The sequence below is a fragment of the Sulfuricaulis sp. genome (assembly GCF_049587675.1).
Lineage (GTDB): Bacteria > Pseudomonadota > Gammaproteobacteria > Acidiferrobacterales > Sulfurifustaceae > Sulfuricaulis.
Map to the genome: position 1 here is coordinate 1 of NZ_JBAVEJ010000113.1, position 41,076 is coordinate 41,076.

Consider the following 41,076-nt stretch of genomic DNA (forward strand, 5'->3'; position numbering starts at 1 on the left):
CGACGAAGCAAGCTTTCAATCGCGCAGTTTGTATCCGGTCTTGAGCATCAGCAGCGTGACTCCCGAAACGGCCACCAGCGAAATCCCCACCACCAGCAGGCTCAGCCACGGAGAGATATCGGACACGCCGAAAAAGCCGTAGCGGAAGCCGTCGATCATGTAGAAAAACGGGTTGAAGTGCGACAGCTTCTGCCAGAAACCCGGCAGCGAATGGATGGAATAAAAAACGCCGGAGAGGAATGACAAGGGCAGGATGATGAAATTCTGGAATCCGGCGAGCTGGTCGAACTTCACCGCCCAGATGCCGGCGATCACGCCGGTCGCACCCAGCACCGCGCTGCTCAGGAACGCAAACAGCAGGATGAATCCCAGGTGCTGCACGGGCAAGGGAGTAAACAGCGCTCCCGCCAGGTACACGCCCAGCCCCACGAGCACGCCGCGCACCGCGGCGGCGAGCATAAACGCCAGGAAGAATTCCAGGTGTGACAGCGGCGTGAGCAGGATGAAGATCAGGTTGCCGGTCACCTTGGACTGAATCAGGCTCGAGGAGCTGTTGGCGAAGGAGTTCTGTATCACCGACATCATGACGAGGCCGGGGATCAGGAACGCGGTGTAGCTCACCCCCGGAAATACCTGCAACCGGCCTTCGAACACGTGACCGAAAACCAGCAGGTAAAGCAAGGCCGTGATGATCGGCGCGATCAGGGTTTGCAGCAGCACCTTGCCGAAGCGCAGGATCTCCTTGTAGAACAGAGTATACAGGCCGGCCGGATTCACGCGCTGCCCCCGTGCGTCAACTCGACGAACACGTCCTCGAGATCCGCCCCTTCCATGTTGAGATCGGTGATCACCGCGCCGCGTGCGCGCAAGGCGTCCAGAACCGCCATGACCGAATCGGTATGCTTGTCGAGTTGCAGTTCGATCTGGTTGCCTTCCTGCCGGCGCAGCTTCGGCGCCAGGGATTCGGGCAGGGGGCCCAGCGGCTCCGCCGTGGTGATGCAGACACGCCGGGTGTGGCCTATACCGCGCGCCATCAGCGCTTGCTTGGTATCGAGCGCCACGATCTCACCGCGATTCAGGATCGCGATGCGCTCGCACAGCGCCTCGGCCTCCTCGAGATAATGCGTGGTGAGCACGATGGTGTGGCCCTCGCGGTGCAACCGGCGGATGAAGGTCCACAGCTGTTTGCGCAGTTCGACGTCCACCCCCGCCGTCGGCTCGTCCAGCACCACCACGTCGGGCTTGTGCACCAGCGCCTGGGCAATCATGACGCGCCGCTTCATGCCGCCCGAAAGCGCGCGCATGTTGGCGTCGGCCTTTCCGGTCAGCATCAGCGCCTGCATCAGTTCATCGATCCAGGCGTCATTATCGCGCAGCCCGAAATAGCCGGACTGGATACGCAGCACCTCGTGCACGTTGAAAAAAGGATCGAACGTCAGTTCCTGCGGCACCACGCCGATGAGCCGCCGGGTCTGGCGGTAAGCCGTCACCACGTCATGACCGAGGACGGTCACACTGCCGGCGTTAAATCGGGTCAACCCGGCGACGATGCTGATCAACGTGGATTTGCCAGCACCGTTCGGGCCGAGCAGGCCGAAGAACTCGCCGCGCTCGATCGTCAGGTCGATGTTCTTGAGGGCGTGGACCCGAGGGTAATGCTTATGCAGCCCTGTGATGGAGATCGCCGACACGGCTGTCGCTCAGATAAATGATGGAACCACGGATTAACAAGGATGGACGCTGATCAGGAAATGACTTGAGATTATCCGTGTTTATGCTCGCGCCATCCCTGGCGCTCGCCCTCGCTTACGCTCGGGCCAGCGTCGCTGCGCTCCGCTGTCCAATTTTTGCTCACGGCAAAATTGTCTGCGTTCATCTGCGGTTTCACGAGTCTTATGCCAGGCCGAAAACCTGAGTGAGGCCGTTGACGTGGATGAGATCACGCATCTGATCCGGCATATTGGTAAAGACGATCTCGCGCTGGGCGGAACGCGAGAGTTGCAGCCATTCGATTAAAAGCGCCAGCCCGGCGCTGTCGGCGAGCGTCACGCCATGCATATCAATCGTGACCTTGTCGGTGCCGCCATGTAGCCATTTATCGGTCTGCGCGAGAAACTGCGGCACCGACTGGAAGGTCAGCTGTCCGGTCACCTCGAACACGCCATTGTCGCGGGTGGTAATACCGTTCCCGGGACGTTCTGTATGATTGAGTTCACTCATGGAAATCGAATCCTAGGCTGCCAGTTCCGATAATGCGTTTAACATTCCACAGGGTCAGAACCATAATCAGAACGTCCCTCGCTCACTTCGTTCCGCCCGCCTTGGTGCCGTTGGAAGCGGTTTTTCCCTCGGCGGCCGCCTTGTTGTCCTGCGCCAGGCTGGCGATCAGCACATCGAGTCCCTCGCGCTGCACCCGCTCCGAGTAGGCGGACTGGTAAGTCGTGACCAAGCTCGCGCCTTCTATGGTCACGTCATACACCTTCCAGCCGGCGTCGGTGTGGTAGAAGCCGTAGTTGATGGCGATGGGCGGGCCCCCGTCAGTGCGGCGGACCTCGGATTTGACCGTCGCAGTGCGGTCACCGGGGCTCAGCCTGAACGGGAGATAGACGATCTTTTCATCGTTATACTTGAGCAGGGCGGTGGCATAGGTGCGCACCAGCAACTCGCGGAACTCTCCGGTGAAATGCGCGCGCTGGTCCTCGCTCGCCTCCCGCCAGTAACGCCCGAGTACCGTGCGCGACATGGCGCGGAAATCGAAGTTCGGCAGCACATGTTCATCCACCATGGCGTATAGCTTCTTGTGATCCTTGTTGTACACGTCCTTGTTCGACTTGAGCAGCACGACGATCTTGTCCGTCACCTCGCGCGCCAGCTGATCCGGCATGAGTTCGGCCGCCAGCACGGACAGGGCGAAAAACATAGACAGCAAGGAAGAGGCGAATTTTTTCATTGACGTCTCCTTAATATTCGCAGCGGCATGCTACTTGGCCGGTGCGCTCTCGCCAGCTTTGTTGAAGATCACCTGCCCGACCAGTTTCTCCAGTACCAGCGCCGATTGCGTGCGCAGGAAGCTGTCGCCGCTCTTGAGCGAGGCGTCGTCGCCGCCCGGCTCGATGCCGACGTACTGATCGCCCAGCAGACCCGAGGTCAGAATACTCGCGCTGCTGTCCTTAGGAATGTTCTGGTAGCGGCCATCGATGTCCATCGTGACCAGCGCCTGATATTTTTTGTTGTCGAACGCGATCGCCGACACACGCCCGATGCGCACGCCGGCCATGGTCACCGCCGCCTTGACCTTGAGACCGCCGATATTATCGAATCGCCCCGTGACCTTGTAGCTGTTCATGACGTCCGCCGAGGTGAGGTTACCGACCTTGAACGCAAGCATGGCCAGCGCCAGGATGCCCGCGGCCACGAACAGGCCGACCCACAATTCCAGACTCTTCCGGTTGATCATGTCAGACCTCTCCCAAGGTCAAAGCAGTGAGGATGAAATCCAGGCCCAGCACGGCCAGCGAAGAATATACCACCGTCCGGTTGGTGGCGCTCGCCACGCCCTCCGAGGTCGGCACCGCGTCATAGCCCTCGAATACCGATATCCAGCTAACCACAACGCCGAACACGACGCTCTTGATGACACCGTTCATGATATCGTCGCGGAAATCCACGCCATTCTGCATCTGCGACCAGAAGGCGCCGGTATCCACCCCCAGTAGCCCGACGCCCACCAAGTGTCCGCCCATCACGCCGATCGCGGAAAACAGCGCCGTCAGCAGCGGCAAGGCAATCACGCCCCCGAGAAATCGCGGTGCAATCACGCGCGTGATCGGATTGACCGCCATCATTTCCATGCCGGCGAGCTGTTCCGTGGCCTTCATGAGACCGATCTCCGCGGTCAGCGCCGACCCGGCGCGGCCGGCGAACAGCAGCGCCGTCACCACCGGCCCGAGTTCGCGCACCAGCGACAAGGCCACCAGCAGGCCGAGCGAATTCGCCGAACCGAATTTGACGAGCGTGTTGTAGCCCTGAAGCCCGAGCACCATGCCGACGAACAGCCCCGACACCAGAATGATCAGCAGCGTCAGCACCCCCACGGCGTAGACCTGCTGCACGACGAGATAGAAACGCCGGACAAGCTCCCACGAACCAAGCAGCACTTCATACAGAAACATCGCGGCCCGTCCCAGGCGCTCGACGCTGTTGATCGTAATACGTCCTAATATGTTCAGCGTGTTCACGAGGCGATCTCAAAAATATTTGGACTTACCGGGTAACCATAGGAACGTTCCCGGAAGAGCCATAGGGCGGGGTTGTCGCCAGAACATTTTTGAGATCGCCTCACGTGGTGCCCCGCATCAGGTCCGTCACGTAGTCGTCGGCCGGATATTGATACGGCACCGGACCGTCCGGCAGGCCGTCCATGAACTGGCGTACATGTTCGGAACCGGATTTCTGCACTTCGGCCGGCGTGCCCTCGCCCATGATACGGCCGTCACCGACGAGATAAGCGTAATCGGAAATCATGCAGGTCTCGGCCACGTCGTGCGACACCACGATCGAAGTGATGCCGAGCGACTGGTTGAGCTCACGGATCAGTTTGGCGATCACGCCCTTGGAGATCGGATCGAGTCCGGTGAACGGCTCGTCGTACATGATCATCATGGGTTCGAAGGCGATCGCGCGCGCCAGCGCCACGCGCCGCGCCATCCCGCCCGATAGCTCTGAAGGCATCAGATCGCGCGCCCCGCGCAGGCCCACGGCCTCCAGTTTCATGAGCACGACCTTGCGCAGGATGGACTCCGGCAGTTTGGTGTGCTCACGGATGGGAAAGGCGACGTTTTCGAACACCGAAAGATCGGTCAACAGCGCACCGGTCTGGAACAACATGCCCATGCGCTTGCGCAGTTCAAAAAGTTCTTTGGTTCGGAGGTCCGGCACCGATTCGCCGTCCACGGTCAGCTTGCCGCTGCTCGGCTTGATGCGACCGCCGATGAGGTTCATCAGCGTGGTCTTGCCGCAACCGCTGCCGCCCATGATCGCGGTGACCTTGCCACGGCGGATGGGAAGCGTGATGCCCTTCAGGATCGGCCGGTCACCGTACGTAAAATGGATATCACGGATATCCACCAGGATGTCGCTTTCCGGCGCGTTATGACTGGGTTGGTTCAAACTTTTTCCTTGTTCGACGCATCGCGAGTCGGGGCCATTCTAACGTATACGGCCGGCATTGCCACAGGATGACAGGTGCCGCCAGCGTGTTATTTGACGGCGCGATTCTTGATAAGGTCCTCGACCACAGACGGATCGGCGAGCGTCGTGGTGTCGCCAAGGTTGGAAAGATCGTTCGCGGCAATCTTGCGTAGGATACGGCGCATGATTTTGCCGGAGCGCGTCTTGGGCAGGCTCGGGGCCCATTGAATCACGTCGGGCGAGGCGATCGCGCCGATCTCATTGCGCACCTGTGCCACCAGATCCTTGCGGAGTTCGTCCGAGGCTTGCACGCCGATCTTGAGCGTGACGTAACAGTAGATGCCCGTTCCCTTGATGTCGTGCGGGAATCCCACGACCGCGGCCTCGGCCACCGACTTGTGCAGCACCAGCGCGCTTTCGACCTCGGCGGTGCCGAGCCGATGACCGGAGACATTGAGCACGTCGTCGACACGGCCGGTGATCCAGTAGTAACCGTCCTTGTCGCGCCGCGCGCCGTCGCCGGTGAAGTACTTGCCCGGATAGGTCTTGAAATAGGTGTCCACGAAGCGCTGGTGATCGCCGTACACCGTGCGCATCTGTCCCGGCCACGGACGCAGGATTACGAGATTGCCGCTGCACTCGCCCTCGAGCACCTTGCCCTCGGGGTCCACGATCGCCGGCATCACCCCGAAGAACGGCCGCGTGGCCGAACCCGGCTTCAAGCGCGTCGCGCCCGGCAGCGGCGTGATGAGAATCCCGCCGGTTTCGGTCTGCCACCAGGTATCGACGATCGGCACGCGCGCGTCGCCCACGGTATGGTAATACCACTCCCAGGCCTCGGGGTTGATCGGCTCACCCACCGTGCCGAGCAGCTTCAGGGATTTTCTTGAAGTCTTCTTCACCGGCGCTTCGCCCTCGCGCATGAGCGCGCGGATCGCCGTCGGCGCGGTGTAGAAAATATTCACCTGGTGCTTGTCGATGACCTCCCAGAAGCGCGAGGCGGTGGGGTAGTTCGGCACGCCCTCGAACATGAGCGTGATCGCGCCGTTGGCCAGCGGACCATAGACTATATAAGAGTGGCCCGTCACCCAGCCGACGTCGGCGGTGCACCAGTAGATGTCGCCGTCGTGATAATCGAAGACGTACTTGTGGGTCATCGCGGCGAACAGCAGATAGCCGGCGGTGGTGTGCAGCACGCCCTTGGGCTTGCCGGTCGATCCGGAGGTATAAAGAATGAACAGCGGGTCCTCGGCGTCCATCTCTTCCGGCAGACAATCCGCCGAAGCCTTCGCCATCTGTTCGTGATACCACGCGTCGCGCTTCGCGTCCCAGGCGATCTGACCGCCGGTGCGTTTGACGACCAGCACGGTATGCACGTTCGGGCAATGCGTCAGCGCCTGATCGGTGTTGGCTTTCAACGGAATCTTCTTGCTGCCGCGCAGGCCTTCGTCGGCGGTGATCACCACGCGGCAGTCGGAATCGAGGATGCGGTCCTTGAGCGACTCCGGCGAAAAACCGCCGAACACGACCGAATGGACCGCGCCGATGCGCGCGCACGCGAGCATCGCCACCGAGGCTTCCGGAATCATGGGCATGTAGATGCAAACGCGGTCGCCCTTTTTCACGCCGCGGTCTTTCAGAACATTCGCGAACTTGCATACCTCGGCATGCAACTCACGATAGGTTATTTTCCTGTCAACCTTGGGATCGTCGCTTTCCCAGATGATCGCCGTCTGGTTGCCGCGTTTCTCGAGATGGCGGTCGAGGCAGTTATAACTCGCGTTGAGCTTCGCGCCCTCGAACCAGCGGATATGCAGGTTTCTGGCGTCATAGCTCCAGTCCGATATTTTCGTCCATGGTTTTGACCACGTGACAAACGTCCTGGCCTGTTCGGCCCAGAAACCGTCCGGGTCCTTGACCGAGCGCTGGTACATATCCTTGTATTGGCTGTCGTCCGCCCAGGCGCGCCTGGCGACCTCGGCGGGAACGTTATAAATCTTCTCTTCGGACATGCGTCAATCCTCCTGGTGTACCCCGATAAAAACGATTTTGCAGTATCTGGCGTCCACGCCTCAAGCCGGAATTATCGCGGCTTGCCGCCGTCGGCCGAAACCCCCAGAATGGCCGGGATTATTGCGGCGGCATGAAACCATTTGAACCATTTCGAAGGAAAATCCAGCACGTGGCCTCGGGTCTAATCACGTTATACCGCCGCAATAATCGAAAATCTTATGATTTTTCGTTATTGATCCGGCACGATCTTCTCATCATAAACGCCGTGCGACAACGACGCGGCGTATCTCCGTTCAAACAATCGTGCCAGGTCAATAACGGGAGTCTCCCATGAATCTGGAAGCATGGCGCCACCGTCTGCGTGCGCGGCTGTATGAATTTCTCCGGCGGCCGGACCAGGCCATCGCCGCATACCGGACGGCGCTCGCGCTCGATCCGGCGTCCGCCCAGGCCACCCGGGCACTCGCCTTCCTGCTGACGTCAGACGGGCATTATGCCGAGGCCGAGCGGCATTTCCAGGCGGCCGTGCGTCTGGAACCGCAACGTGCCGCGACTTGGTTCAATCTCGGCTTCATGTACGACAAACAGCACCAGCCGGCCAAGGCCATCGAGGCCTTCCACGAGGCGCTGCGGATCAATCCCGGCCTCGACCGCGCGTGGTACGGCATGGGCCTGTGCCAGACCGCGCTCGGACAGCATGAAGCCGCCGTGAAATCCTTCGAGCAGGCGGGTCAGCTGCAGCCGATGAATCCGCACGCCTGGTACCACCTGGGACTGGCGCAGCACGCGCTGCACCGTCCGGACAAGGTCAAGGAGGCGATCGAATATCTGCACCGCTTCGATCCCAAAATGACCCGGCAACTGATTCACGACACCGGCCGCTCCGACCTCGCCCATCTCGTGGCCGATTTGAGAAACGTGGGACGTTCTGATTAATTATGGTTTTCGCCCCAATATAAAACGCATTATCGGAATCAGAGACTTAAAGTTCCATGTTCACGGGTAATTTGAATTATTCAGAACATCCCTAGCCCGCGAGCCTGCGCGCTTCCAGCACCAGCTGGATCTTGAGCATCGTCAACGCCAGCCACAGTCCGGCCACGAGAAAAAATGCCGCGATGCCGACGTGCCGGTCCGGCACGAAGCGCGGCGTGATGAAACGCACCGCGCGCATTATCGGAGACGTAACCGTCCTCAGTACCTTGTAAAAAAGATTCTGCTCGCGATTGGCGCCGGCCAGCACGAATAGTATCCCCTGGCCGAGCAACGCCAGACCCGCGATCTCCGTCAGGGCCTTGAGAATGATGACGATGTTAAGCATGACCGCCTGTTCCGCAACGATTCACGTCTGAACAAAAGGCCCGCTCGCGCGGGCCTTTTGCATCTGCCGGATGTGCCGGCTCAGGTTGCCCGCGAATCGATATCGCCCCTGAGCTGCGGATACCGTACGTGCTCGATGAGCTCCTGCGTTTTCTTGTCCGGCGCCGGGGTCAGCAGGCTCACGATGATGACCACCGCAAACCCGAGCGGCACGCCGAAGATGCCAGCCGAGATCGGGCTGATGCCGAACCAGGTGTGATCGGCGATCGCGCCAGTCACGCCGAACAGCCCGCGGAGCCACGGCTGGGTCGTCGCCATGTAGTAGAAGGTGATGCCCAGACCCGCGGCCATGCCGAGGATCGCGCCCCAGGAACTCGCCCGCTTCCAGAAAATGCCGAGCACCAGTGACGGGAAGAACGCCGCCGCCGCGAACGAGAACGCCGCCGACACCAGGAACAGGATGTCCGCCGGTTTCTGCGACGCGACCGTCGCGGCAATGGCCGCCACCACCAGCAGCAGTATCTTGGCGATGGTGAGACGGCGCTTGGTCGACGCATGCGGGTCGATCATCTTGTAGTACACGTCGTGCGACAGCGCGTTGGCGATGGTGAGCAACAGACCGTCCGCGGTCGAGAGTGCCGCCGCCAAGCCGCCGGCCGCCACCAGGCCCGAGACCACGTACGGCAGCCCCGCGATTTCGGGTGTCGCCAGCACGATGATGTCCTGGCCCAACACGATCTCGGCGAGCTGCACGATGCCGTCACCGTTCAAGTCCTTGATCGACACCAGTGTCGGATCCACCGCCGCCCACGACGCCACCCATCGTGGCAAGTCGGCGAAATTCGAGCCGACGAGGTGCGCGTACACGTCGAACTTCACCAATACCGCCAGCGACGGCGCGGTGAAATACAGCAGGAAGATGAAGAATAGCGACCATCCGACCGACTGGCGCGCCTCCTTAACCGAGGGCGTGGTGTAGTAGCGCATGAGAATGTGCGGCAGCGCCGCGGTACCGACCATGAGACAGAAGACCAGCGCGAGGAAGTTGAGACGCGCAGTGTTGCGCGCGGCGTCATCCTTGCCCACGAAGGCTTCGGCATGCGGGCGCGGAGGTACGGCGCGCGCCGCGAGACCTTTATCCTTGGTCCATTGCGCTTTGGCCGCATCCACGTCTTTCGGGAACGCGGTCAGCGACTTCTCGGCGGCGGCGACCTGATCCGGAGCCGCATTCGCGGCCTTGAGATCGGCCAACTTCTTTTCCGCGGCGACCTTGTCCGCGGCGTAAGCCGCCGCCGGGTCTTTCAGCTTCGCCTCGGCGTCCGTGGCCTTGGCCTTCAGGATATTCCGAACCTCGATTTCCTTGGGATTGCTTGTGATCTCCTTTTCGCGCTCGGTTACCTTCTCCAGCGCGTAGCCGTAGGAAAGCTGCGGGATCGGGAAATGGGTGATCTGCACCGACAGCCACACCACCGGCAGCAGGTAGGCGATGATCAGGATGACGTACTGCGCCACCTGCGTCCACGTCACTGCGCGCATGCCCCCGAGCATCGAACACACGAGAATGCCTCCGAGGCCGACGAACACACCGATGTTGAACGGAATCCCTGTAAACCGCGAGGTGATAATGCCGACACCGTAGATCTGCGCCACCACATAGGTGAAGGAGCACAGGACTGCGGCAAATACACCGATGCTGCGCGCCGTGTGGCCGCCATAGCGCTCGCCGAGGAAGTCCGGAATCGTGAACTGGCCGAACTTGCGCAGATACGGCGCCAGGAACAGCGCCACCAGCACGTAACCGCCGGTCCAGCCCATGATGAAGGCCAGACCGTCATAGCCCTGGATGTAAAGGCCGCCGGCCATGCCGATGAACGACGCCGCCGACATCCAGTCGGCACCCGTCGCCATGCCATTGAAGAACGCCGGCACCCGCCGGCCTGCGACGTAGTACTCGGCCACGTCCGCCGTGCGGCTCATGATGCCGATAATGGCGTACAGACCAATGGTAGCGAACAGGAAGGAATAGCCGATCCAGCGGTTGGGCAGGCCCATCTGTTCGGCGATCGCCAGCAGGATAACGAAGGCGATGAAGCCGCCGGCGTAGACGCTGTAATATTTTTTGAGCGACTGGGTGAATTGCGCTTGGGTTTGCGTAGCCATTAGCCTTCTCCTTCCGCGACGTCATACTCTATGTCGAGTTTGTTCATGCGAATGGCGTAATAGAAAATCATGATCACATAAATGATCAACGACCCTTGCGCCCCCATGTAAAAACCGAAAGGGAAACCGAAGATAACCAACTCGTTGAGCTCACGCGCATACCAGCCCACGACGTAGGTGACCACAAACCAGATCACCAGCAATATCGTCGTCATTCTCATATTTCTTCGCCAATACTCCTTGTGTCGTTCAGTCAGCTGCATGGTCATCCTCCTGGTTGTTTGCAATAAACTTTTTGACAGGACGTTCGTGCATGACACCTTACGCCCCCCCTGCCCCGCCCCCGGGGACAAGCCTTGCCTGTTGCTCGCACGCCGCGTGCAGCGCGCTGACGGTGGTCAGACTACGTTGCTGGGCACGCGCGAGCAAGACTAAAAAGATTTCGCCTGTCGCAAACGCATCGTCCAACGCGCGATGACGCGCGTGGGCGCGCAGGCCAAAATAGCCAAGCCAGTCATCGAGGCCCGCCTGTCTCAGGCGCGCCTCGGGAAACAGCGCCGGACACAAATGCGCCAGGTCGAGCCACGGATTGATCAGGCGCACCCCGAGCGATTCGCGCAGGGCCCGGTCGAGCATCGTTTGATCGAAGCTGGCGTGAAACGCCACGAGCGGATGCCTGCCGGCGAACTCGAGAAACCCCAGCAGCGATTCCTCCGGGGCCTCGCCCGCAGCCTGGGCCTGCGGGCCGATGCCGTGGATCAGGATATTGGCGCGTGCGTTGGCTTCGTCGCGCTGCAGGATGGTCGCGTAGCTCTCGCCCGCGCGCAGGCGCATCGCCTCCACGGCGCAGGCGCCGATGGAAAGCAGCCGGTCCTTGCGCATGTCGAGCCCCGAGGTCTCGACGTCCACCACAATGAATCGCGCCTGCGTCAACGCAATCCTTTCGCTGACGACCGGCTGCTCGCGCCACGCGCGGGCGCGCTCCGCCAGTCCGGGCGGGAGTTCTATCTGGGGGCGGAACAGGCGCGCGAGCCAACTCATAGCTGATAATCCAGTAACAAACGTGTCTGCAGCTTGCGCGCCTGACGGAAGGTTTCCTTGAGGATACGCCGGTCAAGTTCGTTCAGGCTTTCCGGATCGACGTGATTGTCGAGCGACTGGCCCAGACGTTGCTGGTTCTGGTGCGCGCGCATGCGCAGCAATTGAATGAAGGCATACGCGTCGCACCAGGCGCCGGCCTCTTCCTCTTGCAGCACACCGCGCTTGGCGGCAGCGCGGATACGGGCCAGGGTTCCGGTTTCGGCGATACCGTGAGCGAGCGCCAGCAGGCGCGCCCCGTCCACGAAGGGCGTGGCACCGTTCATCTTGAGATCGATCATGTCGGGATGTTCACCGCCGCTCGCCACGACAAAATCGCGCACCACGCCGAGCGGCGGACGGTTGCGCAGGGCGTTCTCCGCCATCTGGCGCAGGAACGTGACGTTCGTGGACACGCGCGCGAGAACCCAGCCCTGCAGTTCTTCCGCCGGGCCGCGCTCGCCGTAGATCGTGCGGAAATCGAAAAAGATGCTGGCATTCAGCAGGTGTTCCGGCGTGCCGTGCTCGATCCAGTCCTGGAACCTGGCTTTCCATTCCTCCAAGCTCAGGCAGCATTCCGGATTCCCGGCCATGATGTTGCCCTTGCACAGTGGGTAACCGCAGGTATCGAGGGCTTGATTTATCTTTTGCGCCAGCGGCAGCAACTCCGCGCGCACCGCGTCGGTGCTTTTTCCCTCCGGGGAAACGAAGAGAATGCCGTTGTCCTGATCGGTCTTAAGCGTTTGTTCCTGTCGTCCCTCGCTGCCGAAGGAAAGCCAGGTGAACGGCACCGACGGTGCGCCGGCCTCAGCGAGACACAAGCCGATGACGCGCCGCGTGATGTGGTCGTTGAACAGCGTGATGATCTGCATCAGCTGCGCCACCGACGCACCCTGCACCAGCATCTGGTCGACGACGCGATGGATGTCCTTCCCCAGCCGTACCAGTGTCGCGACGTCCGGCGCATGCGCGATGGAGCGTGTGAGCTGGACCAGTCCCACGCGTTGCAACGAAAACAGATCGCGTTCAGACACCATGCCCAGGAGCCGCTCGTCCTCGACCACGCATACATGCCCGAATCCCATGCGCGCCATGAGCGCCGCCGCCTCGTGCGCTGGCGCCTGCGGCGGCAAGGACAGTGGACGCCGTGTCATGACCGTCTCGATAGGCAAATCGAGGCTGACGCCCGAGGTGGCGACGCGCCCAAGCAGATCGTGGAGCGTAAACAGGCCGAGCGGTTTCCGGTCCGCGTCCGTGATGACGATGGAACCGACGCGTTCTGTGTTCATCGTCCGCAAGGCATCGCCGATCGGCGTCTGCGGGAGACAAGTGACCGGTGAGCGGCGGATCAGGCTCGACAATGGCGCCGCGAGCGAGGTTTCGCCGGTCGATACCTGGGTGGCGAGGCTCGCCTGCACTCCCTGCAAGGCCTGATCCAGCAAATTGGCGAGACGGCGCGTGCAGAAATCGTGAAACACCGGACTCAGTGCGAGGAGCCTGTCGAAGTCCTCGCGTTCGAGCTCGAAGCAGAAGCAGTCCGCCACCGCGCGATGCACCGTGTGCACGGGTCGGTGCGCGAGCAGCGCCCCGATGGGGAAGCATTCGCCGGCCACCAGCTCCCAGGCGCCATCCTCTGCGGGCCCGGTCGCGTCGCTCGTCTCGCCGCGCACGCGTCCCTGTTTGATGATGTAAAAACGGCTGGCCGCGCCGCGCGCGGGCTCGGTGATCACTTCATCCTTGTTATAAAACCCGAGCTGGAGATGGGTGGCGAGAAATTCGAGATGGGCCGGCGCCATCCGATCGAACGGCGCGTGCCGGTGCAAAAATTCGACAACCGGCGCGAGCGCTTGACGTGCCGCGGCCGGTTCTGATGTTCCGCTGTCGGTTCGCAAATTCAATTCCACGCACACAGCCCTAGGGGGTTATGGCCAGTACTGAATTGGTGCCGGTTAGGTTAACAAGAAACAGCCCAAAAAGTAACAGCGCCACGTGGACGGTCTGCCCGTCACCAGGTCAGCCCGGTCTCTGCCTCTACTGATACAAAGACCTTTAATTCGGCGCGGGAAACTGGACTGCGGTATTCTGACGATACGCGCTTTGACATATTCTTAACAAACCGGCGGCGTCAGATTTCACCATCCGAAATGAACGTCCGCTTTTTTTCAGAAAACATTTGAGCAGCATGGGCGAGATCATTAAATTCAGGAAGCCGTCCTTGAAGGAAAAAGCCGAAGGCAAAACCTTGTGCAAGAGCGGCTTTCATCGGTGGAAAGTCGTGACCGAAAGAAAATTCGACGTGAAACAGGGAAAGCTGGTCACGCGCCGGCGCTGTGAACGTTGCGGGAAGGAGCAAACTATTTTGCGGTAGTCGCCCCGACATGCCGGGAAACCATTGTTCAGGCCAGTCGGGTACCCAGTGCCCGGATCTGCCCGATCCACTGCTGGCGCTTTTCATCCGTCGAATTCTTGAGGGGGCCTACTTCCGTGATGCGCACCGGCTTGATGCCGCAGAACTGAAGGATGGTCTTCTTCATGGTGTTGTGGCCGGGGCGGCCGAAGTACCAGCGGTAAATCCACGATGGCGTGTTGAGCGTGACGATCAGGCGCGCGCTGCGGCCGGTAAGCAGCTTGTCCCACCGCGGGGAATTTTTGCGGAAGTTCACGGCGAAGCCGGGAAGAAAAACCCGCTCGATGAATCCCTTCAACAGCGCCGGGATGGTGCCCCACCAGATCGGATAAACAAACACCAAGTGATCGGCCCACTTGATCGCCTCCTGCGCCAGCGCCAGGTCCGGCTCCAGCTCGTTCAGGTGTGCAAGGCTGGTGGTGGCCAGTGGATCGAACTTGAGATCACCCAGATACAGTTCTTGCACTTCCGCACCAGCGGCGCGCGCGCCTTCGGAATACGCCTGCATCAGCGCGCCACCGTAGCTGTGACGCTGCGGCTGGCCGAGGATTACCAGAATCTTTTTCGGCATGGTCTGCTTTCCGTTTACGACCGGGCTTTCGCCGGCGCCGTCATCCGTCCGAGACGCAGGTAGAGCGGCCAGCGTACCGTCAGCCGCGAGCCATCCCGTCCCCAGGCTTTTGCCAGCGCCCGGCGGAAAATATCAATCGGGTTCTGCTGGTTTTTCTGCTGACACCGCTTAGTCGCCGACCAGGTGAGAAGATAGCCTATCAAATCGTTCATGTCCCATTCCGCCTTCATGTGAAACTCGGGCGTCGGCAACTCGACGAGCGGAAACGGAATGGTCCGGTATTTTTCGTCGATATAGTGGCGCTCCGGCGGCCAATAGGGCCCGACGATATACTTATAATAATGATGCGCCACCTTGTCGACGTCCGGATTGATACCGCTCAATCCATAACACCATACCGCGAGCATGCCATCGGGCTTCAGCACGCGCCGTACTTCCTCATAAAACTGATCGAAATGGAACCAGTGCAGCGCCTGCGCGACGGTGATCAGGTCCACGGAACGGGGCGGAATCTCGGTCTGCTCCGCCGGCGCCACAGAATATTGGATCTTTTCATGACGCACGGCATTCTGGATCTGGTTCTGGCTCGGGTCAGTGGCGATGACGCGATCGAAATGCGCGGCCAGCCCCAGCGCAGCCTGGCCGTTGCCGGTGCCGCAATCCCAGGCGAGATCGTGCCGTGACACGGACTTGGCCAGGTACGCGAACAAAGCCTCGGGATAATCCGGGCGGTAGCGGGCGCAATCGCCGGCATGGCCCGAGAAATGATCTTTGAAACTCATTTATATGAATTTTCGCTGCAGAGGCGCACAATTTTTTCGGGAACAAAATTGGACGCGCGCAGCGCGCCCGCCGGAGGCGCGCCAAGGATGGCGCGCATCAAAGAACGCAAAGATTTGTTGTGTTTCATTCTCATGAGCCTTTCTGTGCGTGCTTCGCGACTTTGCGGAAAACAATCATATAGTTCTCAACCTTCAAGCAGAATTTTCTCCGCCTGTTCCAGCGCTTCGGGGGCGCCATAGAGCACCAGCACGTCCCCGGCGGTGAGCCGGGTCTCGGGCGCGGGCTCGGGACCGCGGATGCCGCCACGGCGCACAGCACTCACGCTAACTCCGGCTTCCTCGAGATGCAACTCGGAAATCAGCTTGCCCACGGCGCTCGCCCCGGAAGGCAGCGTGACGGAATGCAAGCGCTCCTGATAGGCGCTCTCCTTTCCTTCATTGGCATCCACCCCATGGAAAAAGCCGCGCAGCATGCGGTAGCGGTCGGTACGTACGTTGCGCACATGGCGCACGATACGCGACACCGGCACGCCCATGAGCAGCAGCAGGTGCGAACCCATCATCAGGCTGCCTTCGAGGCTTTCCGGCACGACCTCGGTGGCGCCGGCGGCCTTCAGCTTCTCGAGCGCGGCGTCGTCCATGGTGCGCACGATCACCGGCATGTCCGGCCGCAGCACGCGCGTGGTTTCCAGGACCTTGAGCGCCAGCGAAACATCGTAAAAACTGATCGCGAGCGCCGTGGCGCGGTGCAGCCCGGCTGCATCGAGGACGTCACGGCGTACGGCATCGCCGTAGACCACCGGCTTGCCGGCGTCGCGCGCGTCGCGCACGCGCACCGGATCAAGATCGAGCGCGAGGTAGTTGATGCCTTCCTGTTCCAGCATCCAGGCGAGATTCTGACCGCTGCGGCCGTAACCGCAGACGATAACGTGCTTGCCGGCGATGCCCGCCTCGGCGCGGATCACGTCCAGGTTGCCCTGGCGCGCGCGGGTATAACTCGGCACGAGCTTCTTGGCCACGCGGCCGTTATACCGCACCACGATCGGCGCCAGCATCATGCTCAGGATGATCGAGGCCAGCACGATCTGCGAGGTCCGGGCGCAGAAAAGCTGATGCTGGTTCGCCAGCAATATCAGCGCGAACGCGAATTCGCCGACCTGTGACAGCACCAGTCCGGTGCGCAGGGCGACGCCGGTTTCCATCGCAAACAACTTGCCCAATCCGAGGATGAGCAGTGTCTTGAAAACAAAGATCAGGACAACGCTGAAGAGAATCCAGGGCCACAACTCCTGTATGGCGCCCAGATCAAGCATCATGCCGATCGTCACGAAGAAAAGCCCGAGCAGGATGTCACGAAACGGCAGGATGTCGCCTTCCACCTGGTGCCGGTATTCCGTCTCGCCCAGCATCATGCCGGCGAGAAACGCCCCGAGCGCCATCGACAGACCAGCCGCCTCGGTAACCCAGGCCGATCCCAGCGTGAGCAGCAGCACCGCGAGCATGAAATATTCGCGCAGTCGCGCCGAAGCGACCTCGTGGAAAAACGGCCGCAACATCCAGCGTCCGACGAGAAAAATGCCGACCAGCACCAGCACGCTTTTCAGGAACGCCCAGCCGAGCGCAGCCCACACCGATTGCTTGATGTCGCCGGCCAGCGCCGGGATCACAATCAAAAACGGCACCACCACCAAGTCCTGGAACAGCAGCACACTGATGGCGTGGCGGCCGTGGCGAGAATTCTGCTCCAGCTGTTCGGTGAGCAGCTTCATGACGATGGCGGTGGACGACATGGCCAGCATGCCACCGATGACCACAGCGCCTTCGGCCGGAACATCGAACAACCACGCGACAAACCCGAACACGAGACAGCTGATCAATACCTGCGCGCCGCCGAGCCCGAACACCACGCTCTTCATCGCCATGAGCTTGGGCAGCGAGAATTCCAGCCCGACGGTGAACATGAGGAACACCAGTCCGAACTCGGCGAGGGTGCGTGTGCCTTCCAGGTCCGGAATCCAGCCCATGCCGAAGGGACCGACGACGATGCCGGCGCACAGATACGCCAGGATCTGCGGCAGGCGCAGATAACGGAACAGCGCGACCAGCACCACCGCCACGCCCAGCAGGATCAGAATACTGTGAAAGCCGATCGGCTCCATGGGATAATCACAACTGTTTCGATATACTCCACGAAAGATTACCCCAACCCACGCCAAATCGCGAAACGCATGAAGTCATCCGCATCGTACGAACAACTGGGACGCGAGGTGATCCAGCTCGAGGCTGAGGCACTGCAGACGCTTGCGAAGCGCGTCGATGGACAGTTCGCCGAGGCCTGCCGCCTGATTCTCGCCTGCACCGGACGGGTCATCGTCATCGGCATGGGCAAGAGCGGGCACATCGGCGGCAAGATCGCCGCCACCCTGGCCAGCACCGGTACGCCGTCGTTCTTCGTGCATCCGGGCGAGGCTTCGCACGGCGACGTCGGCATGATCATGACACCCGACATCGTCCTGGCGATTTCCAATTCGGGCGAGACCGAGGAAATCCTGACCATTCTGCCGATCATCAAGCGTATGGGCGTAAAGCTCATTGCGCTCACGGGTGGCCTGCAATCCAGCCTCGCGCGGCAAGCCGACGCTGTGCTCAACTCAGGCGTGGAAAAAGAAGCCTGCCCGCACAACCTTGCCCCGACGGCGAGCACCACGGCGGCACTGGCCATCGGCGATGCGCTCGCGGTGACACTGCTCAAGTCGCGCGGTTTCACGCGCGAGGACTTCGCGCGAGCCCACCCAGCCGGCAGTCTCGGCCGCCGCCTGCTGCTGTACGTGAACGACATCATGCATACCGGTACCGCCATCCCCCAGGTTGCCGAGGGAGCGAGTTTGCGCGAAGCCTTGCTCGAAATGACCGGCAAGGGGCTCGGCATGACCGGCGTCGTGGATCATCAGGGCCGTCTTGTCGGAATCTTCACCGACGGCGATCTGCGCCGCGTGCTCAACCGCAGCGTGGACGTCTACAGCGCCAAAATCACCGAAGTCATGACACAGAATCCGAAAACCACGCGCGCCGACCGCCTCGCGGCGGAGACGGTGCAGCTGATGCGCTCGCTGAAAATCAACGGGCTGTTCGTGGTGGATGAAAATAACCGCGTGCTTGGTGCGCTCAACATGCACGACCTGTTCCGCGCCGGGGTAATCTGATGTGAATAAGATTCATGCCACAACATTGAAGTCCGTCATTAGATTCCTGAAAAGTGCGCCGGGTAGCCAACGTGTCCGGATAACCATGGCATCAAAATGTCAAAAGGCATTCGTGGTGGACGAGAACAACCGCGTGCTTGGTGCGCTCAACATGCACGACCTGTTCCGAGCGGGGGTTATCTGATGAATCAGATTCTCGCGCCGGGATTTCCGATCGATCCGAAGGTATTACGTCTGGCGTCGATGGTGAAACTCCTGCTGTTCGACGTCGACGGCGTGCTCACCGACGGACGGCTCGTCATCGGCGATGACGGCCAGGAATACAAAGCCTTCAATTCGCTCGACGGCCACGGCATCAAGATGTTGCAACGCAACGGTGTGGCCGCCGGCATCATCACCGGCCGCACCTCCGAGGTGGTCAAACACCGGGTGAAGGATCTCGACATCAAATACGTCCACCAGGGATGCAAGGAAAAGTTGCCGATTTACCGCCAATTGATCGCCGAATTGAAGCTCACGCCGGAACAAACCGCGTATGTCGGCGACGACGTGGTGGACCTGCCGATCATGCTGCAGGTCGGGCTGGCCATCGCGGTACACAGCGCCCACCCGCTCGCCAAAAAATACGCCCACTGGGTCACGCCGAGCAACGGCGGTTATGGTGCGGCACGCGAGGCCTGCGAGATGATCCTGTACGCGCAGGGAAGCTACCACGCGGAAATGCAGAAATACCTCGCGGACCACGGAGGGCGTGCGACCGGATGATCCTCGACGCCAAACGGCTCGCTATCGCGGCCACCCTGTTGCTGCTCGCCACCGGCTCCTGGTGGTTGACGCGCACGGTGGGCGTGCCGGAGAAGGTGTTCGACGGCAAGGTTCGTCACGACCCCGACTACATCATCGAGAATTTCGACGCCACAGTCATGAACGAAGATGGTCACCGGCGTTATACCCTGGCGGCCACGCGGATGGTTCATTACGGCGATGACGGCAGCTCCGATCTGGAGCAACCTTATCTGATCCAATATCGCGAGAATCTCGTGCCTATACACACTCGCGCCGACAAGGGATGGATGCCGAAGGGAGGCAATCAGATCCTGATGAGCGGCAATGTCGTTTCCGCCCAAGGCCGTGACCCGCGAGGTGCCGGCGGTGAAATCCGCGCCGACAGCATGAAAATTCTGCTCGACCGATGACGTCCTCATGAAGCCAAGCAAGCTTGCCTCGCCAGTCCTGCTGACGGCTGTTTGTTTTCTGCTGGGGCTGACGGTCGTGTCCGCGGCGCATGCCGGGAGGGACGACATGGACGAGCCCATACGCATCAATGCCCGCTCGGTCGAGGCCAATGAAAAAACCGGCACGGTGGTTTACCGCGGCAATGTCGTCGCCGAACAGGGCCGATTGTCGATCAAGGCGGATCGCATCGAAATTCGCGCCAAAAACAACCAGACTGAACTCATTCTGGCAACCGGCAGTCCGGTGAAGCTGCGTCAACAGCCAGATGCCACGTCGGAAGAAATACAGGCCGAAGCCAAGCGGATCGACTACCGCGTTTCCACGAGAAAACTCGACATGATCGGCGATGTCAGCCTGCGGCGCGGCGAGGACTTGTTCACCGGCAGCGTGCTGCACTACGATCTCGACGCCAAAATTCTGTCCGCCACGGGCGACGACCAGAGCGATGGCCGCATTCATGCCGTCATACAACCCCGAAAGCAGACGGCCCCGCCCGCCTCCAATCCGGTCCCCAATCCCTGAGCGCACCCATGGCCGAAACGACAAAACAGGAGAGGCGCTCAAAGAGTAAACGGCCCAGCATCCAGGTTACCAGCACGCTGACCGCCGATCGATTGAACAAGCAGTACAAGGGCCGTCAGGTCGTCAATGACGTTTCGCTGGAAATACACAGCGGCGAAATCGTCGGTCTGCTCGGTCCGAACGGCGCCGGCAAGACCACGTGCTTCTACATGATCGTGGGGCTAGTGCCGATGGACAGCGGCGCCATCCGCCTGGATAAAACGGAAATCGGCGATCTGCCGATGCATCGGCGCGCGCGTCTGGGCTTGGGCTATCTCCCGCAGGAACCTTCCGTGTTCCGCAACCTGACCGTCGCGGAAAACATCATGGCGATTCTCGAGACACGAGCCGATCTTGCCGACACGGATCGCACGCGCATCCTCGAGGAACTATTGCACGATCTCAATATCGCCGCGCGGCGCGACGCGCCGGGAATCAGTCTTTCCGGCGGCGAGCGCCGGCGCGTGGAAATCGCGCGTGCGCTGGCGACCAAGCCGCGCTTCATCCTGCTCGACGAACCCTTCGCCGGCGTGGATCCGATTTCCGTCCTGGAGATTCAACAGTTGATCAGGCACCTGCAGGAACGCGGGATCGGCGTGCTGATCACCGACCACAACGTACGCGAGACCCTTAAAATATGCGACCGCGCGTATATTCTGAGCGACGGCCGGGTGCTGACGTCAGGCGCGCCCAGCGATATCTTATATAATGAAGCCGTCAAAAAGGTTTACTTGGGAGAAGACTTCCGTCTCTGATTTTATCGGCTGTTTCCTATAGAGTATAGCCACGGCGGCGCCGTACGTCCGAACATCAGACTGGGCTCCCTCCAGCACACGAATATGTACTAAACTTTCGGGAAGACAACGCGGAATAGCTCCAGGGGCTGAGCGGCCCCGATTACCACAGAACCATCGCCTGTATTTATGAAGCAGTCACTTGACCTCAAACTTGGTCAACATCTGACAATCACCCCCCAGTTGCAGCAGGCCATCCGGCTGCTGCAGCTTTCTTCCATCGAACTCCAGCAGGAGATCCAGGAAGCGCTCGAAAGCAACCCGCTGCTCGAGGAAAACGAAAGGGAGGAAGAAGCCGCTGAAATCAAAGGTGAGGCGGACTCCGCCACCACCGAAAGCCTGGACAGCACCGAGACCGCTTCCTACGACGAGGCCGAAACGCTTCCGACGACCGATTCCGGTCCCGATGTCGATACCGGCCCCAGCGACGACAACGAGTCAGACTGGACCGACAGCTTCGAAACCATGACCGCTCCCACAGGGAGCCGCTCGACGTCGGATGACGATTTCCCCGATATCGATGCCCGCAACAGCCCGCCGCAGACACTGCGCGATCACCTGCTGTGGCAAATGCAGATGACCCCATTTTCGGACACCGACAAACAGATTGCGCTCGCTCTGATCGACGCCATCAGCGAGGACGGCTACCTGAGCTGCAAGCTTGAGGAAATCCAGCAGGCCTTGAGCAAGAACTTGCCGGTGGAAATCGACGAGATCGAGGCGGTGTTGCACCAGATACAGAACTACGACCCGCTCGGCGTCGGCGCGCGCGACCTCGCCGAATGCCTGCGCCTGCAGATGAAGGTGCTCCGCACCGATACACCGTTTCTGAAGGCGGCGACGGAACTCGCCACCCCGCAAAACCTGGCGCTGCTGGCCGGCCGGGACTACACCCAGCTGCGACGCCAGCTCAAACTCTCTGCGGAAGATCTGCAGCAGGTGATCAATTTCATCCAGGGACTGAACCCGCGGCCGGGCAATTCCGTCACCTCATCGCAGGCGAGCTATGTCGTCCCCGACATCATCGTCAAGAAAATCCGAGGCGTGTGGCGCGCCGATCTCAATCCGGACGTCTCCCCGAATCTGCGTATCAATCGTCATTACGAAAAAATGATCCACCGCGGGGATTCCAGCGCCGACAACCGTTACCTGCAGGACCAGCTTCAGCAGGCGCGCTGGTTCATCAAGAGCCTGAATTCCCGAAACGAGACGCTGCTCAAAGTCGCGCGCACGATCGTGGACCGCCAGCGTGCCTTCTTCGACCACGGGGCGGAAGCCATGAAGCCGCTCGTGCTGCATGATGTCGCGGAAACCGTGAGCATGCACGAGTCGACCATCTCGCGCGTCACGACCAGCAAATACATGCTCACCCCGCGCGGGATATTCGAGCTGAAGTACTTTTTTTCCAGTCATGTCTCCACCGCGGACGGCGGCACCTGTTCGGCGACTGCGATCCGCTCGATTATCAAAAAGCTGGTGGAGAGTGAAATAGCGACGCGGCCCATCAGTGACAGCAAGATCGCCGAGATTCTGTCCGAGCAAGGCATCAATGTCGCGCGGCGCACAGTCGCGAAATATCGCGAGTCGATGAACATCCCGCCTTCCAACCAGCGAAAGTCGCTAGTCTAATCAGCTCCGGAGAGCCTTCATGCAAATCACGGTAAGCGGTCATCAAGTGGAAATCACCGAACCCCTGCGAGACTATGTCTCGGAAAAAATCGGACGCCTCCAGAAACATATCGACGACGTCATTAACATCAAAGTCGTGCTGCACGTCCAGAAAAACCTGTACAAGGCCGAGGCCACCATCCACGCGCCCGGCACTACCCTGCACGCCAACGCCGAGGGACCCGACATGTATGTCGCGATCGACGCGCTCGCCGCCAAACTCGACCGGCAAATGCTCCGGCACAAAGGGAAAACCGCCAACCATCACCGCGGCGAAGAATCGCTCAAGAAACTCGAAACACCCTGAGGTCCGGCTTGCCGGACTAGCGTGCGTACATCCATCCACCCCGGGGCATGGCACGTGCGCGCACCCGTCACCCCGGGCAGGAAATCCGGCATACATCAGAGCCCGGCCCCGATGGGCGGACAGCGGCGGATTGATCCCTTCAGCGCGCTGTGCCCCAGAAACCGGAATTGGCGTGGGCCTCCTGCCCCACGACCGGCTCGACGGACCCGCCCGGTTCTTCGACACGTTTACCATCCCGTTCCACGACATGGATGAGTCGTTCCCGACCGCAAACCTGTTACAATGGCTCTCACCCTGCCGCACCTCGACAGACGAAACGGAAAAATTATGCATATTCTGTCGCGACGGAAGGGGTTTTCCGCAACCACGATGATGAGGCAACAGCTGCTTGCGGCATAAACCACGGAAGAAATCCGCCCGCGCTTCGATCAGGCCGAGCCGGTCGAGTATTGACCCCATGACCACACCACCGGTCACGGCGCACGATTTTTTCGAGGCGCAATCCGGTCTGCTGAAACTCAAATGGATTGCCGGTGAAACCGGCAAAAACCGCCTGCTCGAGCCCACGACCGCCAAGTATCCGGGCATGGCGCTGGTGGGCCATCTCAATTTCGTCCATCCGAACCGAATCCAGGTCATCGGTGAAGCGGAAATAGCCTACCTGTCTCGCCTTGATAAAAAGGAGTACGAAGAGGCGATCCGCAATCTTTTTACCTGCGAAAAAACCTCGGCTGTCATCGTCGCCAACGGCGGGAATATCGCGCCCGACCTGATTGCCGCCGCCGACCGTACTTCGCTTGGCCTGTTCTCGTCGTCACTGCCCAGCCCGGTGGTGATCGACCACCTCCAGTACTACCTGACTCGTGCGCTCGCGCCACGTATCACCGTACACGGCGTGTACATGGAAGTCATGGGCATGGGCGTACTGATCACGGGCGAGTCCGGCATCGGTAAAAGCGAGCTCGCGCTCGAGCTGCTTTCGCGCAATCACCGCCTGATCGCGGACGATGCCGTGGAGTTTGTCCGCGTCGGCCCGGACGTGATCGTGGGCCAGTGTCCGACGCTGCTTTCGGATTACCTGGAAGTGCGCGGTTTGGGTATCCTGGACGTGCGGCTCATGTTCGGCGAGACCGCGGTCCGGCACAAGAAGAAGCTTCACCTGATCGTGCGCCTGGAAACCATCCAGCGCCAGAAAATGAGCAAGATAAACCGCCTGGAATCGAAGCAGATGACCCGTGCCATTCTCGGCGTGGAAATTCCGGAGGTGGCGCTTTTTGTCGGCCCCGGCCGCAATCTGGCGGTGCTGGTGGAAACCGCCATCCGCGCCTACATCCTGCGCATGTGGGGCTTCGATCCTCTCGATGATTTCATCAAACGGCACCAGGAACACATGAACAATGCCGGGTCCGCGCATCCATCCCGGCGCGACGCGCTGGCGGGTGAAGCGCTGCGCAAGGCGCGCAGCAAAGTAGACTGAATGAGTTTTTTCATCGTCAGCGGTCTGTCCGGATCCGGAAAGACCATTGCCCTCCAGGCCCTGGAAGACATCGGTTTCTACTGCATCGATAACCTGCCGGCCGTGCTGCTGCCACATTTCTCCGGCTTGCTCGCCGACATGCGCAACAACGCCATCATGAACGTCGCCATCGGCCTGGACGTGCGCAACCGCGCCTTTCTCGCCGATCTTCCGAAGAACCTGGGCGAACTGCGCGCACGCGGCATCCACTATCGCATTATTTTCCTGGAAGCCGAGGATTCCATCCTGATCAAGCGCTTCAAGGAAACACGGCGCAAGCATCCGATGCTCGATCATCAGACGCCATTGGTTGAGGCGATAAACGTGGAGAAAAAACTGCTCGAGCCGCTGTCGTTCGACGCGTCGCTCCGCATCGACACCACCCGCACCACGCCGCATGAACTGCGCATGCAGGTGAGCAACTTCGCGCGCGGCGAGGATACCGCGGGACTGACGCTGCTATTCGAATCCTTCGGTTACAAGCACGGAACGCCACTCGACGCCGATTTCGTCTTCGATGTCCGCTGTTTGCCCAATCCCTACTGGCAGACCGATCTGCGACAGTTCAGCGGTCTGGACGAGCCGGTCGTGCATTTCCTCGAACAATACGACGAGGTCAAGGCCATGTTTGAGGAAATATGCGGCTTTCTGGAAAAATGGCTGCCGCGCTTCGAGCGCGAGGACCGCACCTATCTCACCATCGCCATCGGCTGTACCGGCGGTCAGCATCGTTCGGTCTATCTCGTGCGCAGGCTGGCGGAGTATTTTTCCGGTAAGAGCATCAAGACACAGGTGCGGCACCGTGAACTGAACAGCGACACAGGGACGTGATGATGGTGAAGTTGAGGATGCAGGAGTGGTACTGGAGTGAACAGCGTAGCTGTGAAAAGGCGCACACGGGTGAGCGGCGCAGGCCGCGAGCGGCCTGGCCAGGGCTTTCGAGCGCAGCCGGACGCGAAGCGAAGAAAGTGCGCCCTGGGTTTTTGCCCGAAGCAGGAAAGCGAAAGGCAAAAGCGCCGCTTACGCAGCCAAGGACGCAAATCAACCCTCGCCACTTATCCTCTTTCGGGAATGGGCAGGGACATCCAGGATGAAACAACAATGATTGGTTTACTGATTCTCGCGGATAAAAATCTGGGTGCCGGCCTGATCGCTGCGGCCGCGCACACACTCGGGATGCGCCCGCTGCAGCTGGCGGCGACGGACCTCGATTACACCGAAACCCCGGAGAACATGGACGCCATCCTGCGCGATGGTATCCGGAAGGTGGACCAGGGAGATGGCGTGTTGATACTCGCGGACGTGTACGGGGCAACCCACACCAACGTGGCCTGCCACCTGCTGGCGCGCGGACACATCGAGCTGATCACGGGTGTCAACCTGCCGATGTTGCTGCGCGTCCTCAACTACCGGCATCTCAAGATGGACGACCTCATCGACAAGGCCTTGAGCGGCGGCAGCGGCGGCATTATCTGCGCAGGCAATCCCGGAAAAATCCAGAGGTCACGCTGATGCGCTGCCAGAAAATCGTCATCATCAACAAGCTCGGCCTGCACGCCCGCGCCTCGGCCAAGTTCGTGAGCCTCGCCTCCGAATTTGCCGCCGAGATCACTCTCAAGCGCAACAGCCAGCAAATCAACGGCAAGAGCATCATGGGCATTATGATGCTGGCGGCCGCCAAGGGGGCGGAGATCGAGATTTGCGCCGACGGCGAAGATGAGAAAAAGGCGATCGAGTCGCTGACTGAGCTGGTCAACGACCGCTTCGGGGAAGGCGAATAATGCTCGCACTTCACGGCACCGGCGTCAGCGACGGTATCGTCATCGGCAAGGCCTTCGTCCTGCAGCGAGATCTGCCGGAAATTCCCGAGTACGCCATTCCCCAGGAATATGTCGAGGAAGAAGTCACGCGTTTTCAGCGCGCGGTTGAGGCTTCGCGCCGTCAGCTGATGGCGATTCGCGAGCATATCCCCGCCAATGCGCCGCCGGAAGCGTCGAGTTTTCTCGACGCACATCTGCTCATGCTCGATGACAAGATGATTTCGATGGCGCCGATCGACACCATCCGGCAGAAACAGTGCAATGCCGAATGGTCGCTCAAGGCCCAGAGCGACATCTTGAGCGCCATGTTCGAGCAGATGGACGATCATTACCTGCGCAACAAGAAAATCGACGTCAATCAGGTCGTCACCCGGATCCTGCGCAACCTGTTGCAGCAAAATTATGACGAGCAGGAGAAGATCGCCGCCGGGGCCATCGTGGTGGCGGACGATCTCACGCCGGCTGACACGGTGATGCTCAAGCACAATCACGTGCTCGCGTTTGTCACCAGCCTGGGCGGCCCGATCTCGCACACCGCGATTCTGGCGCGGAGTCTCGGCATCCCGGCTATTGTCTCGGCGCACAGCGCCACGCGTTACGTCCGTTCCGGCGAGGAGCTCATTGTGGACGGCAAACGCGGCATGCTCATCATCGCGCCCGACCGACACATCGTCGCGGAATACCGCAAGCGAAAAAAGGACATACTCCTGAAGCGCCGCGAACTCAATCGCCTCCGGACCAGCCGCGCGGTGACACGCGACCGTCGCCGTATCATGCTGCTGGCCAACATCGAGTTGCCCGCGGACGTGCGCGCCGCGGCCCAGGCCGGGGCCGAGGGCATCGGCCTTTATCGCACCGAATTCCTGTTCATGAACCGGCCCGCGGCCCCGAACGAAGAAGAGCAGTTCCGCGCCTACGTCAAGGTGGTCAAGTCGATGCCGGGCAAGCCTGTCACCATCCGCACGCTCGACCTCGGCGCGGACAAGCAGGTCGACGGCGGGCGCGCCGGCGCCGCCATCACAGTCAATCCGGCGCTGGGGTTACGCGCCGTGCGGCTGTGTCTGCACGACACCTCGCTGTTCCGTCCGCAGTTGCGTGCCATTCTGCGTGCCTCGATCTACGGGGACGTGCGCATGATGATCCCCATGCTCTCAAGCCAGGATGAAATTTTTCGCGTGCTCGATTTGCTCGAAGAAACCAAGAGCGAGCTCAAGCGCAGCCGCATCAAATTTAACCCGAAGATGCTTGTCGGGGGGATGATCGAAGTGCCGGCGGCGGCAATCTCCGCCGATTTGTTCGCGCCGTATCTGGATTTCTTCTCCATCGGCACGAACGACCTGATTCAGTACACGCTGGCCATCGACCGCGTGGACGACGCCGTGAACTACCTCTACGATCCACTGCACCCGTCGGTGTTGCGTCTGATTGACATCACGATCCGGGCGGGGAAGAAGGCGCGCATACCGGTGGCGATGTGCGGCGAAATGGCGGGCGATCCGCGCTATACCAGCCTGCTCCTGGGGCTTGGACTCACCGAGTTCAGCATGCATCCGGTCACCTTGCTGGAAGTCAAAAAAATCGTGCGCGACAGTAACGTGAGGGAACTCACCCGATTCGCCAAACGGGTGCTGAAAATTCGCGACATACGGGAAGTGCACACACTGGTGGAAAAGCTCAGTTAACGCCGAGCCCGGGGGATTGCGTATCTGGAAAGTGAATTCAGCCGATTCTGCACTCCGAACGCTGACGTGCGGAATGCACAAAAATCCGTGGGCACTGGGACGAACAACAACGGCGGTCTTTTAACGGCGCTGATCTTCCGGCAGATGCGGACCGATTTCCGTGGTCGGGGCGGGATAAACGTAACCGAATGCCGGCTGGCTGTCCTGAACAATAGCGACCAGACCACTGCGATATTTCAGACGGTTGGCGCTGAATCCTTCCGTGATCCGCGGCTGGAATTTTTCCTTGAGTACCGACACCGCGGTTATCTTCTTCAACCGGAACGGGCGCCAGAACGGCGGCGGCCGGCCGGAGGCCGAATGGCCACGCGTTTGATAGGCATCCATGGACAGGTCGCCGCGCTCGTCGGTGTAGACCGCGTGCGGTTCCACGACGCGGATCTGCCGCTGGTCGTGGTAGCGGATGGCAATGCAACGTTTTTCCTTGATGGCCTGACTGATCAGTTGAATGGTATTGGGCAGCATTTTGCGATTCCTCTCTTCCTCTACCAAATATGGCACAGGCTCTAAGAAGCGCAAATCCAGCGGATAAATGGCGGGTTTCAGGACCCCTGTGGACATTTCTGCCGTGAAACCGGGGGACCGCGGAATCAGACCAGGAACAGGGTCGCCAGGCCCAGAAAGATGAAAAAGCCGCCGCTGTCGGTGATGGCGGTGATGAGCACGCTCGAACCGCGCGCCGGATCGCGGCCGATCCGGTAACGCACGAGCGGGATCGCCACGCCGGCGCAGGTGGCGAGCAGCAGGTTCAGCGTCATCGCCGCCGTCATGACGACGCCCAGAGAGACCCGGCCGTAGAGGATATAGGCGATGATTCCCAGCAACCCGCCCCACACCAGGCCGTTGACGAGGCTCACGCGGATTTCCTTGGCGAACAACGCGCGTATGCTGGTCTCGGAGATCTGGCCGAGCGCAAGCGCACGCACGATCATGGTGATGGTCTGGTTGCCGGTGTTACCGCCGATGCCGGCGACGATAGGCATGAGCGAAGCGAGCGCCACCAGCTTTACGATCGTACTCTCGAAGGCACCGATGACGCGCGAGGCGATGATGGCGGTGACGAGATTGATGGCGACCCAGGTCCAGCGGTTGCGCACCGTCTGCCACACGCTGGCGAACAGGTCCTCAGCTTCGCGCATGCCCGCGCGGTCTAGTCGCTCGCGCTCGGCCTGCTCGCGCATCACGTCCACGACGTCGTCCACCGTGATGCGCCCGAGCAGGCGGTTGTTTTCGTCCACCACCGGCGCCGAGATCAGGTTGTAGCGCTCGAACGCCGCCGCCACTTCCTTGTCCGGGGTAAGCGCCGGGAACTTGATCACCTCGCGCTCCATCACCTGCGAGACGCGTGTCCAGGCGTCGGAGGTGAGCATCTTGGCGACCGACAGCAACCCGATCACACGGTCGTCGCGGTCGACCACGAACAGGCTGTTGGTGTGCTCCGGAAGTTCGCCGCGCCGGCGCAAATATCGCAACACCACCTCAAGGGCTATGTTCTCCCGCACCGTGATGGTATCAACGTTCATCAGGCCGCCGGCGGTGTCCTCGGCGTAGGACAGCACGGCATCGAGGCGCTGGCGGTCCTGCTTGTCGAGCGCAAACAGGATTTCCGCGATCACCTCGTCCGACAGGTCCGGAATGAGATCGGCGATGTCGTCGGTATCGAGGGCGTGCGCCGCCGCTACCAGCGCCTTGTCGTCCATCAGCTTGACGAGATCGCCGCGCACCGCCTCCGGCAGCTCGAGCAACACCTCGCCCATGTGCTGGTTGTCCACCTGCGCCCAGATCGTGGCGCGCGGCTCCGGCGGCAGGCCTTCCAGAATATGGGCGATGTCCGCCGGATGGAGTTCGGCCAGAATGCCGCGCACCGGCGCGGTATCCCCGGCCTCGAGCGCGGCCAGTACCTGCTTCAGGTGATCCGGTTTCTTTGGTTTGCGCGCCTTGGCCATGTGGATTTATCTATTTTTCGCGGCCAGAGTGTAGTGGACTCCGGCGACGGCGCAAAGCGGAATTTGCCGCGCGGGTCGCGGCCATAGCCAAACTAGTTACGGCGATGCTGGAGGTAATGCGGAAGCGGGATTAGCCAAGAATGATTTAATTAATCTAGGCGGGTGTTGCTTAGCCACGTATCTGTTTATTTCTTGCTTCCCAATTTGATCACGATCCTACGGAGTGGGTACATCGCTAACAATCCTGTCCTTCCCAAAATGACGCTCAAGAGCCGATATGAGTTCGTCAAAACGCTTCTTAGCGGTGCCTGTGAGGTTCCACCCGGACCCGGGAGGCGCACCAAATGGAGTGCGTGGGATGTCCCGGATCCTTACAAACAATTGCTCTTTCGTTTTATTAATCCCAATGACCAACTTTATATCCGAACGGGAGCGATCCTTAAATCTACTCAGAATCCTATACACATCACCGGTGTTTACGCGAAAATCGGCTTCGGTTGAAGTATACGGCTCTTTTATATAGCCGAACCCGAGTGCGATCTCTTCAATCTCCGCAACAACCGTGGCGTCATCCAGCGGTGTTACACCCTGAACGATAGCCTCGTTATAGGGGGTGACGCCACAACCGGCGATCATCGAAAGTATTAGCGCAAGTGCAAGAAAAACACCTGAGCCGTCGAGGAACTGCCGTGTAAAAAGGAGTTGGAGTGATTTAATCTTGAGCAAGCGCCAACCCCTTCCGATACCGGATATTTACGTCAACTCCCCGCCACTGTCATGGATTCGATCAGAATCGAACCGCTGCGGATATTGCCGCGGGTGTCCACGTCATTGCCCACGGCGGCGACGTGGCGGAACATGTCCTTCAGATTGCCGGCGATGGTGATTTCCTCCACCGGATATTGAATCTCGCCGTTTTCCACCCAGAAACCGGCGGCGCCGCGCGAATAGTCGCCGGTGACCATGTTGACCCCGAAGCCGATGAGTTCCGTCGCCAGTAACCCGGTATGCATACGTTTTATCAGCGCTTCCAGATTGTCCTGGCCAGGCTCAATGGTGAGATTGTGCACGCCGCCGGCGTTGCCGGTGGTCTGCATCTTGAGCTTGCGCGCGGAATAAGAATCGAGCACATAGCCTTGCAGAATTCCATTGCGAATCAGATCGCGCGGCTTGGTGGCCACGCCTTCGCTGTCGAACGCGGCACTCCCCTGCGCACCCTTCAGATGCGGCTGCTCGTGGATGCGCACGAAATCGGCGAACACCGGCTGGCCGATGCTGTCCAGCAGGAACGAGGCCTGGCGGTACAGGCTGGAGCCGCGCACAGCGCTGACCAGATGGGACAACAGGCTCGAGGCGAGCGGCGCCTCATACAGCACCGGGCAGTCGCGCGTGGAAAGTTTTTGACTACCCAGGCGCCGCAGACTGCGTCGAGCTGCTTCCAGGCCCACCTTCTCGGGCGATTCCAGTCCCCCCGCCGCGCGCGCCACGGTGTACCAATAGTCCCGCTGCATGCCGCTGTCGTCCTGCGCAATGACGCTCACCGACAGGCTGTGGCGCGTGGCCGCAACCGCGCCCAGGAATCCGTGCGTGTTGCCGTACACCTCGAGCCCCTCGTGGGTGGACAGGCTCCCGCCTTCAGAATTGGTGATGCGCTTGTCCAGGCCGCGCGCCGCGGATTCAGCCGCGCGCGCGAGCTCGATGGCCCGCTCCGTGCCCGGGTTCCAGGGATGATACAAATCGAGATCGGGAATGTCCTTCGCCAGCCGCTCGGGGTCGGCGAGGCCGGCGCAATCGTCTTCCGCTGTGTACTTGGCGATGGTGCAGGCGGCGCGCACGGTTTCGCGCAGCGCCGTCTCGCTGAAATCCGTGGTGCTGGCCGAAGCGGTGCGCTGCCCGAAATAGACGGTCACGCCCATGCCCTTGTCGCGGGTATGCTCCACGGTTTCGACCTCGCCCAGGCGCACCGTCAACGACAAACCCTGGCTGATGTTCACGCCGGCCTCGGCCGCGCTCGCGCCGGATTTCCTGGCTTCGGCTAGCACGTACTCGACGACGGCGGAAAGCCGCGCGCGCGATTCCTTGTCCGCCACCGCCGGGCTGGTCACCAGCGCGCTCAACCCTGGGTTCCTCCGACGGTCAGGCTGTCTATCTTGAGCGTCGGCTGGCCGACGCCGACCGGAACGCTCTGCCCTTCCTTGCCGCAAGTGCCCACGCCGGGATCAAGCTGAAGATCATTGCCAACCATGGACACGCGCGTCAGCACGTCCGGCCCGTTGCCGATCAGGGTCGCGCCCTTGACCGGCCGCGTGATTTTTCCGTTCTCGATCAGATACGCCTCGGAGGCGGAGAACACGAACTTGCCCGAGGTGATGTCCACCTGTCCGCCGCCAAAATTGACGGCGTATAAACCGCGTTCCACCGAGGCGATGATTTCCCCCGGGTCGTATTTTCCCGCCAGCATATAAGTGTTGGTCATGCGCGGCATCGGCAGATGCGCGTAGGATTCGCGCCGGCCGTTGCCGGTGGGCGCCACACCCATCAGGCGCGCATTGAGCGTGTCCTGCATGAAGCCCTTGAGGATGCCGTTCTCGATGAGCACGGTCTTCTGCGTCGTCGTGCCCTCGTCATCCACGTTGAGCGAGCCGCGCCGGTCGGGGATCGTGCCGTCATCCACCACGGTGCATTGTTCCGACGCCACGCGCTGCCCGAGCTTGCCGGCAAACGCGGACGTGCCCTTTCGGTTGAAATCGCCTTCGAGTCCGTGACCGATGGCTTCGTGCAGCAAAATGCCCGGCCAGCCGGGGCCGAGCACCACCGGCATCGTGCCCGCCGGCGCCTCCACGGCGTCGAGATTTACCAACGCCTGGCGCACTGCTTCACGCGCGTAAGACAGCGCCTGGTTCACGTGCGAAAAATATTCATAGGTGAAGCGTCCGCCGCCGCCGGAACTGCCCTGCTCGCGCCGGCCGTTGCTTTCCACGATCACCGTCACGCTGAGACGCACCAGCGGGCGCACATCGCCGGCGATCACGCCGTCGGAGCGAACCACGAGTACCACTTCATGCGTCGAGGCCAGACTGGCCATGACCTGCTTCACGCGCGGGTCTTGCGCGCGTGCCTCTTGTTCCACGCGCTCGAGCAATTTCACCTTGGCCTCGTCCGGAAGGCTCGCGAGCGGATCGTCCGGCCGGTAAAGCTGCCGCCCCGCCTCGCCGCGGAAAGCGACGGGCGCGCGCGCTGGCACGCCCTGCTGCACGATGGCGCGCGCCGCCCCGGCCGCTTCCAGCAGCGCGGGCAATACGATTTCATCGGAATACGCAAAGCCGGTTTTTTCTCCGGCGACGGCGCGCACGCCGACACCCTGCTCGATGCTATGACTGCCTGATTTGACCTTGCCTTCTTCCAGCGACCAGGATTCGTGCCGGCTGTATTGAAAGTAGAGATCGCCGTAATCCACGCTGCCCGACATCAACTGCCCGATCAGGCGCATCAACTCGGTTTCACCCAGGCCGGCGGGTTCCAGCAGAGACTTCCGCGCCAGCGTCAGCATGTTCGTGCTCATGCGCTCAGTCTCCGGTGCCGGATGCTCGGCAGGCTGGCGCGCACGCTTTGCAGGCGCGCGCGGTCACAATCGGCGATGGCATGGCCCGCGCCACGTGCCCGCCGCGCGAGCACTTCACCCCAGGGATTCACGATCATGCTGTCACCGTGTGTCTCGCGCCCGCTGGCGTGACGGCCGCCCTGGGCCGCGGCAATGACATAGGCAAGATTCTCGATGGCGCGCGCCCGCACCAGCACTTCCCAATGGGCCTTGCCGGTGTGCGCGGTAAAGGCGGCAGGCACGACGAACAGTTCCGCCCCCCGGTCCAGCAGCCGGCGGAAAAGCTCGGGGAAACGCAGGTCGTAACACACGGCGAGCCCCAGCTTGCCGCAGGGCGTGTCGGCCACGACGACTTCATCGCCCGGCTCGAAGCTGCGCGACTCCAGATATTGCTCACCATTGTCGAGACTCACGTCAAAAAGATGAATCTTGTCGTAACGCGCCACGCGTTCCCCGCGATCGTTGAACAGCAGACAGGCGGCACGCACCTTATCAGCACTCTTCGCGGCGAGCGGAATCGTGCCGCCCACGAGCCAGACACGGTGTCGGCGTGCCTGCGCGGCAAGAAATTCCTGGATCGGACCCTGGCCATCCGTTTCGACCGCCACCAGCCGGTCGGCATCGCTGCGCGGCATGATCGCGAAATTCTCCGGCAGCACGACCAGCCCGGCACCGTCGGATACCGCCTCGTCGATGAGCCGCGCGGCTTCGTCGAGGTTCTCCGATACCACCGGACCGGATACCATCTGGACCGCCGCCACGCGCGTCACGTCACGCCTCCGTGGCCGGCACCGATGAAGCGGTTTGCGCAGGGAAGATCAGAAATCGAAACGACAGGGAAAAGAAAAATAAAACTTCGCCGCATGCCGATAGGATATCATCGAATGCCGGATTCATCATCCGCTTTCGACGGCGTCGCTGGGGATTTTGACTCCATGACTTTCACGAGCTTGTTGATCTCCGGTTTGTCCCACGGGCCCTTCACCACATAGGTGATGCGGGTGCCCGCCGCAATCTGCTTCTTGAAAATCTTCTGCGCCGCCAGCACCACCGCCGCCACCTGCGGACCCCAGACGCCCCACGTGGCAAGCGTGACGGTGTCGCTCAATTTCGGCTCCAATTCGATGGTCAGATCGTAATCCTCCGTCGCCAGACCTATCCGCCCGCCGATATCGATCTGTGTCGCCGGCCCGTTGATGGAAAAATTGTGGGTATAGGCATTGCCTTTTTCGATGGCCACTTGGCCGTGGATCTGGTTGTAGATAAATCCCTTGCCAAACACCGGACTGAAATCGAGCGTCAGGTAACGGCTGATGGCGCTCAAGTCGAGCAGGCCAAAGAGTCGGCCGGCGCCCTGTTTGATCTGCAGAAAACGGCCTTTTTTCGCCGATACATCGATACCACCGCTCAGGCTAGCGAGTTGGGCATTCGCCGGCGATTCCGGCCACGACAAATGCGATTTCACGGACACCTCGCCGCCCACCATCTGATCCGGCACGCCAAAGGCCTCCATGGTCTTGCCCAAGTCGGTACTGTTGAGCTCGATGACAAAATCGCTTGCATGGTTATTGTTGACGAATTGCCAGTTGCCGCTGATATTCAGCTTCATTTCAGGCCGTGACAGATTGAATCGTTTGATCTCCCAGCCGGACTCGCTCGGGGCCGCCATGAAATCGAGTTCGCCCAGTTGTTTGTTGCTCAGCTGGAAGGATTTGCTGCGCAGCTCCACCGTAGGCAGCCGGCGCGGGTCGGCCTTCTCATCACGGTATTCATGCTGCTTGTCCGGCAACACCAGGCGCGTCAGATCGAGCTCGTACCTGGCGGCGGGGCCTTTGCCGGAAAATTTCACATTGCCGGTCATGGATGCACCGCTGACATTGCCGCTCCAGATATCGCGGTTGCGGCTGAAATCGAACGCGACGTTTCCGAACCGGCGGTCGAACATGCTGAGCGAGCGCACCTCGGCGCTCACGCGGCCGAGCAAGGTCGGGATTCCACCGGAACCGTCGCCCAGATACGGCCACCACTGATCCATGTCCACCTCATCCAGACGGGCGCTCACGTGCAGACCATGCTCTTTCGGCAGCACCACCGATTCTTCGCCGAAACCGATTCGGCCGCGCGTCAGGCTCCAGCCGCCGGTCTCGCGTCCGAACTGGAGTCTGCCGCTCATGCGATTGCCCACGCTGACCCCCAACATGATATTGCCAGGCGCGCTCGACTCGGTGCGAACAACAAGTTTTTCCTCGGCCAGTCCCTGCGGCCGGTCGAGCGGCGCCGGGAGCGATATTTTCAGATTCCGCAGATCGGCCTCGGCGCGCAGGTCGCCCGTGTCATTGCTCCACCGCCAAGTGGCATTCCAATTGATGCCGCCCGAAACGCGCGAGGCGATCTGAGAGCCCAGCATGGGCGCGATCCCCTGCGCGGAAATAACGCCCTCTCCGTGAATACGCTGCTGGCCGTTGTCCTGGCCCGCGGTCAGAACCGTCTCACCGCCGAGAAACCGCGACCGCAAAATGCCGTCGTGAATACCTGACTCCGTGAAACGTACGCTGCCTTCTATTCCCTCCGCCGCCACCCCGGTCCCGGGAAACCGCAGCGCGCTCTTCAGGAAACGGTACTCACCGGAAACGGTGGTGGAGTGTGCTTGGCCCAGTGGAATATTCAGATCCAGGCTGAGGGCACCCTCGCCAACCCCCTGCAACCCGGCCGGCACATAGGCCAGCCAGCGCGCCGTGCCGGGCTCAGGCTTGACCTCGCGCAGGACATTCAATGTTTCGTTGACCGGGCCGGTGACTTTGCCGCTCACGTGCACAACGCGATGACCATCGCTGCTATCCCGGGTCTGGACCACAACCTGGTTCGCGTCGAGATTGCCGATTTTGCCATTACCGGTTACCAGCACCTCGGGGCCGTCGACCGCCACATCCACTTCCGCCTGCTTGATCGGTTCCCACCCGGGCAGAAAGCGATAAACGCCGCGACGCACATGTCCGCGTAACTCGAACTTGCCGGTATGCTGACGGAAGGGAAAATCGCGGATCGGACCATCATAGATCAGGTAGCCTTCTGTGATCTCGCCGCCCAGAAATGAACGCTCCATCCACGCCAGCGTCGCTGGCGACAAGCGTTCGGCGGGATAGTAGCGCGCCGCATGGGCGCCGTTGCCGTCGTGAAAATCCACCCGAAGTTTTACATGTGGTGAAACCGACAGGTCGAGCGGGATGCGCACGCTCAGCTTGCCGCTGCCCTGGGCGTCGTCACTGGTCACGCGCAGATTGTCGCCTTTGATCAGCCAGTGGTCGTCATATTTCTCCCAACTGAGTTCGGCGCTGACGCGCTTCGCCACCAATGGTTTACGGAATACCTGCGGGAGCGACACACTGATATTGCCCGAGTCGAGCCGCAGGTTGCCGGCGTACCGCGAAACGGACAAATGTCCGGTCAGCCCCTGCACGCCCGGATATTTCTGGTATGGCAACACAGTGGCGGCGCTGATGTCGGTTTCAAGCAAAAAATCGGTCGAGTCGCCATCCTTGTAGACCCGCAAATTGAAATTGTCGGCACCGCCTTCGGGCCTGGCAGCCAGCCAGTAATCCAGCAGTTCACTGGATTTCGCGGGAGCGGTTTTGGCGGCTTCGGCGAGCTCGCTCTTCAGACGTGTGGCGAAGCCGGTGATATCGCCGAGATCAAGATGTCTGACCTGAACCTGACTTTCATCCGGCTGATACAGGATGCGCAAATGCTCGGCGGACCATGCCGGGCCGGTCAGGCCGATCGTGGGATTGGCCACGTCGAGGCGCCAGCCTGAGCGCCGCGTCTTCCAACTCAGATCTCCGCCAGCCTCGCGGATATCGAGCGGTGTTGCCAATCCGGGGAGAGGCAGCCGCAGGTCCGCGACACGCACACTGCCGCGAATCGAGACCGGGCGACCCTGCTCCCACTCGGACCACATTTGCAGATTGAACTTGCCGAGCAAGGCTGGCGGCAGCTTCTCGCGCGCAATCAGCGGCAGCGCGTCGATATCCACCTCCGCCGCGCGCAGGTAGATATCCCCGTCCCATTCCGCCGAAACGAGCGGGTCGCCGCGAATGTCGAGAATCAAGGAGCACTCGCGACACATCCGCGGCGGAAATTCGGCGCTGAACTCGAGCCGGTGACGGCTGCCGCGATTCTCAAGACTCAGATTGACGTGCTTGAGATGCACGCGAGAGTCGGTTGCACGGTGATCGAGCCATTGCATTTCGCCGTTTTCGATCTTGAGCCGGCCCTGCTGGAACAGCCAGGCGAAAAATTTTTCATCATCCGTTTGCTGTGCGGCCTGCAACGGGTTGAGGCCGGAAACCCGGAAGCGCCCGTCGGCCAACCGTTCGAGCGCCAGACTCGGGTTGACGACCACGAGGCTGTTGATTTCCAGTTTTCCCCAGAGCAACGGCAGGAGCGCCAGACTGATCCGCACCTCGCTCAATCGGATCGCCGGCTGACGCCCGTCGGTGGCGTATACCTGCATCCCATTCGCCCGGGCCCCGGGATGCAGACCGTCCCAATAGGCAAGCAGCGAATCTATGTGCACCACGTGACCGGAGCGCTGGCTCAGATACTGCTCGAGATCTGGTTTGCGCTCCTCCAGCATCGGCAGCAGGAAACGTGCGACGGCAAAAACTATCATGAGCAACACCAGCATCGCCGCCGATGCGTAAAGGGTCCAGCGGCTGACGCGCAGCGTCCAGTGGCCGACATGGAAGGCGTAGCGTTGAATCCGTTTCTTCATGACGCGAGTGATCTCAGCGGTCGAACGTACAGAACATCCATAGGCCTATTCTGCCGTATCCGCGCTCAAAGCAGAAAATTGGGTGGGGAACATCGAGAACTTGACTCCTTTGATACCGGATTTTCCCGGAAGTTTCCGTCTCGTGTGTGACGGAAATCAAGATTACATCAATACCACGTCGTATTGTTCCTGGGTGTAAAGCGGCTCGACCTTGAGCTGGATGGGTTTGCCGATGAACTCCTGAAGCTTCACGAGACTGCCGGCCTCTTCGTCGAGCAACAGGTCGATGACCGCCTGGGAGGCCAGCACCATGTACTCGTCGGCGCCATACTGACGCGCCTCGCGCAGGATTTCCCGAAAGATTTCATAACATACGGTCTGCGGCGTTTTCACCATCCCGCGTCCCTCGCAGACCGGGCAGGGATGACACAGGACGTGCTCCAGGCTTTCGCGCGTGCGCTTGCGCGTGAGTTCCACCAGTCCCAACGGCGACATCTCGGTCATGTACACCTTGGTGCGGTCACGCGCGAGCGCCCGTTCCAGGGCGCGCAGTACCTGGCGCTTGTGCTCGGCTTCCGTCATGTCGATGAAATCGACGATGATCATGCCGCCCAGGTTGCGCAGTCGCAGCTGGCGGGCGATCGTCTGCGCCGCCTCGAGGTTGGTCTTGAATAGCGTCTCTTCCAGATTGCGGCGACCGACGTAGGCGCCGGTGTTCACGTCGATGGTGGTCATGGCCTCGGTCTGATCCAGAACCAGATAGCCACCGGACTTGAGCATCACCTTGCTATCGAGCGCCTTCTGGATCTCGTCCTCGACGGAATACAGATCGAAGATAGGCCGCTCGCCCGGATAATGCTCGATGCGATCGGCAACCTCCGGAATAAACTCGATGCCGAAATCGCGCGCCTTGATGAATATCTCGCGCGAATCGATGCGTATCTTCTCGACGTTACTGCGCACCAGGTCGCGCATGGCGCGCAGCGCGAGCGGCAGGTCCTCGTGGATCAGGCTCCGCACTGCCGCGGTGCGAATGCGCTCCCAACAGGCGGCCCACACGCGGCGCAGGTAACGGATATCGGTTTCGATCTCCTCCTCGGCCGCGGTCTCGGCCAGCGTGCGCAGGATGTAACCGCCCTCCTCCGCACCTTCCGGGATGGCGGATTGGACCAGCGCGCGCAGGCGCTCGCGCGTCGTCTCATCGCCGATCTTCTGCGAGATGCCGATGTGCTTGCTGTACGGCAGGAATACAAGATAGCGCCCCGGCAACGTGATCTGCATGGTCAGGCGCGCGCCCTTGGTGCCGATCGGGTCCTTGAGTACCTGCACGACAATCTCCTGCCCATCCTGCAGCAATTCGTGAATCGGCGGTGAGACGCCTGTGCCGCTTTCGGCGGTGGCAGCGGAGCGGATATCGGAAGCGTGCAGAAACGCCGTGCGTTCGAGCCCGATATCCACAAATGCCGCCTGCATGCCCGGGAGAATCCGGACCACCTTGCCGTTATAAATGTTTCCAACGATTCCGCGACTACGCGTGCGCTCGATGTAGACTTCCTGCAATACGCCGTTTTCGACGACCGCGACACGCGTTTCTTGCGGCGTCACGTTGATGAGAATTTCTTCGCTCACGCTCCCTCTCTACCGATCTTTTTCAATATCTCCGTCAGCTCATGGAGCGGCAAGCCCATGACACCGGAATAACTCCCTTCCAGGCGTTCGATGAACGCCGCCGCCTTGCCCTGTATGGCATAGGCTCCGGCCTTGTCCACGGGTTCGCCGGTTTCCCAGTATTGCGCGATTTCCGTCTCCGTCAACCGACTGAACGTGACGCGGCTGGTGCTCAGCGCGACATGCTCGCTGTCCTGATCGACCACGCAAACCGCGGAAAGTACTTCATGCGTCCGACCAGACAGGCGGCGCAGCAAGGCCATGCCATGAACACGATCCTGCGGCTTTCCCAGAATCTCGCCGTCCAGTACCACCTCCGTGTCCGCCCCCAGCACCGGGAGAATCGGCAGGCTGCGTTCTTTCACCTGCTTGGCCACGAATTGCGCCTTGTCGCGCGCTACCCGCAAGACATAGTCGGCGTGCGATTCTCCGGTCTGACGCATCTCGAGGATATTGGACGGTATAGCTTCAAATTGAACGCCAAGCTGGCGCAGCAGTTCGCGGCGGCGGGGAGAAGCGGAGGCGAGGTAGATCATGCGTTAGCGTTTCTTTTCTGTATCTATTATACGCGTAACCGTCTGACCGCGATTATCGAGCGGCCTTCGGCCGCGTGATTTGAATCTGGGATGCTCCGCCCCCTGCGCCCATCTTCTGTCGAATCACCTTCGGCGATGATAAAAAGCTACATGTGGGTGGGCTGACCCACGGCAGGTGACTTTCTCT

General features: G+C 60.9%; 40 protein-coding genes. 13 read left to right on the top strand and 27 right to left on the bottom strand.

The window, feature by feature from the left end:
• Positions 1-15: 15 nt before the first annotated feature.
• From WB402_RS05860 to acs, 8 genes are all read right to left on the bottom strand, one after another.
• Positions 16-777 (bottom strand): ABC transporter permease, encoded by a 762-nt coding sequence (locus WB402_RS05860; protein ID WP_424205983.1) that lies wholly within the window; start codon positions 775-777, stop codon positions 16-18.
• The gene (locus WB402_RS05865) at positions 774-1,691 is read right to left on the bottom strand and encodes an ABC transporter ATP-binding protein (RefSeq protein WP_424205984.1); all 918 of its coding nucleotides are present in this window, start codon (positions 1,689-1,691) and stop codon (positions 774-776) included. The genes WB402_RS05860 and WB402_RS05865 overlap by 4 nt, the downstream gene beginning before the upstream one ends.
• A gap of 202 nt (positions 1,692-1,893) precedes the next feature.
• Positions 1,894-2,220: an STAS domain-containing protein gene (locus WB402_RS05870; RefSeq protein WP_424205985.1), complete on the bottom strand. Its 327-nt coding sequence runs from the start codon at positions 2,218-2,220 to the stop codon at positions 1,894-1,896.
• A gap of 82 nt (positions 2,221-2,302) precedes the next feature.
• On the bottom strand, positions 2,303-2,950 hold the full coding sequence (locus WB402_RS05875; RefSeq protein WP_424205986.1) for an MlaC/ttg2D family ABC transporter substrate-binding protein: 648 nt from the start codon (positions 2,948-2,950) through the stop codon (positions 2,303-2,305).
• 30 nt (positions 2,951-2,980) lie between these two features.
• A complete protein-coding gene (gene mlaD / locus WB402_RS05880; RefSeq protein ID WP_424205987.1) occupies positions 2,981-3,457 on the bottom strand; it encodes an outer membrane lipid asymmetry maintenance protein MlaD in 477 nt (158 codons plus the stop codon).
• A gap of 1 nt (position 3,458) precedes the next feature.
• Positions 3,459-4,238, bottom strand: a complete 780-nt coding sequence (mlaE, locus tag WB402_RS05885) for a lipid asymmetry maintenance ABC transporter permease subunit MlaE (RefSeq protein ID WP_424205988.1) — start codon at positions 4,236-4,238, stop codon at positions 3,459-3,461.
• Between the two features lie 100 nt (positions 4,239-4,338).
• A complete protein-coding gene (locus WB402_RS05890; protein WP_424205989.1) occupies positions 4,339-5,169 on the bottom strand; it encodes an ABC transporter ATP-binding protein in 831 nt (276 codons plus the stop codon).
• An 89-nt stretch (positions 5,170-5,258) separates the two neighbouring features.
• Positions 5,259-7,202 carry an acetate--CoA ligase gene (gene acs / locus WB402_RS05895; protein ID WP_424205990.1) on the bottom strand — a complete coding sequence of 648 codons (1,944 nt, stop codon included), beginning with the start codon at positions 7,200-7,202 and terminating at the stop codon, positions 5,259-5,261.
• A gap of 331 nt (positions 7,203-7,533) precedes the next feature.
• Here acs and WB402_RS05900 point away from each other — a divergent pair, with 331 nt between their 5' ends.
• Positions 7,534-8,139 carry a tetratricopeptide repeat protein gene (locus WB402_RS05900; protein WP_424205991.1) on the top strand — a complete coding sequence of 202 codons (606 nt, stop codon included), beginning with the start codon at positions 7,534-7,536 and terminating at the stop codon, positions 8,137-8,139.
• A 91-nt stretch (positions 8,140-8,230) separates the two neighbouring features.
• On the opposite strand, the gene WB402_RS05905 is transcribed toward WB402_RS05900, so the two are convergent.
• The 10 genes from WB402_RS05905 to WB402_RS05950 form a co-directional block, all read right to left on the bottom strand.
• The gene (locus tag WB402_RS05905; RefSeq protein ID WP_424205992.1) at positions 8,231-8,524 is read right to left on the bottom strand and encodes a hypothetical protein; all 294 of its coding nucleotides are present in this window, start codon (positions 8,522-8,524) and stop codon (positions 8,231-8,233) included.
• A gap of 80 nt (positions 8,525-8,604) precedes the next feature.
• Positions 8,605-10,683, bottom strand: coding sequence for a sodium:solute symporter family protein (locus tag WB402_RS05910; protein ID WP_424205993.1), 2,079 nt, complete (start codon positions 10,681-10,683; stop codon positions 8,605-8,607).
• On the bottom strand, positions 10,683-10,946 hold the full coding sequence (locus tag WB402_RS05915) for a DUF4212 domain-containing protein (RefSeq protein ID WP_424205994.1): 264 nt from the start codon (positions 10,944-10,946) through the stop codon (positions 10,683-10,685). The genes WB402_RS05910 and WB402_RS05915 overlap by 1 nt, the downstream gene beginning before the upstream one ends.
• A 58-nt stretch (positions 10,947-11,004) precedes the next feature.
• On the bottom strand, positions 11,005-11,724 hold the full coding sequence (locus tag WB402_RS05920; RefSeq protein WP_424205995.1) for a 3'-5' exonuclease: 720 nt from the start codon (positions 11,722-11,724) through the stop codon (positions 11,005-11,007).
• On the bottom strand, positions 11,721-13,664 hold the full coding sequence (locus WB402_RS05925) for a putative nucleotidyltransferase substrate binding domain-containing protein (protein ID WP_424205996.1): 1,944 nt from the start codon (positions 13,662-13,664) through the stop codon (positions 11,721-11,723). Before WB402_RS05925 ends, WB402_RS05920 begins: the two co-directional genes overlap by 4 nt.
• Before the next feature lie 221 nt (positions 13,665-13,885).
• Positions 13,886-14,215 carry a hypothetical protein gene (locus WB402_RS05930; RefSeq protein ID WP_424206022.1) on the bottom strand — a complete coding sequence of 110 codons (330 nt, stop codon included), beginning with the start codon at positions 14,213-14,215 and terminating at the stop codon, positions 13,886-13,888.
• Positions 14,157-14,738, bottom strand: coding sequence for an NAD(P)H-dependent oxidoreductase (locus tag WB402_RS05935; RefSeq protein WP_424205997.1), 582 nt, complete (start codon positions 14,736-14,738; stop codon positions 14,157-14,159). The genes WB402_RS05930 and WB402_RS05935 overlap by 59 nt, the downstream gene beginning before the upstream one ends.
• 14 nt (positions 14,739-14,752) lie before the next feature.
• Positions 14,753-15,520, bottom strand: a complete 768-nt coding sequence (locus WB402_RS05940) for a class I SAM-dependent methyltransferase (protein ID WP_424205998.1) — start codon at positions 15,518-15,520, stop codon at positions 14,753-14,755.
• Positions 15,517-15,648, bottom strand: coding sequence for a hypothetical protein (locus tag WB402_RS05945; RefSeq protein ID WP_424205999.1), 132 nt, complete (start codon positions 15,646-15,648; stop codon positions 15,517-15,519). Before WB402_RS05945 ends, WB402_RS05940 begins: the two co-directional genes overlap by 4 nt.
• Before the next feature lie 57 nt (positions 15,649-15,705).
• The gene (locus WB402_RS05950) at positions 15,706-17,679 is read right to left on the bottom strand and encodes a monovalent cation:proton antiporter-2 (CPA2) family protein (RefSeq protein ID WP_424206000.1); all 1,974 of its coding nucleotides are present in this window, start codon (positions 17,677-17,679) and stop codon (positions 15,706-15,708) included.
• 69 nt (positions 17,680-17,748) lie between these two features.
• Here WB402_RS05950 and WB402_RS05955 point away from each other — a divergent pair, with 69 nt between their 5' ends.
• The 12 genes from WB402_RS05955 to ptsP all read left to right on the top strand — a co-directional run bounded on the left by WB402_RS05955 (position 17,749) and on the right by ptsP (position 28,307).
• On the top strand, positions 17,749-18,723 hold the full coding sequence (locus WB402_RS05955) for a KpsF/GutQ family sugar-phosphate isomerase (RefSeq protein ID WP_424206001.1): 975 nt from the start codon (positions 17,749-17,751) through the stop codon (positions 18,721-18,723).
• A 183-nt stretch (positions 18,724-18,906) separates the two neighbouring features.
• Complete coding sequence (locus WB402_RS05960; RefSeq protein WP_424206002.1) at positions 18,907-19,488, top strand: KdsC family phosphatase; 582 nt, start codon at positions 18,907-18,909, stop codon at positions 19,486-19,488.
• Positions 19,485-19,919 (top strand): LPS export ABC transporter periplasmic protein LptC, encoded by a 435-nt coding sequence (lptC, locus tag WB402_RS05965; RefSeq protein ID WP_424206003.1) that lies wholly within the window; start codon positions 19,485-19,487, stop codon positions 19,917-19,919. The genes WB402_RS05960 and lptC overlap by 4 nt, the downstream gene beginning before the upstream one ends.
• A 7-nt stretch (positions 19,920-19,926) precedes the next feature.
• Positions 19,927-20,481: a lipopolysaccharide transport periplasmic protein LptA gene (gene lptA / locus WB402_RS05970; RefSeq protein WP_424206004.1), complete on the top strand. Its 555-nt coding sequence runs from the start codon at positions 19,927-19,929 to the stop codon at positions 20,479-20,481.
• A gap of 8 nt (positions 20,482-20,489) precedes the next feature.
• Positions 20,490-21,275, top strand: a complete 786-nt coding sequence (gene lptB / locus WB402_RS05975) for an LPS export ABC transporter ATP-binding protein (RefSeq protein ID WP_424206005.1) — start codon at positions 20,490-20,492, stop codon at positions 21,273-21,275.
• Between the two features lie 168 nt (positions 21,276-21,443).
• The gene (locus tag WB402_RS05980; protein ID WP_424206006.1) at positions 21,444-22,943 is read left to right on the top strand and encodes an RNA polymerase factor sigma-54; all 1,500 of its coding nucleotides are present in this window, start codon (positions 21,444-21,446) and stop codon (positions 22,941-22,943) included.
• Positions 22,944-22,962: 19 nt separating this feature from the next.
• Positions 22,963-23,289 carry a ribosome hibernation-promoting factor, HPF/YfiA family gene (hpf, locus tag WB402_RS05985; RefSeq protein ID WP_424206007.1) on the top strand — a complete coding sequence of 109 codons (327 nt, stop codon included), beginning with the start codon at positions 22,963-22,965 and terminating at the stop codon, positions 23,287-23,289.
• Between the two features lie 457 nt (positions 23,290-23,746).
• On the top strand, positions 23,747-24,766 hold the full coding sequence (gene hprK, locus WB402_RS05990) for an HPr(Ser) kinase/phosphatase (protein ID WP_424206008.1): 1,020 nt from the start codon (positions 23,747-23,749) through the stop codon (positions 24,764-24,766).
• Positions 24,767-25,636, top strand: a complete 870-nt coding sequence (rapZ, locus tag WB402_RS05995; RefSeq protein ID WP_424206009.1) for an RNase adapter RapZ — start codon at positions 24,767-24,769, stop codon at positions 25,634-25,636. It begins immediately after the preceding gene.
• A 270-nt stretch (positions 25,637-25,906) separates the two neighbouring features.
• Positions 25,907-26,317, top strand: a complete 411-nt coding sequence (locus tag WB402_RS06000) for a PTS sugar transporter subunit IIA (RefSeq protein ID WP_424206010.1) — start codon at positions 25,907-25,909, stop codon at positions 26,315-26,317.
• Complete coding sequence (locus WB402_RS06005) at positions 26,317-26,586, top strand: HPr family phosphocarrier protein (protein WP_424206011.1); 270 nt, start codon at positions 26,317-26,319, stop codon at positions 26,584-26,586. The genes WB402_RS06000 and WB402_RS06005 overlap by 1 nt, the downstream gene beginning before the upstream one ends.
• Entirely contained in the window at positions 26,586-28,307 is a 1,722-nt protein-coding gene (gene ptsP / locus WB402_RS06010) for a phosphoenolpyruvate--protein phosphotransferase (RefSeq protein ID WP_424206012.1), read from the top strand. Before WB402_RS06005 ends, ptsP begins: the two co-directional genes overlap by 1 nt.
• 120 nt (positions 28,308-28,427) lie before the next feature.
• Here the strand turns inward: ptsP and WB402_RS06015 are convergent, their stop codons facing one another.
• The 9 genes from WB402_RS06015 to WB402_RS06055 form a co-directional block, all read right to left on the bottom strand.
• Complete coding sequence (locus WB402_RS06015; protein ID WP_424206013.1) at positions 28,428-28,832, bottom strand: WYL domain-containing protein; 405 nt, start codon at positions 28,830-28,832, stop codon at positions 28,428-28,430.
• A gap of 125 nt (positions 28,833-28,957) precedes the next feature.
• On the bottom strand, positions 28,958-30,313 hold the full coding sequence (gene mgtE / locus WB402_RS06020; RefSeq protein WP_424206014.1) for a magnesium transporter: 1,356 nt from the start codon (positions 30,311-30,313) through the stop codon (positions 28,958-28,960).
• A gap of 216 nt (positions 30,314-30,529) precedes the next feature.
• On the bottom strand, positions 30,530-31,039 hold the full coding sequence (locus WB402_RS06025) for a hypothetical protein (protein ID WP_424206015.1): 510 nt from the start codon (positions 31,037-31,039) through the stop codon (positions 30,530-30,532).
• 32 nt (positions 31,040-31,071) lie between these two features.
• Positions 31,072-32,403: a metalloprotease PmbA gene (gene pmbA / locus WB402_RS06030; protein ID WP_424206021.1), complete on the bottom strand. Its 1,332-nt coding sequence runs from the start codon at positions 32,401-32,403 to the stop codon at positions 31,072-31,074.
• A 23-nt stretch (positions 32,404-32,426) separates the two neighbouring features.
• A complete protein-coding gene (tldD, locus tag WB402_RS06035; protein ID WP_424206016.1) occupies positions 32,427-33,875 on the bottom strand; it encodes a metalloprotease TldD in 1,449 nt (482 codons plus the stop codon).
• Positions 33,872-34,684, bottom strand: coding sequence for a carbon-nitrogen hydrolase family protein (locus tag WB402_RS06040; protein ID WP_424206017.1), 813 nt, complete (start codon positions 34,682-34,684; stop codon positions 33,872-33,874). Before WB402_RS06040 ends, tldD begins: the two co-directional genes overlap by 4 nt.
• A 107-nt stretch (positions 34,685-34,791) precedes the next feature.
• Positions 34,792-38,685 carry a YhdP family protein gene (locus WB402_RS06045; RefSeq protein WP_424206018.1) on the bottom strand — a complete coding sequence of 1,298 codons (3,894 nt, stop codon included), beginning with the start codon at positions 38,683-38,685 and terminating at the stop codon, positions 34,792-34,794.
• Between the two features lie 162 nt (positions 38,686-38,847).
• A complete protein-coding gene (rng, locus tag WB402_RS06050) occupies positions 38,848-40,314 on the bottom strand; it encodes a ribonuclease G (protein ID WP_424206019.1) in 1,467 nt (488 codons plus the stop codon).
• The gene (locus tag WB402_RS06055; RefSeq protein ID WP_424206020.1) at positions 40,311-40,889 is read right to left on the bottom strand and encodes a Maf family protein; all 579 of its coding nucleotides are present in this window, start codon (positions 40,887-40,889) and stop codon (positions 40,311-40,313) included. Before WB402_RS06055 ends, rng begins: the two co-directional genes overlap by 4 nt.
• Positions 40,890-41,076 lie beyond the last annotated feature (187 nt).

Coding starts and splice junctions, on each gene's coding strand:
- WB402_RS06000 (WP_424206010.1), top strand. CDS start 25,907: ATGATTGGTTTACTGATTCTCGCGGATAAAAATCTGGGTGCCGGCCTG.
- WB402_RS06005 (WP_424206011.1), top strand. CDS start 26,317: ATGCGCTGCCAGAAAATCGTCATCATCAACAAGCTCGGCCTGCACGCC.
- WB402_RS05955 (WP_424206001.1), top strand. CDS start 17,749: ATGAAGTCATCCGCATCGTACGAACAACTGGGACGCGAGGTGATCCAG.
- mgtE (WP_424206014.1), bottom strand. CDS start 30,313: ATGGCCAAGGCGCGCAAACCAAAGAAACCGGATCACCTGAAGCAGGTA.
- tldD (WP_424206016.1), bottom strand. CDS start 33,875: ATGAGCACGAACATGCTGACGCTGGCGCGGAAGTCTCTGCTGGAACCC.
- WB402_RS05905 (WP_424205992.1), bottom strand. CDS start 8,524: ATGCTTAACATCGTCATCATTCTCAAGGCCCTGACGGAGATCGCGGGT.
- acs (WP_424205990.1), bottom strand. CDS start 7,202: ATGTCCGAAGAGAAGATTTATAACGTTCCCGCCGAGGTCGCCAGGCGC.
- WB402_RS05940 (WP_424205998.1), bottom strand. CDS start 15,520: ATGAGTTTCAAAGATCATTTCTCGGGCCATGCCGGCGATTGCGCCCGC.
- hpf (WP_424206007.1), top strand. CDS start 22,963: ATGCAAATCACGGTAAGCGGTCATCAAGTGGAAATCACCGAACCCCTG.
- lptC (WP_424206003.1), top strand. CDS start 19,485: ATGATCCTCGACGCCAAACGGCTCGCTATCGCGGCCACCCTGTTGCTG.
- ptsP (WP_424206012.1), top strand. CDS start 26,586: ATGCTCGCACTTCACGGCACCGGCGTCAGCGACGGTATCGTCATCGGC.
- mlaD (WP_424205987.1), bottom strand. CDS start 3,457: ATGATCAACCGGAAGAGTCTGGAATTGTGGGTCGGCCTGTTCGTGGCC.
- WB402_RS05935 (WP_424205997.1), bottom strand. CDS start 14,738: ATGCCGAAAAAGATTCTGGTAATCCTCGGCCAGCCGCAGCGTCACAGC.
- WB402_RS05910 (WP_424205993.1), bottom strand. CDS start 10,683: ATGGCTACGCAAACCCAAGCGCAATTCACCCAGTCGCTCAAAAAATAT.
- lptA (WP_424206004.1), top strand. CDS start 19,927: ATGAAGCCAAGCAAGCTTGCCTCGCCAGTCCTGCTGACGGCTGTTTGT.
- WB402_RS06055 (WP_424206020.1), bottom strand. CDS start 40,889: ATGATCTACCTCGCCTCCGCTTCTCCCCGCCGCCGCGAACTGCTGCGC.
- WB402_RS05875 (WP_424205986.1), bottom strand. CDS start 2,950: ATGAAAAAATTCGCCTCTTCCTTGCTGTCTATGTTTTTCGCCCTGTCC.
- WB402_RS05920 (WP_424205995.1), bottom strand. CDS start 11,724: ATGAGTTGGCTCGCGCGCCTGTTCCGCCCCCAGATAGAACTCCCGCCC.
- WB402_RS05945 (WP_424205999.1), bottom strand. CDS start 15,648: ATGAAACACAACAAATCTTTGCGTTCTTTGATGCGCGCCATCCTTGGC.
- hprK (WP_424206008.1), top strand. CDS start 23,747: ATGACCACACCACCGGTCACGGCGCACGATTTTTTCGAGGCGCAATCC.
- WB402_RS06015 (WP_424206013.1), bottom strand. CDS start 28,832: ATGCTGCCCAATACCATTCAACTGATCAGTCAGGCCATCAAGGAAAAA.
- WB402_RS05930 (WP_424206022.1), bottom strand. CDS start 14,215: ATGAAAAGCGCCAGCAGTGGATCGGGCAGATCCGGGCACTGGGTACCC.
- WB402_RS05870 (WP_424205985.1), bottom strand. CDS start 2,220: ATGAGTGAACTCAATCATACAGAACGTCCCGGGAACGGTATTACCACC.
- WB402_RS05915 (WP_424205994.1), bottom strand. CDS start 10,946: ATGCAGCTGACTGAACGACACAAGGAGTATTGGCGAAGAAATATGAGA.
- WB402_RS06045 (WP_424206018.1), bottom strand. CDS start 38,685: ATGAAGAAACGGATTCAACGCTACGCCTTCCATGTCGGCCACTGGACG.
- WB402_RS05950 (WP_424206000.1), bottom strand. CDS start 17,679: ATGGAGCCGATCGGCTTTCACAGTATTCTGATCCTGCTGGGCGTGGCG.
- rapZ (WP_424206009.1), top strand. CDS start 24,767: ATGAGTTTTTTCATCGTCAGCGGTCTGTCCGGATCCGGAAAGACCATT.
- WB402_RS05960 (WP_424206002.1), top strand. CDS start 18,907: ATGAATCAGATTCTCGCGCCGGGATTTCCGATCGATCCGAAGGTATTA.
- lptB (WP_424206005.1), top strand. CDS start 20,490: ATGGCCGAAACGACAAAACAGGAGAGGCGCTCAAAGAGTAAACGGCCC.
- WB402_RS05980 (WP_424206006.1), top strand. CDS start 21,444: ATGAAGCAGTCACTTGACCTCAAACTTGGTCAACATCTGACAATCACC.
- WB402_RS05900 (WP_424205991.1), top strand. CDS start 7,534: ATGAATCTGGAAGCATGGCGCCACCGTCTGCGTGCGCGGCTGTATGAA.